54 protein-coding genes and 2 rRNA genes (2 of these 56 cut by a window edge) are annotated in these 56,397 nt (G+C 69.1%); 33 read left to right on the top strand and 23 right to left on the bottom strand.

Translation table 11 applies throughout. The features are described 5' to 3' along the window. The 7 genes from HD597_RS58680 to HD597_RS58650 all read left to right on the top strand — a co-directional run. Positions 1-766, top strand: the 3' portion of a protein-coding gene (locus HD597_RS58680; protein WP_253757536.1) for a trypsin-like serine peptidase. The gene continues 359 nt to the left of window position 1, outside the view; the window shows 766 of its 1,125 coding nt (coding positions 360-1,125); its start codon lies off the left edge, out of view; it ends in the stop codon at positions 764-766. 337 nt (positions 767-1,103) lie between these two features. Next, positions 1,104-2,189, top strand: a complete 1,086-nt coding sequence (locus HD597_RS58675) for a trypsin-like serine peptidase (protein WP_253757534.1) — start codon at positions 1,104-1,106, stop codon at positions 2,187-2,189. Between the two features lie 196 nt (positions 2,190-2,385). Further along, entirely contained in the window at positions 2,386-3,549 is a 1,164-nt protein-coding gene (locus tag HD597_RS58670; RefSeq protein ID WP_253757532.1) for a trypsin-like serine peptidase, read from the top strand. Between the two features lie 231 nt (positions 3,550-3,780). Then, on the top strand, positions 3,781-4,212 hold the full coding sequence (locus HD597_RS58665) for a transposase (protein ID WP_253757530.1): 432 nt from the start codon (positions 3,781-3,783) through the stop codon (positions 4,210-4,212). Positions 4,213-4,669: 457 nt separating this feature from the next. Beyond that, positions 4,670-6,271: a trypsin-like serine peptidase gene (locus tag HD597_RS58660; RefSeq protein ID WP_253757528.1), complete on the top strand. Its 1,602-nt coding sequence runs from the start codon at positions 4,670-4,672 to the stop codon at positions 6,269-6,271. A 433-nt stretch (positions 6,272-6,704) separates the two neighbouring features. Further along, positions 6,705-8,303, top strand: coding sequence for a trypsin-like serine peptidase (locus HD597_RS58655; protein WP_253757526.1), 1,599 nt, complete (start codon positions 6,705-6,707; stop codon positions 8,301-8,303). Positions 8,304-8,478: 175 nt separating this feature from the next. After that, positions 8,479-10,023: a trypsin-like serine peptidase gene (locus tag HD597_RS58650; protein ID WP_253757524.1), complete on the top strand. Its 1,545-nt coding sequence runs from the start codon at positions 8,479-8,481 to the stop codon at positions 10,021-10,023. Between the two features lie 43 nt (positions 10,024-10,066). Here the strand turns inward: HD597_RS58650 and HD597_RS58645 are convergent, their stop codons facing one another. Then, positions 10,067-11,425, bottom strand: a complete 1,359-nt coding sequence (locus tag HD597_RS58645; RefSeq protein WP_253757522.1) for an NsdA family TPR-like regulatory protein — start codon at positions 11,423-11,425, stop codon at positions 10,067-10,069. Positions 11,426-11,705: 280 nt separating this feature from the next. Then, positions 11,706-12,914 carry an NAD(P)-dependent malic enzyme gene (locus HD597_RS58640; RefSeq protein WP_253757520.1) on the bottom strand — a complete coding sequence of 403 codons (1,209 nt, stop codon included), beginning with the start codon at positions 12,912-12,914 and terminating at the stop codon, positions 11,706-11,708. A gap of 263 nt (positions 12,915-13,177) precedes the next feature. Between HD597_RS58640 and HD597_RS58635 the strand changes: the two genes are divergently transcribed. The 4 genes from HD597_RS58635 to HD597_RS58620 all read left to right on the top strand — a co-directional run bounded on the left by HD597_RS58635 (position 13,178) and on the right by HD597_RS58620 (position 16,107). Then, on the top strand, positions 13,178-14,038 hold the full coding sequence (locus HD597_RS58635) for an ABC transporter substrate-binding protein (protein ID WP_253757518.1): 861 nt from the start codon (positions 13,178-13,180) through the stop codon (positions 14,036-14,038). Between the two features lie 3 nt (positions 14,039-14,041). Beyond that, positions 14,042-14,869 carry an amino acid ABC transporter permease gene (locus HD597_RS58630; protein ID WP_253757516.1) on the top strand — a complete coding sequence of 276 codons (828 nt, stop codon included), beginning with the start codon at positions 14,042-14,044 and terminating at the stop codon, positions 14,867-14,869. Further along, positions 14,866-15,612, top strand: coding sequence for an amino acid ABC transporter ATP-binding protein (locus HD597_RS58625; RefSeq protein ID WP_253757514.1), 747 nt, complete (start codon positions 14,866-14,868; stop codon positions 15,610-15,612). The genes HD597_RS58630 and HD597_RS58625 overlap by 4 nt, the downstream gene beginning before the upstream one ends. 69 nt (positions 15,613-15,681) lie before the next feature. Continuing rightward, a complete protein-coding gene (locus HD597_RS58620; RefSeq protein ID WP_253757511.1) occupies positions 15,682-16,107 on the top strand; it encodes a CGNR zinc finger domain-containing protein in 426 nt (141 codons plus the stop codon). Here HD597_RS58620 and HD597_RS58615 read toward each other — a convergent pair. Next, complete coding sequence (locus HD597_RS58615; protein ID WP_276083293.1) at positions 16,104-16,409, bottom strand: S24 family peptidase; 306 nt, start codon at positions 16,407-16,409, stop codon at positions 16,104-16,106. The genes HD597_RS58620 and HD597_RS58615 overlap by 4 nt on opposite strands. A gap of 88 nt (positions 16,410-16,497) precedes the next feature. On the opposite strand from HD597_RS58615, the gene sodN reads away from it, so the two are divergent. The 3 genes from sodN to HD597_RS58600 all read left to right on the top strand — a co-directional run bounded on the left by sodN (position 16,498) and on the right by HD597_RS58600 (position 18,250). Further along, positions 16,498-16,899 carry a superoxide dismutase, Ni gene (gene sodN / locus HD597_RS58610; RefSeq protein ID WP_148442130.1) on the top strand — a complete coding sequence of 134 codons (402 nt, stop codon included), beginning with the start codon at positions 16,498-16,500 and terminating at the stop codon, positions 16,897-16,899. Positions 16,900-17,027: 128 nt separating this feature from the next. After that, the gene (locus tag HD597_RS58605) at positions 17,028-17,453 is read left to right on the top strand and encodes an ATP-binding protein (RefSeq protein ID WP_225269218.1); all 426 of its coding nucleotides are present in this window, start codon (positions 17,028-17,030) and stop codon (positions 17,451-17,453) included. A 17-nt stretch (positions 17,454-17,470) separates the two neighbouring features. Further along, positions 17,471-18,250, top strand: a complete 780-nt coding sequence (locus HD597_RS58600) for an RNA polymerase sigma factor SigF (protein ID WP_171074665.1) — start codon at positions 17,471-17,473, stop codon at positions 18,248-18,250. Positions 18,251-18,302: 52 nt separating this feature from the next. Here HD597_RS58600 and HD597_RS58595 read toward each other — a convergent pair whose 3' ends face one another. Beyond that, positions 18,303-18,716 (bottom strand): hypothetical protein, encoded by a 414-nt coding sequence (locus HD597_RS58595; protein ID WP_253757507.1) that lies wholly within the window; start codon positions 18,714-18,716, stop codon positions 18,303-18,305. Between the two features lie 88 nt (positions 18,717-18,804). Between HD597_RS58595 and HD597_RS58590 the strand changes: the two genes are divergently transcribed. Together HD597_RS58590 and HD597_RS58585 are read left to right on the top strand one after the other, a co-directional pair. Then, positions 18,805-19,770, top strand: a complete 966-nt coding sequence (locus HD597_RS58590) for a diacylglycerol/lipid kinase family protein (protein ID WP_253757505.1) — start codon at positions 18,805-18,807, stop codon at positions 19,768-19,770. Positions 19,771-20,042: 272 nt separating this feature from the next. Further along, positions 20,043-20,297 carry a WhiB family transcriptional regulator gene (locus tag HD597_RS58585; protein WP_148442134.1) on the top strand — a complete coding sequence of 85 codons (255 nt, stop codon included), beginning with the start codon at positions 20,043-20,045 and terminating at the stop codon, positions 20,295-20,297. A gap of 73 nt (positions 20,298-20,370) precedes the next feature. Here the strand turns inward: HD597_RS58585 and HD597_RS58580 are convergent, their stop codons facing one another. Next, positions 20,371-21,840: a PAS domain-containing sensor histidine kinase gene (locus HD597_RS58580; RefSeq protein ID WP_253757503.1), complete on the bottom strand. Its 1,470-nt coding sequence runs from the start codon at positions 21,838-21,840 to the stop codon at positions 20,371-20,373. 462 nt (positions 21,841-22,302) lie between these two features. On the opposite strand from HD597_RS58580, the gene HD597_RS58575 reads away from it, so the two are divergent. The 6 genes from HD597_RS58575 to HD597_RS58550 all read left to right on the top strand — a co-directional run bounded on the left by HD597_RS58575 (position 22,303) and on the right by HD597_RS58550 (position 28,097). Then, positions 22,303-23,022: a GntR family transcriptional regulator gene (locus tag HD597_RS58575; protein WP_148442136.1), complete on the top strand. Its 720-nt coding sequence runs from the start codon at positions 22,303-22,305 to the stop codon at positions 23,020-23,022. After that, on the top strand, positions 23,019-23,738 hold the full coding sequence (bioD, locus tag HD597_RS58570; protein WP_253757501.1) for a dethiobiotin synthase: 720 nt from the start codon (positions 23,019-23,021) through the stop codon (positions 23,736-23,738). Before HD597_RS58575 ends, bioD begins: the two co-directional genes overlap by 4 nt. A gap of 91 nt (positions 23,739-23,829) precedes the next feature. Further along, a complete protein-coding gene (locus tag HD597_RS58565; protein ID WP_253757499.1) occupies positions 23,830-24,990 on the top strand; it encodes a sensor histidine kinase in 1,161 nt (386 codons plus the stop codon). Continuing rightward, positions 24,990-25,637: a response regulator gene (locus tag HD597_RS58560; protein ID WP_253757497.1), complete on the top strand. Its 648-nt coding sequence runs from the start codon at positions 24,990-24,992 to the stop codon at positions 25,635-25,637. Before HD597_RS58565 ends, HD597_RS58560 begins: the two co-directional genes overlap by 1 nt. Next, positions 25,634-26,410, top strand: coding sequence for a DUF4097 family beta strand repeat-containing protein (locus tag HD597_RS58555; RefSeq protein WP_253757495.1), 777 nt, complete (start codon positions 25,634-25,636; stop codon positions 26,408-26,410). The genes HD597_RS58560 and HD597_RS58555 overlap by 4 nt, the downstream gene beginning before the upstream one ends. A gap of 40 nt (positions 26,411-26,450) precedes the next feature. Further along, entirely contained in the window at positions 26,451-28,097 is a 1,647-nt protein-coding gene (locus tag HD597_RS58550; RefSeq protein WP_253757493.1) for an acetolactate synthase, read from the top strand. A gap of 8 nt (positions 28,098-28,105) precedes the next feature. Here HD597_RS58550 and HD597_RS58545 read toward each other — a convergent pair whose 3' ends face one another. Further along, positions 28,106-29,833: a serine/threonine-protein kinase gene (locus HD597_RS58545; RefSeq protein WP_253757491.1), complete on the bottom strand. Its 1,728-nt coding sequence runs from the start codon at positions 29,831-29,833 to the stop codon at positions 28,106-28,108. A 243-nt stretch (positions 29,834-30,076) separates the two neighbouring features. On the opposite strand from HD597_RS58545, the gene HD597_RS58540 reads away from it, so the two are divergent. Beyond that, positions 30,077-30,457 carry a thioesterase family protein gene (locus tag HD597_RS58540; protein WP_253757489.1) on the top strand — a complete coding sequence of 127 codons (381 nt, stop codon included), beginning with the start codon at positions 30,077-30,079 and terminating at the stop codon, positions 30,455-30,457. On the opposite strand, the gene HD597_RS58535 is transcribed toward HD597_RS58540, so the two are convergent. The 6 genes from HD597_RS58535 to HD597_RS58510 form a co-directional block, all read right to left on the bottom strand. Continuing rightward, the gene (locus HD597_RS58535) at positions 30,447-30,659 is read right to left on the bottom strand and encodes a biotin/lipoyl-binding carrier protein (RefSeq protein WP_253757488.1); all 213 of its coding nucleotides are present in this window, start codon (positions 30,657-30,659) and stop codon (positions 30,447-30,449) included. The genes HD597_RS58540 and HD597_RS58535 overlap by 11 nt on opposite strands. Before the next feature lie 15 nt (positions 30,660-30,674). After that, positions 30,675-31,970 carry an HD-GYP domain-containing protein gene (locus tag HD597_RS58530; RefSeq protein WP_253757486.1) on the bottom strand — a complete coding sequence of 432 codons (1,296 nt, stop codon included), beginning with the start codon at positions 31,968-31,970 and terminating at the stop codon, positions 30,675-30,677. Beyond that, complete coding sequence (locus tag HD597_RS58525; protein ID WP_253757484.1) at positions 31,967-33,322, bottom strand: HD-GYP domain-containing protein; 1,356 nt, start codon at positions 33,320-33,322, stop codon at positions 31,967-31,969. The genes HD597_RS58530 and HD597_RS58525 overlap by 4 nt, the downstream gene beginning before the upstream one ends. Positions 33,323-33,543: 221 nt before the next feature. Further along, positions 33,544-34,485, bottom strand: a complete 942-nt coding sequence (locus HD597_RS58520; protein WP_253757482.1) for an NAD-dependent epimerase/dehydratase family protein — start codon at positions 34,483-34,485, stop codon at positions 33,544-33,546. Positions 34,486-34,562: 77 nt separating this feature from the next. Beyond that, positions 34,563-34,829: a mycothiol system anti-sigma-R factor gene (gene rsrA / locus HD597_RS58515; RefSeq protein WP_253757480.1), complete on the bottom strand. Its 267-nt coding sequence runs from the start codon at positions 34,827-34,829 to the stop codon at positions 34,563-34,565. Beyond that, positions 34,826-35,431: a sigma-70 family RNA polymerase sigma factor gene (locus HD597_RS58510; RefSeq protein WP_043624264.1), complete on the bottom strand. Its 606-nt coding sequence runs from the start codon at positions 35,429-35,431 to the stop codon at positions 34,826-34,828. Before HD597_RS58510 ends, rsrA begins: the two co-directional genes overlap by 4 nt. A 233-nt stretch (positions 35,432-35,664) precedes the next feature. Here HD597_RS58510 and HD597_RS58505 point away from each other — a divergent pair, with 233 nt between their 5' ends. Continuing rightward, entirely contained in the window at positions 35,665-36,408 is a 744-nt protein-coding gene (locus HD597_RS58505) for a class I SAM-dependent methyltransferase (RefSeq protein ID WP_253757478.1), read from the top strand. 163 nt (positions 36,409-36,571) lie between these two features. Here the strand turns inward: HD597_RS58505 and HD597_RS58500 are convergent, their stop codons facing one another. Then, positions 36,572-36,904, bottom strand: a complete 333-nt coding sequence (locus HD597_RS58500; protein ID WP_253757476.1) for a TraR/DksA family transcriptional regulator — start codon at positions 36,902-36,904, stop codon at positions 36,572-36,574. A gap of 157 nt (positions 36,905-37,061) precedes the next feature. Further along, a complete protein-coding gene (locus HD597_RS58495; RefSeq protein WP_253757474.1) occupies positions 37,062-37,808 on the bottom strand; it encodes an SOS response-associated peptidase in 747 nt (248 codons plus the stop codon). Positions 37,809-38,121: 313 nt separating this feature from the next. On the opposite strand from HD597_RS58495, the gene aroA reads away from it, so the two are divergent. Further along, entirely contained in the window at positions 38,122-39,504 is a 1,383-nt protein-coding gene (gene aroA, locus HD597_RS58490; RefSeq protein WP_253757472.1) for a 3-phosphoshikimate 1-carboxyvinyltransferase, read from the top strand. 735 nt (positions 39,505-40,239) lie between these two features. Beyond that, positions 40,240-41,316 (top strand): ribosome small subunit-dependent GTPase A, encoded by a 1,077-nt coding sequence (rsgA, locus tag HD597_RS58485; RefSeq protein ID WP_253759934.1) that lies wholly within the window; start codon positions 40,240-40,242, stop codon positions 41,314-41,316. A gap of 213 nt (positions 41,317-41,529) precedes the next feature. Here the strand turns inward: rsgA and HD597_RS58480 are convergent, their stop codons facing one another. Both HD597_RS58480 and HD597_RS58475 read right to left on the bottom strand, forming a co-directional pair. Beyond that, on the bottom strand, positions 41,530-42,339 hold the full coding sequence (locus HD597_RS58480; RefSeq protein ID WP_253757470.1) for a hypothetical protein: 810 nt from the start codon (positions 42,337-42,339) through the stop codon (positions 41,530-41,532). Between the two features lie 14 nt (positions 42,340-42,353). After that, positions 42,354-42,812, bottom strand: a complete 459-nt coding sequence (locus HD597_RS58475) for a DUF4442 domain-containing protein (RefSeq protein WP_253757468.1) — start codon at positions 42,810-42,812, stop codon at positions 42,354-42,356. Between the two features lie 90 nt (positions 42,813-42,902). Between HD597_RS58475 and hisN the strand changes: the two genes are divergently transcribed. After that, on the top strand, positions 42,903-43,700 hold the full coding sequence (hisN, locus tag HD597_RS58470) for a histidinol-phosphatase (protein WP_253757466.1): 798 nt from the start codon (positions 42,903-42,905) through the stop codon (positions 43,698-43,700). On the opposite strand, the gene HD597_RS58465 is transcribed toward hisN, so the two are convergent. Further along, positions 43,697-45,385 (bottom strand): right-handed parallel beta-helix repeat-containing protein, encoded by a 1,689-nt coding sequence (locus tag HD597_RS58465; RefSeq protein WP_253757464.1) that lies wholly within the window; start codon positions 45,383-45,385, stop codon positions 43,697-43,699. The genes hisN and HD597_RS58465 overlap by 4 nt on opposite strands. A gap of 59 nt (positions 45,386-45,444) precedes the next feature. Between HD597_RS58465 and HD597_RS58460 the strand changes: the two genes are divergently transcribed. Continuing rightward, positions 45,445-46,296: a TetR/AcrR family transcriptional regulator gene (locus HD597_RS58460; RefSeq protein WP_253757462.1), complete on the top strand. Its 852-nt coding sequence runs from the start codon at positions 45,445-45,447 to the stop codon at positions 46,294-46,296. Here the strand turns inward: HD597_RS58460 and HD597_RS58455 are convergent. Next, positions 46,293-47,078: a fructosamine kinase family protein gene (locus tag HD597_RS58455; protein ID WP_253757460.1), complete on the bottom strand. Its 786-nt coding sequence runs from the start codon at positions 47,076-47,078 to the stop codon at positions 46,293-46,295. The two genes, HD597_RS58460 and HD597_RS58455, sit on opposite strands and share 4 nt — an antisense overlap. Then, positions 47,065-47,547, bottom strand: coding sequence for a low molecular weight protein-tyrosine-phosphatase (locus HD597_RS58450; RefSeq protein WP_253757458.1), 483 nt, complete (start codon positions 47,545-47,547; stop codon positions 47,065-47,067). Before HD597_RS58450 ends, HD597_RS58455 begins: the two co-directional genes overlap by 14 nt. Before the next feature lie 121 nt (positions 47,548-47,668). On the opposite strand from HD597_RS58450, the gene pstS reads away from it, so the two are divergent. From pstS to HD597_RS58425, 5 genes are read left to right on the top strand one after another with little or no spacing between them, the layout of a single operon-like run. Continuing rightward, the gene (gene pstS / locus HD597_RS58445) at positions 47,669-48,787 is read left to right on the top strand and encodes a phosphate ABC transporter substrate-binding protein PstS (RefSeq protein WP_253757456.1); all 1,119 of its coding nucleotides are present in this window, start codon (positions 47,669-47,671) and stop codon (positions 48,785-48,787) included. A 6-nt stretch (positions 48,788-48,793) separates the two neighbouring features. Beyond that, positions 48,794-49,774 carry a phosphate ABC transporter permease subunit PstC gene (pstC, locus tag HD597_RS58440; protein ID WP_253757454.1) on the top strand — a complete coding sequence of 327 codons (981 nt, stop codon included), beginning with the start codon at positions 48,794-48,796 and terminating at the stop codon, positions 49,772-49,774. After that, a complete protein-coding gene (gene pstA, locus HD597_RS58435; RefSeq protein ID WP_253757452.1) occupies positions 49,771-50,646 on the top strand; it encodes a phosphate ABC transporter permease PstA in 876 nt (291 codons plus the stop codon). The genes pstC and pstA overlap by 4 nt, the downstream gene beginning before the upstream one ends. A 15-nt stretch (positions 50,647-50,661) precedes the next feature. Next, positions 50,662-51,441, top strand: coding sequence for a phosphate ABC transporter ATP-binding protein PstB (gene pstB, locus HD597_RS58430; protein WP_253757450.1), 780 nt, complete (start codon positions 50,662-50,664; stop codon positions 51,439-51,441). Then, complete coding sequence (locus HD597_RS58425) at positions 51,441-52,166, top strand: winged helix-turn-helix transcriptional regulator (protein ID WP_253757449.1); 726 nt, start codon at positions 51,441-51,443, stop codon at positions 52,164-52,166. The genes pstB and HD597_RS58425 overlap by 1 nt, the downstream gene beginning before the upstream one ends. Here HD597_RS58425 and HD597_RS58420 read toward each other — a convergent pair. The 4 genes from HD597_RS58420 to HD597_RS58405 form a co-directional block, all read right to left on the bottom strand. Beyond that, positions 52,135-53,109, bottom strand: a complete 975-nt coding sequence (locus HD597_RS58420) for a serine hydrolase (protein ID WP_253757447.1) — start codon at positions 53,107-53,109, stop codon at positions 52,135-52,137. The two genes, HD597_RS58425 and HD597_RS58420, sit on opposite strands and share 32 nt — an antisense overlap. Positions 53,110-53,173: 64 nt before the next feature. After that, on the bottom strand, positions 53,174-54,034 hold the full coding sequence (locus HD597_RS66360; RefSeq protein WP_253757445.1) for a 4a-hydroxytetrahydrobiopterin dehydratase: 861 nt from the start codon (positions 54,032-54,034) through the stop codon (positions 53,174-53,176). Between the two features lie 166 nt (positions 54,035-54,200). Continuing rightward, positions 54,201-54,317: ribosomal RNA gene (rrf, locus tag HD597_RS58410) — 5S ribosomal RNA — on the bottom strand. A gap of 62 nt (positions 54,318-54,379) precedes the next feature. Then, positions 54,380-56,397, bottom strand: a 23S ribosomal RNA gene (locus HD597_RS58405) (it continues 1,088 nt past the right edge of the window).

The raw sequence follows: 56,397 nt of genomic DNA, 5'->3' as shown, positions 1-56,397 counted from the left end.
GCCGAAGGCCGACCCCCGCAACCCGAAGAACTGGCGCTACTGCTCGGCCAGCTCCGTGCAGGGCAAGTACCGCAACCTCGTGGCGACCTCCGCCCACTGCGTGTACGACACCAAGAAGAACACCTTCTACGACAACTGGATCTTCATCCCGTCCTACTGGGACGGCGACAAGGTCTGGAACGGGAAGGCTCCCTACGGCATCTACGCCGCCAAGACGTTCAACGCGCACGACGACTTCGTCGTGAAGGAGGACTACGACTACGACTACGCGTTCGTCAACGTCTTCAACGGCATCAAGGTCAACTGGGAGAAGGTCAACGGTCAGTGGAAGTGGACCGTGAAGAACGTCGGCCGCCTCGGCGACAACGTCGGCGGCCAGGGCTTCACCTGGAACCGGAGCACCAAGCTGAACGTGTTCTCGTTCGGCTACCCCGCCGGTGAGCACCCCGACGGCGACAAGCCGTTCACCGGCCGCACGATGAAGTACTGCTACGGCAAGACCAAGGCGATGCCCGAGGCCAAGAAGTACAACCTGCAGGAGCACATCGGCTTCAAGTGCTCCTTCACCGCCGGCGCGAGCGGCGGGCCGTTCATCTACAACTACAAGAGCGCGTCGCGGACCGGCTACCTGGTCGGCGTCAACAGCGTCGCGTGGGACACCGACGGCAACGACCGCTACGACCACATCTCGTCGCCGTACTTCAACACCGACACCTACAAGGTCTACAAGGCCGCCGCCAACCGCTGGACCGGCAACTGGCGCTGATCGACGGCACCCCGGGCCCCGGTTCCCCCTGGGAGCCGGGGCCATCCCTTCGACGGAATGGGGGCCACTTGCCGACGTGGCGTACGCCACTTGGAGCGTGCGAATACGACCGCGAATGGACGCGAATTCCGTACACGACGAGCGCTCCGGAACCGGCCTCTGACCTGCGGAGACATGACCGGCTTAATGATCGTTTACACGTATCAGGAGCGTTCGGCTGACGGTGTCCTTATGGTTCACGATGCACTCTTGATCAGGTAACGAATCTCTATCCGAGCTGCAATACCGTCTGTACATCTGGAAAAATCCACCCTTACGACCCCAAGAAAGGCATTTCATGATCCCCCGTGTCAGGCACCTCGTGGCCGCTGCCCTCAGCAGCGCGCTGCTGATCGTGCCTGCCTTCACGGGGATCGCCCACGCCGCCGTCGCGCCCAGCAAGGTGTACGCCGTCCCGCTGGCCAAGACGCTCACGGACGTGAAGCGGGTCGCCGACTACTGGAGGCCCGACCGCCTGCAGAAGACCGACCTGTCCACCCCCGCCACGCCCGGCTCCGGCTCCGCCGCCTCGGCGACCTCGTCGGGCGCCGCCGCGTCCGTCACCGTGAAGCGGACGACCGCCGCGGCCGGCGTCTCCCCGGCGCTGCCGCGCAAGGGCACCGCCGCCAACACCATCGGCAAGGTCTTCTTCCGGTTCGGGGAGAAGGAGTACTGGTGCTCCGCCGCCGCGGTCGCGGCCAAGAACCGCAGCGTGGTGGCCACCGCCGGGCACTGCGCGTACGACTCGCGCACGGCCAAGCCCGCCGACTACTGGATCTTCGTCCCGAACCCCGAGCCGAACGGCAACGCGCCCGAGGGCATCTACGTGGGCGCCTCGATCAGCCTGCACGAGGACTGGTCGGGCAAGGGCGACTACGACTACGACTACGCGTTCGTGACCGTGCACCGCGGCTTCGCCTGGGTCGCCAAGGACGGCGGGTACGTCATGCGGGACATCGGCCGGCTCCAGGACAACGTGGGCGGGCTCGGCCTGGAGCTGAACAAGAAGCCCGGCACCTACACCGTGACCGCGTTCGGCTACCCGGCGGGCCAGCAGCCCGACGGCTCGCACCCGTACGACGGCAAGACGTTGCAGAAGTGCCTGCCCGGCAACACCCGCTTCACCGTCGCCCCCGGCCGCGACCTGCAGAAGGGTGTCGAGCTGACGCCGTGCGACTTCAGCCCGGGCGCCAGCGGCGGCCCCTGGGTGATCGCCTACGACGACAACCGCAGGCTCGGCAGCCTGGGCGGCGTCAACAGCCTGACCTGGAACCGGGACGCCAAGGGCCGCTACGACTCGGTGTCGGCTCCGTACTTCGACACCACCACCGGAGAGGTCTACCGACGCGCCGCCGGGCTCAGCACCCTGTCAAATGTGACCTAAGTCATAGCAACCGAATGATCACGACGGGTGATCAGCGGCTTCTTTGTCTCGGTACGGTCACGGCGCGTTTTGGAACGCTGACAGGATCCACCGGCGATTCACATGATTCGAGTCAAACCGATAGGTTCCGGGCTGTCCGTTTGCTGAGTTATGGAGGTGCATGAGGCGCCTCATGTCAGCGCAACCTGGAGTTACCTTGAAGCGAATCCTTCTCCCCGCCGGCGGCGCCATCCTGGCCACCGGTCTGCTGGCCGCCGGCCTGTCCGGTACGGCGCAGGCCGACGGCGACGTCGCCCACGACCCGATGGCCCGCAACAACTCCGCCGCCGTCTCCGTCGCCTCCTTCTGGCTGGCCTCGAACGGCGCCGCGCTCCGGTCCGCGACCCAGTACACGTGGGACTCGAACGAGGTTCGGAAGGTCGTCTCCAAGGGCGGTTACAGCCCTGACGGCAGCCCCGGCACCACGGCCCCGACCGGCGAGTCGAAGTCGACCGGCAGGGCCCAGAACGTCAACCTCCCCAAGACCGTCGGCAAGGTGTTCTTCGTCGACGCGCACGGCAAGTTCCGCTGGTGCTCGGGCACCTCCATCCAGTCGAACTACCGCAACCTGGTCGCCACCGCCGGCCACTGCGTCTACGACACCGACAGCAACTCCTCCACGATGGACAAGTGGGTCTTCGTCCCCGGTTACTACCAGGGCAAGGCTCCGTGGGGCATCTACGTCGGCAAGCAGGCCTTCACCCACTACGACTTCGACACCTACGAGGACTACGACCGCGACTACGCGTTCGTCACCGTGTACAACGGCATCACCTCGAACGGCGTCAAGCAGGTCGACCGCAAGGACTTCGAGCGCTTCACCGGCCCGAAGCGGGGCTGGGGCGGCCGCTACTACATCCTGCTGTCCAAGGACGCGGGCCGCCTTGGCGACAACGTCGGCGGCCAGGGCTTCGCCTGGAACCAGCCCACCGGCAAGCCCGTGCGCGCCTTCGGCTACCCGGCCGCCCCGCACCCGGACGGCAACAAGCCGTACAGCGGCGTGACGCCGAAGCACTGCTACGGCAACACCACCGCCAAGACCGTCGGGGCCTCCTGGCTGAAGATCGAGGAGCACGTCGGCCTCAAGTGCGCCGTGACCCCGGGCTACGACGGCGGCCCGTGGCTGCTGAACTACAGCAACGCCAAGCGTCTCGGCTACGTCAACGGCGTCACCAGCACGTTCGCCGACCAGGACGCCAACGACCGGATCGACTACATCACCTCGCCGTACTTCGACGGTGAGACCGCCGCGGTCTACAGCGCGGCGAAGAACGTGTGGTCCGGCAAGATCGTGGGCCCGAACGGCGAGCTCTACAAGTAAGCCCTACCAGGGGAAAGCGAGGGCCTCGATCCCGAGGCCCTCGCCTTGTTGTTTCCGGACCCCACAGCGCGGCCGCACACGGGGGCGGACACCGGATCGGGCGTGACCAAAACACGGGGCCGGGCACCTCCCCCACCCCGAAGCAGCGCATACCCAGCCATCACACCTGTCAGCATGAAGATCTTTCTTTGTTCGACTGACAGACCGTATTTGCCTTGTCACGATGGGCGCATGCGTCGCGATGATCTGACAGACGCCGAATGGGACCGGGTCGCCACCCTCCTCCCCCAGAACGGCGTCACCGACGACCGCACCGTGATCAACGGCCTCCTCTACCAGGCCCGCACCGGCGTCCGATGGCGCTACCTCCCCGACCGGTACGGCTGCTGGGTCACCATCTACAAACGCCACCGCCGCTGGCTGGCGGACGGCACCTGGCAGCGCCTGACCCTGGCGCTCCACCCCGACGCCCCCCGCGACCCCGGCGACCACGTGCCGGCTCGTACGGGCAGGATCGGCCCAGCGGAGCTCGGCCCCATCCGCGACCATCCGCCAGGCTCCTCCGGCACGACACCACCCCACCTGTCCCCTCTCAAGGACACAGCGGTGCTCACCAGCCTCCAAGCCCTGCTGGGCGAGACGGCCAGACCCAAGGGAGCCTGACCCGCACCCCACTCCACGGCCCGCCGACCACGCGTCGGCGGGCCGTTTCATGTGCCGGCAAACCCTCCGGAACCCCGGCGCACACGGCTCTCCGAAGCCCTCCGGGCCCGATCCTGAAGATCTCCTGTGAGAAACGGGCCAACTTAGACGGGGCAGGTTCCGATCTGGTTCCTGTGATCTGAGTCACGTTTTTGCGACTACGCAATGTGTCAGCCATCTAACGGCACTTTCGTCCCAGGAACAACAACCCCTCCATACCCTGCAAAAACGTGACTTGACGATCACAACGCGCATAAGTCCCTGACAGGTAACGGAAAGGTCACGGCGGTAAGGGTGTCTACCGGATCGTCCAAAGCGGGTTTCACCTGCGGAGATCACCACGCTATGTTCCTTGCTATCCCTTTACTGACGCATGGGACGCAAGTTGCGACCCACGACAGAGCAAGGAGCAGTTCCCTTGAAGCGCATCCTCATCCCCGCCGGTGGCGCCCTCCTGGCCACCGGCCTCCTGGCCGCCGGCCTGGCCGGTACGGCCCAGGCCGACGACACCGTCGCCAAGGACAACATGGCGACGAGCGCGGCCAACGCCAAGGCCATCGCTCAGTTCTGGGCGGAGAACAACGGTGCTGCCCTCAAGGCCGCTACCGAGTCGAACGTCTGGGACAAGACTGACGTCGCCAAGCTGCAGAGCAAGGGTGGCTACAGCTCGGACACCAAGCCGGGCTCGACCGCTCCGATCGGCCAGGAGAAGAAGACCTCCACGAAGGTCCAGAACGTCAACATGCCGAAGACCATCGGCAAGGTCTTCTTCGTCAACAGCAAGGGCGAGAAGAAGTGGTGCTCCGCCACTTCGATCCAGTCGCAGTACCGCAACCTGGTCGCCACGGCCGGTCACTGCGTCTACGACACCGCCGCCAACACGGACGTCCTGTCCAAGTGGGTCTTCGTCCCCGGTTACTACCAGGGCAAGTCCCCCTGGGGCATCTACGTGGGTAAGCAGGCCTTCACCCACTACGACTTCGACGTCTACGAGGACTACGACCGCGACTACGCGTTCGTGACCGTCTACAACGGCGTTCACGTCTCCGGCAAGACCACCAAGGTCACGCCGAGCGAGTACAAGTCGCACGTGGCCAAGGGCGGCGTCGGCTTCGTCAAGGAAACCTCGATCACGAAGGAAGAGTTCGAGGCCGGCTACGACAAGTACGGCGAGGACGGCCCCTTCAAGTCGAAGGCCGCCGACCCGAAGGTCGAGACGGTCGCGAAGCCCGCCGACGTGACCGGCAGCAACGTCGACGCCTACATCAAGGGCGAGGGCCCCACCAAGGGTGTCCAGCTCGTCGGTGCCGAGGTCTACAAGTCGCAGTACACCGCGGCTCCCACGGGCTTCGACAACGGCGCCAAGTTCGAGCGCCTGAGCACCGAGGTGCCCATCAGCAAGGAGCAGTACAACGAGCTGAAGGCCGCCAAGGGCGACGGCAAGTTCATGGGCGAGGTTCGCGCCCAGCTTGACGCCAACAAGAACGAGATCGCCTGGTTCAAGACGCAGTACTACATCAAGAAGTGGATCAAGTCCACCGCTCAGATCAAGTACTGGGTCGAGGACTACTACGTGGTCGACATCGCCGGCAAGGACGCTGGTCGTCTCGGCGACAACGTCGGCGGCCAGGGCTTCGCCTGGAACCAGCCGACCGGCAAGCCCGTGCGCGTCTTCGGCTACCCGGCCGCTGCTCACCCCGACGGCAACAAGAACTACACCGGCGTGACTCCGAAGTGGTGCTACGGCACCACCACGAAGAAGCTGGTCGGTTCGGCCGCCAAGAAGATCGAGGAGCACGTCGCCCTCAAGTGCGCCATGACCGAGGGCGCCGACGGTGGCCCGTGGCTGTACAAGTACAGCAACGCCAAGCGTCTCGGCTACGTCAACGGTGTCACCAGCACCTTCAACGACCAGGACGGCAACGGCCGCGTGGACTACATCTCCTCGCCGTACTTCGACGGCGAGACGAACACCGTCTACAAGGCCGCCGCGGCTTCGTGGTCCGGCAAGATTGTCTAAGTGACGGATAGCGATCGGTCGTAGACCGTTCGTGTGACCGCTACTGGCGAAGGGCCCGGCATCCCGCCGGGCCCTTCTGCTTTCCCGCCGAATGTGAAGGCGTTTGGACGCACGGGACGGCAAGACGGTGCCATCAAGTCGATGTGATCTGCGTCACATCATGAGATCGGCCGGAACCATGAGATCGCCTCAGCCACCGGAGTCCCACTGACAACTTCCTTATGTTGATCTGGGCAAACGGTGACAAGATCCGCTTTCCTCAGCTCCTGCGCATCAGCCGCTTAAACATCACAGAACGATCACGGCCGCCGAGTCCCCATCTTTCCGACCAAAGCGGCTACCGGATCTCAAGATCGACACTGTATGTTCCTGGCTATCCCTTTACTGACGCATGGGACGCAAGAAGCGTTCCACGACAGCGCAAGGAGTTACCTTGAAGCGCATCCTCCTCCCCGCCAGTGGCGCCATTCTGGCCACTGGTCTCCTGGCCGCCGGTCTCGCCACCACGGCGCAGGCCGACGACGACATCGCCAAGGCTGAGCTGGCGAAGACGTCCGCCCAGGCGTACGAGACCCTCAAGTTCTGGACGGCGTCGAACAACGCGGCCCTGAAGAAGGCTGTGGCGTTCAACCCGGACGCTCTCGAGGTTCAGAAGATCTCCTCCGGTGGCGGCTACAGCGCGGACACCAAGCCGGGCTCCACCGCCCCCATCGGCGAGGAGAAGAAGACCACCGCCAAGGTTCAGAACGTGAACCTGCCGAAGACCATCGGTAAGGTTTTCTTCGAGTACCGTGACGGTTCGCTGTACTGGTGCTCGGGCACCTCGATCCAGTCGCAGTACCGCAACCTGGTCGCCACGGCCGGTCACTGCGTGTACGACATCGCCGGCAACGACGAGGTCGTCTCCCGCTGGGTCTTCGTCCCCGGTTACTACCAGGGCAAGACGCCTTGGGGCGTGTACGTGGGTAAGCAGGCCTTCACCCACTACGACTTCGACGTGTACGAGGACTTCGACCGCGACTACGCGTTCGTCACCGTCTACGACGCTCTCGTGCCGGGCAACCCCAAGGTCACCAAGGTCACCCCGAGCGAGTACAAGGCGCACGTCGCCAAGGGTGGTAAGGGCTTCGTCAAGGAGACCCCCATCACCGCCGCGGAGTTCGCCGCGGGCTACGAGAAGTACGGCGAGGCTGGCCCGTACAAGTCGGCTGCTGCTGACCCCAAGGTCGAGTCGGTTGCCAAGCCGGCCAACGCCGCGGACAAGATCGAGGACTACATCGCCACTGGCGTCGACGGCGTGAAGCTGGTCGGCGTCGAGGTGACGCAGTCGGTCTACAACGCTGCCTCCGCCGGTCTGGACAACGGCAACAAGTTCGAGCGTCTCTCCAACGAGATCGCGGTCTCCCAGGAGGAGTACCACAAGCTCGTTGCGGAGAAGGGCGACGGCAAGTTCCTCGGCACCCTGCGCGTCGTGAAGGACGCGAACGGCACCGAGACCGCTTGGTTCAAGCAGCAGTTCTACGTCAAGAAGTGGATCAAGTCCACCGCTCAGGTGAACTACTGGGTCGAGGACTACTACGTCGTCGAGGGCGCGCTCATCAAGAGCGGCGGCCGTCTCGGTGACAACGTCGGTGGCCAGGGCTTCGCCTGGAACCAGCCCACCGGCAAGTACGTCCGCACCTTCGGCTACCCCTTCGGCCCGCACCTGGACGGCAACAAGCCGTTCACCGGTGTCACGCCGAAGTGGTGCTACGGCAAGACGGCCAAGAACGTTCTGCGCATCCCGTCCAAGAAGGTCGAGGAGCAGATGTCGTTCAAGTGCACCGTGACCGCCGGTTACGACGGTGCGCCGTGGCTGTACAAGTACAGCAACAGCAAGCGTCTCGGCTACGTCAACGGTGTCACCAGCCTCATCGCCGACACCGACAGCAACAAGCGCTACGACACGATCACCTCGCCGTACTTCGACGGTGAGACCGCCGCGATCTACAAGGCCGCTTCGGCCTCGTGGTCCGGCAAGCTCGTTCCGTAGTTCTTGCCGCTGTACCGAACGACGACCTGGTCATCGTTCACATGCTTCACCCAAAGGGCTCGGCTTCTGCCGGGCCCTTTGGCCTTTCTCCGATAAATCTGAGCATTCCCCTTACCAGAGTGACTGGTGGGTCGATAGGGTCTTTACACCCTTTTTGACAACTGTGGAGCCTCCGTTGAAGCGCCTGCTCATCCCCCTCGCCGCCGCCGGCCTGAGCGCCGCCGTACTGGCCTCGCCCGCCAACGCCGCCCCGTCCTGGGCATCCGAAGATCTCCTGACCAAGCCGGCCGACGCGTACGGCGCCGCCGCTTTCTGGCTCGACTCCAACGGAGCCGCCCTGCGGAAGGCCACGCAGTACAACCTGGACGCCAAGGACGTGCCGAAGGTCGTCAGCTCGGGCAGCAAGGGCGTGCCTGACGGCAAGCCCGGCATGACCGGCCCGACCACCACCGCCAAGGCGACCACCAGCAAGAACGTCAACCTGCCGAAGACCATCGGCAAGGTCTTCTTCCTCGACAAGTCGGGCCACTACCGCTGGTGCTCGGCCACGTCCATCCAGTCGAGGAACCGCAACCTGGTCGCCACGGCCGGCCACTGCGTGTTCGAGAACGGCAAGGACGAGGTCTACCGCAAGTGGATCTTCGTGCCGGGCTACTACCAGGGCAAGGCCCCCTGGGGCGTCTACGTCGGCGCCTACGCCTTCACCGCCTACGACCTCGACACCTACGACGACTACGACGGCGACTACGCCTTCGTCGCGGTGCACAACGGCTTCGCGCTGACGGGCTCCAAGGAGGTCGTCAAGAGCGAGTTCCACGCCTGGGCCGGCGACAAGTGGATCAAGCACGAAGAGATCAAGAAGGAAGAGTACGACGCCGGGTTCGAGAAGTACGGGCCCGCGGGGCCGTACTGGTCGAAGGACTTCGACGTCACGCCGGAGAAGGTCGCGCACAACTACTCGGGCGAGAAGATCCTGACCAAGGTCGAGGTCACGGAGTCGGAGTACGGCAAGGCGCCGAAGGACACCGCGAGCGACGTCAACGGCGAGCAGTACGAGCAGGCCGGCCCGACCCCCATCAGCCAGGAGGAGTTCAAGAAGCTCACGGCTGAGAAGGGCGACGGCAAGTACCTCGGCAAGCTCACGGTCACCAAGGACGCCAACGGCACCGAGACCGCGTGGTTCGAGACCCGCTTCTACGTCAAGCAGTGGGTGAAGGCCGGCAAGACGGTCCGCTACTTCCGCGACCACTACTTCCTCGGCCTGGCCAAGGACCTCGGCCGCCTCGGCGACGTCGTCGGCGGCCAGGGCTTCGCCTGGAACCAGCCGCTCGGCCAGCAGGTGACGGTCTTCGGCTACCCGAGCGCCCCGCACCCCGACGGCGACAGGCCGTACACCGGCGTCACCCCCAAGTGGTGCACCGGCAAGACCGGCACGAAGAGCGTGCAGGTCAACACGTTCAAGGTCGAGACCCACCAGGTGCTCAAGTGCTCCATGACCTGGGGGGCCGACGGCGGCCCGTGGCTCATGAAGTACAACAACAGCAAGCGCACCGGCTACGTCAACGGCGTGACCAGCGTCTTCGCCGACAACGACGGCAACGACCGGATCGACACCATCAGCTCGGCCATCTTCGACGGCGAGACCGCCGACGTCTACAACAAGGCGAACTTCGCCGAGACGAAGAAGATCGTCGGCCCGAACGGCGAGCTCCTGAAGTGACCTCACGCCGGGCCCGGGTCACAGCCCGGGCCCGGCACGGGGTTCACACGGCGGTGAGCTCGCGCGTGCGCTCGCGCAGCGCGGCCACCGGCCGCTCGTTCTTGTAGGGCTCCAGCCGCCGCCGCAGATCGGCCGCGTACGACCGCGACCGCGCCGACTGGAGCTCGGCGGCCAGCGTCAGCGCGCCGGCCGCCGCCGAGCACGCCTCCTCCAGCTCCCCGCACTGCAGCAGCCCGGCGGCCAGCAGCGACAGGTTGAACATGCGGCCTCGCACGTACCGGGAGTCCATGTCGAGCGAGCGCCGCGCCTGGCGCACGACCCGCTCTCCCTCCCCGAGGTCGCGGAAGCAGTGGGCGAACTTGGCGGACAGGTAGGCCTCGTCGAAGTAGCTGAGCCACTTGGGCTCGTCGGCGGGCTTGCGGGCGTCGAAGGCGCACTCGGCCTCGTGCAGGGCGTGGCCGCAGGAGCGGGCGTCGCCCAGGCCGGCGTGCGCGTGGGCCTCCAGGACGTGCGCGGAGGCAAGGAGGGTCTTCACCCCGGCCGCGCGGGCCGCCATCTGGGCGGCTCTGGCCAGGTCGAGGGCGTGGGCCGGCTGGCCCATGTAGATGGCCTGGTGCGCCATGCCGGCCAGGATCTCGCCGCCCAGCGTCTGGTCGTCGGCGCCCCTGGCCAGGCGCAGGGCCTGGATCAGGTACCGCTGGGCGAGGCCGTGCTGCTCCATGTCGTAGGCCATCCACCCCGCCAGGCGGGTCAGCTCCGAGGCCGCGGCGGCCAGTTGCCTGCCGGTGGACTCGCCGTACAAGCCGTCCTTGAGCAAGGGTGAGACGGCGGTGTCGAGGTACTTGACCACGGACGAGCGGACGCGTCCGCTGCCGAAGCGGTTGTCGAGCTCACCGAACGAGCGGGTGACCTCGTGGATGGCGGCGACGTCGGCGCGGCCCACCCGCCGCGTCCCGGTGCCGCTCGGGTGCCCCTCAGAGGGCGATGTCAGCCAGCGTACGGCTCCAACAGAGCCTGCTCCTATCGCGAACGTCGAGTCGATCAGGAACCTCCGTCTCTCCACATCGGCCCGCCACAGCGCCGTCACGGTCGCGACCCCCTCCTGCCAGGTGTGCGTGAACTCCTGTCCAAGATCAAGGGGTGTGATGACGGCCGGCATGCCGAGGTCCTCCGACGAGACCGGCCTGCCCAGCCGGAGCGCGAAGATCTCGGTGAGCAGGCACGGGACCGGATCGCGCGGCCTCTGGCCTCCGATCCAGCGCAGGACGGAGCTGTGGTCGTACTTCAGGCCCGGCGTGCCACGCGCGGCTCCCAGATCGTTGAGGCGCCTGGCCAGTCCCTTGTGGGAAAAACCCGCCTCTGCGATGAGCTGCTGCAGCAGTCGATTCGGCTCGCGTTCCATCGCTCTCCTCGTCACAGGAGTCGGCGCCCACATCATTACAGAGAGCTACTGTTATAGCACCTTGCGTAAAGGGATTATGGCAGTTCCCAAAGGTCACCCAAACTCCATCCCACACCGCGGGCCGTCCTGCGCGTGCGCGGGCGGCCCTGGCTCCTGGACGGGGATCTCAACTACCCACGAAACGCCCCCGTAACCCGAAAGGGAGAACGACCTGGTGGGAGACGGTAAAAATTGGGGCGAGCGAGGGCCGGAAAGGGCTCTCTCGCTCGCCGGGAGACCGCTAGAGGCGTGCGACCCCGTCCGCCCGGGCCTGGGCGGCCACGGCGGCCGTCACGGCGGGCGCGACGCGCTCGTCGAACGGGCTCGGGATGATGTACGTCGCCGTGAGGTCGTCACCGACCACGCCCGCCAGCGCGTTGGCCGCGGCCACCTTCATGTTCTCGGTGATCGCGGTGGCCCGCACGTCGAGGGCGCCCCGGAACACCCCGGGGAAGGCCAGCACGTTGTTGATCTGGTTGGGGAAGTCGGAGCGGCCGGTGGCCACCACCCTGGCGTGCCTGGCGGCCACGTCGGGGTGCACCTCCGGCGTCGGGTTGGACAGGGCGAACACGATGGCGTCGGGCGCCATGGACGCGATCGCCTGCTCCGACACCGTCGACCCGGACAGCCCCAGGAACAGGTCGGCGCCCTCCAGTGCCTCCTCCGTGGAGCCGGTGTGGCCCACCCGGTTGGTGTCGCGGGCCAGCGCCTGCTTGACCGGGTTGAGGCCCTCCCTGCCCTCGTAGAGCATGCCCTTGGAGTCGGAGACCGCGATGTCGCCGATGCCCGCCTCCAGCAGGATGCGGGTGACGGCCACGCCGGACGCGCCCGCGCCCGCCACGACGGCCCGCAGGTCGCCCAGCGCGCGGCCGGTCAGCCGGGCGGCGTTCTGCAGGGCGGCCAGCGCCACGATCGCGGTGCCGTGCTGGTCGTCGTGGAAGACCGGGATGTCGAGCAGGTCGCGCAGCCGGTCCTCGATCTCGAAGCAGCGGGGGGCGCTGATGTCCTCGAGGTTGATGCCGCCGAACGAGGGCGCCAGGCGCACCACGGTCTCGACGAGCCCGTCGACGTCGGTGCAGTCGAGGCAGATGGGCACGGCGTCGACGCCCGCGAACTCCTTGAACAGCAGCGCCTTGCCCTCCATGACGGGCATGGCGGCGGCGGGGCCGATGTCACCGAGGCCGAGCACCGCGGTGCCGTCGGAGACGACGGCCACCACGTTGGAGACCCAGGTGTAGTCGTCGGCCAGCGCGGGCTGATCGGCGATGGCGGTGCAGACCCGGGCGACGCCGGGCGTGTACGCGAGCGACAGGTCGTCGGCGTCGCGGACGGGAACGGTGGAGCGGATCTCGATCTTGCCTCCCCTGTGCAGGGCGAAGGCGGGATCGAGGTCGGGTGTTTCGACGGAAGCAGAAGCGGGCGTGGCAGCCACAGCGACCCCTGTAGTCATCGGTAGCGGAAGTAACCTTCGGCGGACGAGCGCGAGCGGGCTGGCTTCGGTAGCTGCCAGGATCCCCTCGCCGGTCGTCTGGTGAGGGGGTTCGGGGGTCACCCGTCTCCCCATCTTGCCACATGCTGAGATGGTCTTCGGTGTCGGCGCCGACGCCGTTCTGTTGACGCATCGTTAAATCCCGGGTGACAGACCGCAGCTAAACCCCATCTAAACTGCACAAAACGCAAGTTTCCTGGCTTTTCACTACGAGGAGGCCGTACATGGCCCTCAGACCCCTGGGCCGCCGTGGCTACGCCGCCGGCGCGCTCGCCCTGGCCACTGCGCTCACGCTCACCGCGTGCGGCAGTGACACCGGCTCGGGCACCGGCACGACCAGCGCCGGGGCCAGTGCCTCCGCCGCCGGCGGTGCCAAGCTGGTGCAGCCCGGCAAGCTCACGGTCTGCACGAACATCCCGTACGAGCCGTTCCAGTTCAAGGACGCGAGCGGCAAGATCGTCGGGTTCGACGTGGACATCGTCGACCTCGCCGCGAAGAAGCTGGGCGTGACCCAGAACATCGTGGACATCGACTTCGCCGTCATCAAGAGTGGCGCCGCCATGGCCGCGAACAAGTGCGACGTCGCCGCCGCGGGCATGACGATCACCGACGAGCGCAAGCAGAACATCGACTTCTCCGAGCCCTACTTCGACGCCACGCAGGCCCTGCTGGCCAAGAAGGGCACCGGCGCCGCCTCCCTGGAGGACGTCAAGGCCAAGGGGCTCAAGCTGGGCGCCCAGGCCAGCACCACCGGCCTCGACTACGTCAAGAAGCAGGGCTTCGACCCGACCGAGTACGCCGACTCGGCCAAGGAGCTGCTGGCCCTGCAGGCCGGCCAGGCCGACGTGATCGTCCAGGACCTGCCCGTCGTCCTCACCTGGCTGAAGAAGCCCGAGGTCGCCGCCAAGTTCGAGATGATCGGCAGCCTGGACACCGGTGAGCAGTACGGCATCGGGCTGAAGAAGGGCGCCGACCCGACCCTGCTCAAGACGATCAACGAAGAGATCGCCAAGGCCAAGCAGGACGGCACCTACGAGAAGATCTACGTGAAGTGGTTCGGCAAGAAGCCCGGCGAGCTGGGCTGATCCATGGCCGACCAGCCGAAGACGGCTGAGCCCGGGCGTACCGGGCTCAGCCCTCGGAAAAAGCAGCAGGTCAGCCGGGGTGTCCAGTACGTCATCCTGGCCGCCGCGCTCGTCGCCGTCGTACTGTACGCCGACTGGGCGAGCCTCGCCCAGAACTTCGCCAAGGCCGACGTGGCGAGTGCCGCGCTGCCCGAGCTCTTCACCGTCGCGCTGCGCAACACGATCATCTACACGGTGGGCGGGTTCGTCTTCGCGTTCGTGGTGGGCCTGGTGCTCGCGCTCATGCGGCTCTCTCAGGTGCGCCCGTACCGGTGGATCTCGCTCATCTACATCGAGATCTTCCGCGGGCTGCCCGCGCTGCTGATCTTCCTGCTGATCGTGTTCCTGCCTCTGGCGCTGCCGGGCTTCGAGGTGCCCGGCGGCACGTACGGGCAGGGCATCCTGGGGCTCGGCCTGGTCGGCGCCGCCTACCAGGCGGAGATCTTCAGGGCCGGCCTCCAGGCCGTGCCCAAGGGGCAGACGGAGGCCGCCAGGTCGCTCGGCATGTCGGCCACCCGCGCCCAGATCACCGTCGTGATCCCGCAGGCCATCCGGATGGTCATCCCGCCGACCACCAACCAGTTCGTGGCCCTGCTGAAGGACTCGTCGCTGGTGCTGTTCCTCGGCGTGTCCGGCGAGTACGTCGAGCTGGCCAAGTTCGGCAACGACCTGGCCTCCCAGTACGCCAACGCCACGCCCATCATGGTCGCCGGCATCACGTACCTGATCGTGACCATCCCGCTGGGTTACCTCGCGTCCCGGCTGGAGGGGCGTAAGGGGAGGAATCGATGACAACCCACGCCATCGAGCTGCGCGACCTGCACAAGTACTTCGGCAAGAACGAGGTGCTCAAGGGCATCGACATGACCGTCGACCCGGGCCAGGTGGTCTGCGTCATCGGCCCCTCGGGCTCGGGCAAGTCCACCCTGCTGCGCTGCGTGAACCTGCTGGAGACGCCCACCAGGGGCAAGGTGTTCGTGGAGGGCGTCGAGGTCACCGACCCCGACGTGGACCTCGACGCCGTACGCCGCCGCATCGGCATGGTCTTCCAGCAGTTCAACCTGTTCCCGCACATGACCGCGCTGCAGAACGTGATGATCGCCCAGCAGCGGGTGCTGAAGCGCGGCAAGCGCGAGGCCGAGGTCATCGCCCGGGACAACCTCGACAAGGTGGGCGTCGGCTCCAAGTGCGACTCCCTGCCCGGCCAGCTCTCGGGCGGCCAGCAGCAGCGCGTCGCGATCGCCAGGGCCCTGGCGATGAGCCCCAGCCTGATGCTCTTCGACGAGCCCACCTCGGCGCTCGACCCCGAGCTGGTCGGCGACGTGCTCACCGTCATGCGCAAGCTGGCGGAGGAGGGGATGACCATGCTGGTGGTCACCCACGAGATGGGCTTCGCGCGGCAGGTGGCCGACCGGGTGGTGTTCATGGACGGCGGCGTGATCGTCGAGGACGGCGCCCCGGCGCAGGTCATCGGCGACCCCCAGCAGGAGCGCACCCGCACGTTCCTGCACCGCGTCCTGCACCCGGAGGACTAGCCGCCAGGGGCGGGGCGCGCCGGGAAGCTCTCCTCCCGGGCGCCCCGCCTTCTGCTGTAATAGACCGGCATGGACCTCACCTCTTACGCCGAGTGGGCGGTCCGGCTGGCCAACGACCCCGACCCGCCGCCCGAGCTCAGGCGCCTGCGCGACGAGCTGGCCGCCGTCTTCGACGCGGCCGGCGACGAGCGCGCCGTGGCCGGGCGGCTGAACGCCCTGCTGGTGCGCTATCCCGTACGCCCCCAGCTCTCCGACCACGACGGCCACGGCTGGCACCTCCACCTGGCCGAGGACCCGGCCGCGACCGCCGTCATGGGCCTGGCCTCGGTCGTCGCCGAGCTGGGCGTGGACCGGCTCGGGCGCTGCCGAGAGCCGCGCTGCGGGCTCGCCTTCCTCGACACCTCCTCCAACCGCTCCCGCCGCTACTGCTCGGCCCGCTGCGCCAGCCGCGCCAACGTCGCCGCCTTCCGGGCCCGCCGCAGGAACGGCTCCTAACCCTTGCGGGGAGCCCTGCGCAGGAGCGGCCAGTAGCGCAGCACCACGCGCCCCACGATGTCGTGCACCGGCCCGAAGTCCCAGCTGTCGCGCCGCCCGCTGGCCCGCTGGTTGTCGCTCTCCAGCCACCACCCGTCGGCCCCGTGCCACTGCGCCCGCTTGACGATGAGCCGGTCGGGGTCGCCGGGAAGCCTGGCCACCACGAGGTCGCCCGGGTGCACGGTGGCCCCCCGGCGCACCAGGAGCCAGTCGCCCGGCGCCAGCGCGGGCCGCATCGAATCCCCTTCGACACGCACTCTCATCGTCTAGACCCCCCACTCCGCAGGCGTTGGCACACGAGTAAGGTCGTTCATGGACCAAGCTGATTCAGCATCCAGGAAGGACTTTCTGATGCTCGCACGACTGCTACGACCCAAGCATGTCGCTTCCGCACACTGCGACCTGCCCTGTGGGGTCTACGACCCCGCTCAGGCCCGCATCGAGGCCGAGTCGGTCAAGGCGATCATGGAGAAGTACGCGGCCAACGAGGACCCGGTCTTCCGCGCCCGCGCCATCAAGATCAAGGAGGAGCGGGCCGAGCTGGTCAAGCACCACCTCTGGGTGCTCTGGACCGACTACTTCAAGCCGCCGCACCTCGAGCAGTACCCTCAGCTCCACCAGCTCTTCTGGGACGCCACAAAGCTCGCGGGCGCCGCGGGCGCCAAGGGCACCGTGGAAGTCGCCAAGGCCGAGGACCTGCTGGGCAAGATCGACGAAATCTCCAAGATCTTCTGGGAGACCAAGGCCGCCTAAAACGGCACATAAGGCTCTGTGCGGTTACCAACCGCACAGAGCCTTTTCCGTAGATGGCGAGTCTGATTCATCCAAGCACCTCTGAAGGGCGGTAAGTTGCAGTCAGCGTCGGATTCGCGAGGAGGAACGTGACCGAGGAAACCGAGACGCGCGCGGAGGGCGTGGCAGGCATCCGAGACGTGGTGAGCATCAGGCTCCCCGCGGCGAGTGCCTACCTGTCTGTGCTGCGTACGGCAACCGCCGGCCTTGCGGCGCGGCTTGACTTCACCCTGGACGAGATCGAGGATCTGCGGATCGCGGTCGACGAGGCTTGCGCCATGCTCCTGAACGAGGCGGTGCCCGGCACCGACCTCACCGCGGAGTTCGAGCTCACCGGGCAGGAGATGCAGGTCAGGGTCGAGGTGGCGACTGTCGGCAGCTCCGCGCCCAAGCGCGACGACTTCGCCTGGATGGTGCTGACCGCCCTGGCCGACGACGTCGACGCGGTGACCGACTCCCCTGATCGCATGGCGATCGTCCTGCGTAAGCGCCGAGGCGCGGCGAGGCCGGCGTGACGGAAAGGACTGGAGCCATGGCCACCAGCGAACACGCCGTGCCCGACAGGGTGCGTGCCCGCATGCTCTTCGCCGAGCTGGCCGAGCTGGGCCCCGAGGAGCCGCGCCGCCAGCGCATCAGGGATGAGCTGGTCGAGCTTCACCTTCCTCTGGTCGAATACCTGGCTCGCCGCTTCCGCAACAGGGGCGAGTGGCTCGACGACCTCACGCAGGTCGCCACCATCGGGCTGATCAAGTCCATCGACCGGTTCGATCTCAACAGGGGCGTGGAGTTCTCCACCTATGCCACGCCCACCATCGTCGGCGAGATCAAGCGGCACTTCCGCGACAAGGGCTGGGCGGTCCGCGTGCCGCGCAGGCTGCAGGAGCTGAAGCTCTCGCTGACCAAGGCGATAAGCGATCTGTCCCAGCGCGAGGGCCGCGCCCCGACCGTGGCCGAGCTGGCCTCCTACCTCAAGATGACCGAGGAGGAGGTGCTCGAAGGGCTCGAGTCGGCCAACGCGTACTCCACCGTCTCGCTGGACGCGCCCGACTCGGGAGACGACGACGCTCCCGCGGTGTCCGACTCGCTCGGCATCGTGGACGAGTCGCTGGAGGGCGTCGAGTACCGCGAGTCGCTCAAGCCGCTGCTCGAACGGCTGCCGCCGCGCGAGAAGCGCATCCTGCTGCTGCGTTTCTTCGGCAACATGACGCAGTCGCAGATCGCCACCGAGCTGGGCATCTCGCAGATGCACGTCTCGCGCCTGCTAGCCCGCACGCTGGCGCAGCTGCGCGAGGGCCTGACCGCCGACGACTGAGCCCGGCTTTCCGCGCGTCGCCGCCCACGCGGCCCGATGTGCGGAAAGGGGTCTAACGGCGTGACGGGTCCGCGTCCGAGGCCTGGCCGTCTCCGTAGAGCGCCTGCGTGGTCGGGGGAGCCAGCAGCGTCACGAGCCCCGCCACGGCCACGACGATCATGGGGATCCCGAGCTGCGGCTGACTCGACGTGATGAGGGTGCCGCCGACGGGCAGCATGAAGATCTGCGTCAGCACGCCCGGCGACCTCCCCCACCGCTCCATCTTGACCAACCCGCCCCAGGCCACCCAGAGCAGGCCGGCCCCGACGAGCACCGCGAACCCGGCCACGGCCAGGGCGCTGATGAGATCGTCCGGCGCCCCGATCAGGGTCTGCACCGCGACGTAGACGCCGAGCCCGAGCGCGACCAGCCCCTCCAGGGCGACGACCGCGGCGGCGATGAGCAGGGTAAGCGGGCGACCGTTCACGTCCGTACCCTACCTCCCGGGCAGGACGGGCCGGAAAATAGGACGTTCGGCCGATAAGTCGGACAAGGCCACCGGCTACGCTGGCGATATGCGCGCAATGCTGCTGGTCAACCCCAAGGCCACGACCACGAACGCCCGTACGCGGGACGTGCTGATCCGCGCGCTCGGCGCGGCGGTCGAGCTCGCCGTCGAGGAGACCCGCTACCGCGGGCACGCCGCCGCCCTGGCGGCCACCGCGCGGGCCAAGGGGTACGACGTGGTCGCGGTGCTCGGCGGCGATGGAACGATCAACGAGACGGTCAACGGCCTGCTGAACCCGGTGAACGGCGGCGACGAACCGCCGAGGGCGGACCCGAGCACCGGCCGCCCCGGCCTGATCGTCATCCCCGGCGGCAGCGCGAACGTCTTCGCCCGCGCGCTGGGCCTGCCGAACGACCCCGTGGAGTCGACCGGCCAGGTGCTGGAGGCGCTCAGGGAGGACCGGCGCAGGACCGTGGGTTTGGGCCAAGCCCTTTGGGAGGGACAGAGCCGCTATTTCACCTTCTGCTCGGGAATGGGGTACGACGCAGAGGTTGTACGGGCCGTGGAGGGCCTCAGGGGCACCGGGCGTAAGGCTACCCCTGCACGGTATGTGAACACGGCTCTGAGACACTATCTGGCCACGGACAAGCGGCATCCCGCGATGACGGTGACCGGCCCCGGCATCCCGCCCGCGGAGGGGGTGTTCATGGCGATCGTCTCCAACACCTCACCGTGGACGTTCGTGGGCAGCAAGCCGGTCCGGCCCACCCCGTGGGCGAGCTTCGAGACCGGGCTCGACCTCCTCGGCATGCGGCGCATGGGGCCGATGACGCTGGCGAAGGTGATCCGGCACATTCTCACGGAGAGTGACATCCTTCCGTCCGGCCGGCACCTCGTCCAGATGCACGACGAGGCCGAGATCACGCTCACCGCCGACCGTCCCGTGGCCTTCCAGCTGGACGGCGACTACCTGGGAGAACGCGAAACCGTAACATTCCGGTCTACACCGAACGCATTACAAGTTCTGGTCTAGCCGGTTACATTCGGTCATTGTGTGACGCATCCGACATCCATAACCGCCAAAACTTCCCGCCAACCCCCTTGCGTGCACTCTGCGTGGCTGACAGGCTCGTTCATGACGTCGGAACGTAGGACCTTTAAACACCCCAGGGTCCTCCGATGATCAGCGGACAACCCCGGTCCTCACAGGATGCGGGTAATTGTTCGCGCGAGTTAGTGAAACTCTTCACAAAGTAGTAGCCGCACGGAGCCGACCAGAGGCTCCATCTACTAAGGAGTGGACGCATGGACTGGCGCCACCGAGCTGCCTGCCGTGACGTGGACCCCGAGCTGTTCTTCCCGATCGGCAACACCGGCCCGGCACTCATGCAGATCGAAGAGGCCAAGCAGGTCTGCCGTTCCTGCTCGGCGGTCGAGGCCTGCCTGAAGTGGGCGCTGGAGTCCGGCCAGGACGCCGGCGTCTGGGGCGGCCTGAGCGAGGACGAGCGCCGCGCGCTCAAGCGCCGCTCCGCCCGGGCTCGTGCCCGCGCCACCGCCTGAACCTGTCACACCCAAGAACATACGCGACGCCGGTCCGCGCGCAGCAGCGGCCCCCGTCGTTCAGCCGGCGCGTTCAGCTCGGCGGGAGCGGGATCGACAGGACGACCTCCGTGCCTCCGTCCTGGCGCGGCTCAATGGTGAGCCGCCCGGACAACTCCCCCTCGACCAGCGTACGCACGATCTGCAGCCCCAGACTGGTGGAGCTGTCGAGGTCGAAGCCGACGGGCAGGCCGCGGCCGTCGTCCCAGACGGTCACGTTCAGCCGCTCGTGCGCGGGCTCGACCACCACCTCCAGCCGCTTGGGCCGGCCATGCTGCAACGCGTTCTGCAACAGCTCGGTCATCGCCATGGCCAGCGGTGTGGCGATGAGCGAGGGCAACACCCCGAACTCCCCCACCCGGCGCGGCGTGACGCCCACCTCCGGTGAGGACACCTCTCCCGCCATCGCGATCACCCGATCGGCGATCTCGTCGAAGTCGACGAACTCCTCCGGCGCGTGCGACAGCGTCTCGTGCACGATCGCGATCGACCCGACCCTGCGCACCGCCTCCTCCAGCGCCTCCCGCCCCTCGGGCACCTGAAGCCGCCTGGCCTGCAGCCGGAGCAGCGCGGCCACGGTCTGCAGGTTGTTCTTGACCCGGTGGTGGATCTCGCGGATGGTGGCGTCCTTGGTCATCAGCTCGCGCTCGCGCCGCCGCAGCTCGGTCACGTCCCTGATGAGCACCAGCGCGCCGATGCGGCCGCCGCCGACGATCAGCGGGATGGCCCGGAGCTGCACGATCGTGCCGCCGGACTCGACCTCGGTCTCCTTGGCCGCGCGCCCGCTGGCCACGATCATGAGGTCCTCGTTGATCGGCTCGTCCGAGTAGCACAGCGTCGCGGTGACCCGGCCCAGCTCGGCGCCGACCAGGTCGGCGTGCAGGCCGAGCCGGCGGTAGGCGGACAGCGCGTTCGGCGACGCGTACGTGACGCGCCCCGCCCTGTCGAGCCGCAGCAGGCCGTCGCCCACGCGCGGCGAGCGCACCAGGATCGGCTCCTCGCCGGAGAACGGGAAGCGCCCTTCGGCCACCATCTGCGCCAGGTCGGAGGCGCTCTGCAGGTAGGTCAGCTCCAGACGGGACGGCGTGCGGGCCGAGGAGAGGTTCGTGGAGCGCTGGATGACCGCCAGGAAGCGGCCCTCGCCGCCCTCGACCGCCCGGCGCACGGGGATGGTCTCCTCGCGGACGGGCACGCCGGTGGACCAGTCGGGGTCGCCCTCGCGGCAGATGCGGCGCTCGTTCCAGGCCGTGTCGATGAGGCTGCGCTCGCCCTTGGCGGCCACGGTGCCGACGATGTCGTCGTGGTAGACGGTCGGGCCGGTCGTCGGGCGCATCTGGGCGATCGCGATCCAGCCGCTCTCCCCCAGCAGCGGCGCCCACAGGATGAGGTCGGCGAAGGACAGATCGGCCAGCAGCTGCCAGTCGGAGACCAGCGAGTGCAGCCAGTCGAGATCCGCCTCGTCGAGCGCTGTGTGACGGGCTACGAGGTCGCTGAGAGTCGGCACGAGTGCATCATGCGTGCTTTCCCCCGCAACAACCAAACCGACTCCCGGTGAGAGGGGGCAGGGTCGGGCCGATAGGGGACGAGCAGGCAGAGTTCACGCCAGCGGGGGCATAAGACCATATGGGTGAGGGGTCAATCTCATATTGTGAGAACCATCACAGGGTCGAAGTCGCCGGATCCCAGACGGGACGGTGCGCGGCGAGCCGGAGGTGATCCACACGGGCAGGTGGTTCTTCCGCGACACGGCGCGCGAACCGGCCTCGGTTGTGATCGCGCGCGCTGCTGTGGATATCCTTCACAATCAACCTGAGCTGCCCGGATCCGCGTGTGCTCACACCCGTACGCGCCCGGAGCCTGCGGGCCGCTCCTGCCCGCGGTTGACCGCTCGGGCCAAAGTGAGTTCCGATGATCTCGCGGTGATCAGACACGCCCTCACCGCCGTGGCAGAAGTGAAGGTGAGAGCGTGACAGACGACAGCCCCCGCGTTCCCAAGTACTACGACGTGAAACGGGCCCTGCTCGAGCTCACCAAGACCCTGCCCCCCGGCACGGCCCTGCCGCCCGAGCGCACGCTGGCCGTACGGTTCGAGACCTCGCGCACCACCGTCAGGCAGGCGCTGACCGAGCTGGTCGTCGAGGGGCGGCTGCTGCGCATCCAGGGCAAGGGCACGTTCGTGGCGCAGCCCAAGGTGGCCCAGGTGCTGCAGCTCACCTCCTACATCGGGGATCTGCGCACGGCCGGTCTGGAGCCGGACACCAAGATCCTGGAGATCGGCTACATCACCGCCGACGAGGCGCTCGCGCGGCGCCTGGCCATCAACCCGGGCGGGCGCGTGCTGCGCATCCACCGGCTCAGGCTGGCCAACGGCGAGCCGGTGTCGATAGACACCACCCACCTGTCGGCGCGCCGCTTCCCCCGCCTGCGGCGCGAGCTGGAGGTGCACGCCTCCCTGTACGAGACGCTGCACAACGCCTACAACGTGCGGCTGACCGACGCCGAAGAGATCATCGAGACCGTCCTGGCCACCCCCTACGACGCCAAGGCGCTCGGCGTGGACGTCGGCCTGCCGATGCTGCTGCTCACCCGGCACGCCTTCGACGCCGACGGCAACCCCGTCGAGTGGGCGCAGTCGCTCTACCGCGGCGACCGGTACAAGTTCGTCACCCGCCTGCGGCGCCCATGAGCGTCCTGGTCGTCACGGGAACCGGCACCGGCGTCGGCAAGACCGTCGTCACGGCGGCGCTGAGCGCGCTGGCGCTCGCCCGCGGGTCCGCGGCGGCGGTGGTCAAGCCCGCGCAGACCGGGCTGGCGGCCGGCGAGCCGGGCGACGTGGACGAGGTCATCCGGCTGTCAGGCGTCACCACCACGTTCGAGCTCGGCCGCTTCCCCGGCCCCCTGCCGCCCGCCGCGGCGGCCCGGGCGGCGGGAGTGCCGCCCGTGTCGCTGTCCGCGGCCGCCGGGCTGGTGCGGGAGCTGGCCGAGAGCAGCCGCCTGGTCGTCGTGGACGGCGCCGGCGGGCTGCTCGACCGCTACGACGAGGAGGGCGCCACCCTCGCCGACCTGGCCCGCGCCCTGCGCGCGCAGGTCCTCGTCGTGGTGCGGCCCTCCCGCGACACCGTCAACCACACCGCGCTCACCCTGGAGTCGCTGGCCCACCACGGGCTCGACCTGGCCGGGATCGTCATCGGCCGGTGGCCGGCCACGCCCGGTCCCGTCGCGTGCGGCAGCGTGACGGATCTGGAGATGCTGGCGGCCAGGCCGCTGGCCGGCGTGCTGCCCGAGGGGCTGGGCGGCCTGCGGGGGCGCCAGGAGTTCGCCGAGGCGGCCCGCCAGGGGCTGGGCGCCACGCTGGGCGGCGCCTTCGACCCGCTGGCCTTCAGGCAGCGCCACAGCCTCTAGCCGCGCGGTCCCGAGGGTGGGGTTAACCCCACCATGCACCGGCACACCAGACCCATTTCGCGTCCTCGCTCCAGGTCAATACCGTTGAGGCATGAAAGTCCCCCGTCCCTGGTCGGCGCGGGCCTGGCTGGACACGGCCCATGTGATGACCGGTTTTCCGGTCGCCGTGCTGCTCGGCGGGCTGACGCTGCTGCTGGCCGTGGCGCCGCCGCTGCTGCAGCGGGCCCTGCCGTGGTTCACCAGGGTGCAGCGCTCGCGGCTGCGCGCCTTCCAGGGCGTGCTCATCCCGCCCGTGCCCGCCCCGGCGAGCTGGCGCGATCCGCTGACGTGGCGGCAGATCGGCTACCACCTGCTGTCGCCGGTGGTGGGCCTGGCCGGCGCGGCCCTGGTGGCGTTCGCGTGGGGCGGGGCGGTGGTGGGGCTGCTGGCGTTCCTGCCGCCCAAGCTGCAGGAGCCCCCGCTGGAGTTCGCGCTCGACCTCAGGGACAACCGGGTGCAGCTCGCGTTCATGCTGATCGGGCTGGCGCTGCTGGTGCTCGCGCCGTTCCTGGCCCGCGGCATGGCGGCGCTGGACCTGTCGGTGGCCCGTACGCTGCTCGGGCCCAGCCGTACGGAGCTGGGGCAGCGCATCGAGACGCTGACCGAGAGCCGGGCCGGCGTGATCGACGCGGCCGACGCCGAGCGCCGCAGGATCGAGCGCGACCTGCACGACGGCGCCCAGCAGCGGCTCGTCTCCCTGGCCATGAACCTGGGCCTGGCCAGGGCCACGCTGACCGACCTGCCCGAGCCGGCCCGCGAGGCCATCGAGCAGGCGCACGAGGAGGCCAAGCAGGCGCTCAAGGAGCTGCGCGACTTCGTCCGCGGCCTGCACCCCGCCGTGCTCAACGACCAGGGCCTGGACGCGGCGCTGTCCGGCGTCGCGGCCCGCGCGCCCTTCCCCGTCAAGCTGCGCGTCGACATCGAGCGGCGTACCACTCCGACCATCGAGGCGGTGGCGTTCTTCACCGTGTCAGAAGCACTGACCAACATCGCCAAGCACGCCGCGGCCAAGCGGGCCGAGGTGAGCGTGCGGCGTGAGCGCGATCGCCTGCACGTGCTCGTCTACGACGACGGGTGCGGCGGTGCCAGGATGGACGGCGGGACCGGGCTGCGCGGCCTGGCCCAGCGGATCGACTCCGTGGACGGGACTCTACGGCTGTCCAGCCCGCTGGGCGGACCGACGACGATCGAGGTGGAGCTGCCGTGCGAGTAGTGCTCGCAGAGGATTCCGTGCTGCTGAGGGAGGGCCTGATCCGGCTCCTGGCCGCCGCCGGCATGGAGGTGGTGGCGGCCGTGGACGAGGCGGAGGGGCTGCTGCGGGCGGCCGAGGAGCACAAGCCGGAGCTGGTCGTCACCGACGTCAGGATGCCGCCCACGCACACCGACGAGGGCCTGCGGGCCGCGCTCGTGCTGCGCCGCCAGCAGCCGGGCCTGGCCGTGCTGGTGCTCTCGCAGTACGTCGAGGAGCGCTACGCCGCCCAGCTCCTCGCCTCCGCCTCGGCCGGCGGCGTCGGCTACCTGCTCAAGGACCGGGTGGCGGACGTGACGGAGTTCATCGACGCGCTGCGCAGGGTGGCCTCCGGCGGCACCGCGCTCGACCCGGAGGTCGTGGCCCAGCTCCTGCTGCGCGGCAACAGCGACCCGCTGGAGCGGCTCACGCCGCGCGAGCACGAGGTGCTCAGGCTGATGGCCGAGGGCCGCTCCAACGCCGGCATCGGGCAGGCTCTGGTGCTCAGCGAGGGGGCCGTGGGCAAGCACATCGGCAACATCTTCACCAAGCTCGACCTGCCGCCCGCCGAGGGTGACCACCGGCGGGTGCTCGCGGTGCTGCAGTTCCTCAAGATCCGGAGCCTGCCGTGAGAGCGGTGTGGCTGGCGGCCGGAGCGGCGGCCACCGTGTTCGCCCTGCTGGTGTCCACGACGCTGCTGTGGCGCGGCTTCGCCAAGGCCAGGACCCCGACGGACGTCACCATGCGTTCCATCCCGTTCGACGGCCAGGAGCTGCGCATCAAGGCGGGCAAGGGCCAGGTGAACCTGTGGGTGCTGTCGGGGAAGGCGGGCGAGCTGCTCATCCAGCGCTCGCTGAGCTGGTCGCGCGACCGGCCCACCGTCACCGAGGACTGGGACGCCGACTCCGCCACGCTGCGGCTCGACGCCGTGTGCCCCGGCTCCGACCAGCCGCGGGGGCCGATCTGCGAGGCCGACTACGTGGTGGCCGTGCCACCGGAGACCACGCTCGAGGCCGCCACGTCCGTGGGCGCGCTCGTGGTGTCCGAGCTCTTCGGCGACCTGCGGCTGACGACCGTGTCCGGCAACGTGCGCGTCAACGCGCTCGCCGGGGACCTGTGGGTGCGCACCGGCACGGGCCGCGTGGACGGCGACCGCCTGCGCAGCGAGCGGGCCGACGTGGAGGTCGGCTCGGGCAACGTCGAGCTGACCTTCCGTAGCGCGCCGTCCCAGGTCAAGGCGACGGTGCGGACGACGGGCGACGTCCGCATGCACGTGCCGCCCAGCCTGTACGCCGTCACGGCCGAAGGCGCCAACACCACGCTCGACGTCAAGATGTCCCCCAACGCGTCAAGGAAGATCACTGTGAGGGCCCCCGATGGCCTCGTGAGCGTGTGCTGCCGATGAAAGTCTGTTTACCTGTGTGACTGGTTGGTAAGTTCCCGGCATGGAGTCTGCGAAGCACGCCGGTGACGCCGCCGTCGCCGTGTCCAAGGCCTACGGTGTCGAGACCATGTTCACCCTGTCGGGAGGGCACGTCTTCCCGCTCTACGACGGCGCCGTGCACGAGGGCATGCGCATCCTCGACGTACGCCACGAGCAGAGCGCGGTCTTCGCCGCCGAGGCGACCGCCAGGCTGACCAGGAAACCCGGCCTGGCCGTGCTGACCGCGGGCCCCGGCATCACCAACGGCGTCAGCGGCGTCGCGACCGCCCACTTCAACGGCTCCCCCGTGGTCGTCCTGGGCGGCCGGGCGCCCCAGTCCCGCTGGGGCAGCGGTGCCCTCCAGGAGATGGACCACCCGCCGCTGCTGGAGCCGATCACCAAGCTGTCGTTCACCGCGTCCGGCGCCGATTCCGTCGGCCAGGACGTCGAGGTCGCCTTCCGCACGGCGGTCGCGCCGCACCGCGGCCCAGTCTTCCTCGACTTCTACATGGACCACCTGTTCTCCCCCTCGCCGGCCCACGAGGTGCACACGCAGTCGCCGTCGCCGCTGGAGCCCGACCCCGACGACCTGGCGGGCATCGCGCGGCTGCTGGCGGAGGCCGAGCGCCCCGTGCTGGTGTACGGCTCCGACGTGTGGATGGACCGCGCCGAGGAGGCCGCCCGCGACTTCGCCGAGACGTGGCGGCTGCCGGTCATCCCCAACGGCCAGGGCCGCGGCATCCTGCCGTCCGGCCACGAGCTGCTCGTCACCCGGGCCCGCGGCCTCGCCTTCGCCCAGGCCGACCTGGTCATCGTGGTCGGCACGCCGCTCGACTTCCGGCTCGGCTACGGCTGGTTCGGCGGCAAGGACGGCGCGCCGCTGGCCAGGGTGGTGCACATCGCCGACGCGCCCTCGCAGCTCGCCACGCACATGCAGCCGGCCGCCTCCGCCGCCGGCGACCTGTCGGTGGTGTTCTGGAGCCTCGGCACGGCCTGCGGCGAGGCGGGGGTCAAGCCCGACGCGTACGCCTCGTGGGTGACGAGGCTGTCCGAGGCGGCCGCCGCGGCCATCGCCGGCGACGCCGAGCTGCTGGCCTCCGGCTCCGACCCGATCCACCCGATGCGCGTCTACGGCGAGCTGAACCGGGTTCTCGACGACGACGCCGTGGTGATCGGCGACGGCGGCGACTTCGTCTCCTACGCCGGCAAGTACGTCGAGCCGAAGCAGCCGGGCAACTGGCTCGACCCCGGCCCGTACGGCTGCCTGGGCACCGGCCTGGGCTACTCCATCGCCGCCCGCCTGGCCAGGCCGTCCTCGCAGGTGGTGCTGCTGCTCGGCGACGGCGCCGCCGGCTTCTCGCTGATGGACGTCGACACCCTCGTCCGCCACAGGCTCCCGGTCGTGATGATCTGCGGCAACAACGGCATGTGGGGCCTGGAGAAGCACCCCATGCAGATGTTGTACGGCTACGACGTGGCCGCGGAGCTGCAGCCGCAGTGCCGCTACGACCAGGTCGTGACCGCGCTCGGCGGGGGCGGCGAGCTGGTGACCAAGCCGTCGGAGATCGGGCCCGCGCTGCGCAGGGCGTTCGACTCCGGCGTGCCGTACCTGGTCAACATCGCCACCGACCCGCAGATCGCCTACCCCCGCAACACGACGGGGGTGTGAGCGGCCCCCTACGACTTCTTCGGCGTGGGGCTGGGGGTCGGGGTGGGCGTGGGCGAGGCGTCCTCGGGGCAGACGCTGTCGACGACGACCAGGGTGACCGTGGTGCCCTTGGTGACCGACTTGCCCGCGCCCGGCGTGGACGCCTTGACCCGGCCGCAGCGCATGCCGTCGGTCGTGGTGGTCTGGTCGTCGGGGTTGGACAGCAGGCCGGCCGCCTCGACCATGTCCACCGCCTCCAGGTAGCGCTTGCCGATCACGTTCGGCATCAGCACCTTGTTGGCGGACGTGGTCGGGGTGGGCGTCTTCGACGCCGAGGGGGTGGACGAGGGCGTGCTGGACGGCGTCTTCGTCGGCTCCTCGGTCTCGTCCGGCGTCGGCGTGGGCTGCGCGACCCGGGTGGGAGGCCTGGACGTCTGCCTCGTCGGCTCGGGCTCGGGGTCGGGCTCCGAGGTCTTGGTCACGGGCTTGGACGGCGGCTTGGTGGTCTCCGTGTCGTTGCCGACGGGGGTCTCGATGACCGTCTGCTCCGGGGCGCCGAGGGGCATGCCCGTCAGCGCGACCGCGGTCGCGCCCGCGCCGAGCACGACCGCCGCGGCGATGCCCGCGATCAGGCCCGTCCTGCGCGGCGCCTTGGCCGCGCGCCGGCTCCCCCGCCGGTCGGAGATCGCCGTGTCCTCGTGCGCCATCCGGGCGCCCGTCTGGTACGGGTTGGCGTCGTGCTGGCCGGTCTGCTGGAACTGGCCGGTCTGCTGGAACTGGCCGGTCTGCTGGTACTGCTGGCCGGGCTGGGCGTACTGCTGGCCCGTCTGCGGGTACTGCTGCTGCTGCTGGCCCGGGGGCTGCTGGTACTGCTGGCCCGTCTGCTGCTGCGGGGGCTGGGCCATGGTGGAGCCGGTGGCCAGCTCGGGCACGGCGGGCGTCTGCCCGCTGGCGATCGCCCTGGCGGCCTCGCTCATCGCGCGCGCGCTCGGGTAACGCCTGGCCGGGTCCTTCGACAGGGCGATCTCCACCAGCGTGCGCACCTGCTGGGGGATGTCCTGGGGCAGCGGGGGCGGAGCCTCGCGGATGTGCTTGAGCGCGATCGTGACCGCGCTGTCGCCGTCGAACGGCCGCTGGCCTACCAGGCACTCGTACGCGACCACGCCGAGCGCGTAGATGTCCACAGCGGGCGTCACGGGGGCGCCCTCGGCCTGCTCGGGAGCGCAGTAGGCGGCGGTGCCGAGCACCATGCCGGCGTCGGTGAGCCGGCTGGCGATGTCGGAGCGGGCGATGCCGAAGTCCGTGAGGACGAGCGTGCCGTCGCGCTGCACGAGCAGGTTGCCCGGCTTGACGTCGCGATGGACGATCCCCTGGTCGTGCACGGCCTGCAACGCCGACGCGGCCTGCGCGATGAGCTCCATGGCCGGCTGCGGCGGGATGCGCCCCAGCCTGCCGAGCAGGCGATCGAGCGGCTCGCCGTCGACGAACTTCATCACCAGGTAGACGGTGTCGCCGCTGACGCCGTAGTCGTAGACGTCGACCACGCCGGAGTGGTTGATCGTGGCCATCGCCCGCGCCTCCCCCTGGAAGCGAGCGACGAATCCGGGGTCTTCCATGCGGCCGGGGAGCAGCACCTTGACGGCGACGGTGCGTGCGAGCACGACGTCCTCGCCTCGCCACACCTCGCCCATGCCACCGGCGCCGATGCGGGTATCCAGCCGATACCGCCCCGCCAGCGTCGTCCCTTGGGCCACCATGATTCCCCCGCTACCCCCCTACGTCCCGGAACCCATTTACCTCGCCCACCCCGCGGATCTCCAACAAAGCGAAGTTTTGTCGCGGTGAGGTAACACAGTGGTCACGGAACTCAGAGAGTGTACGACTCACCTGACCCACATGCCACTCAAATGCCTCAAGCCGTACAAAGCCTATCCTGGGGCCTTCCTCCCCGACTTGTCCGCGTTTCCGGGAAGTCAGCGGCCTCATGAGAGGCTCGTCCCATGACGCTCACGCCAGGTCTCCGTGCCCAACTGCTCATCATGGTCGAGATGGAGGACACCGCGAAGCGGATCGGCAGCGGAGACGTTCCCGTGCTGGCCACGCCCCGGTTGCTCGCGCTGGCGGAGGCGGCGACCGTACGCGCCGTCGAGCGGCACCTCGCCCCCGGCGAGACGTCCGTCGGCACCCGGGTCGAGCTCGAGCACCTGGCCGCCAGCCCTCTCGGCACGCACGTCCAGATCGGCGTGGAGCTGACCGAGGTGGACGGCCGGCGGCTGGTCTTCGCGTTCGAGGCGCACGACAAGCACACCGTGGTCGGCAAGGGCACGATCGAGCGGATCGTGGTGGACCGCGCCACGTTCCTCGCCCGCGCTACTCGATGACGGCGATCAGGTCGCCTTCCTGGATCACGTCGCCCTCGGCCACCTCGATCCGCGCCACCACGCCGGTGTCCTCGCTGAGCACGGGGATCTCCATCTTCATGGACTCCAGGATGACCAGCGTGTCACCCTCCGAGACGGTGTCGCCCTCCTGGACGACCACCTTCCACACGCTGGCCACCATCTCGGCGTGCACCTCAGCCACCGGGACTCCCCTCGTTCACACGCGCCCGCGGTCGATCACCCGGGCGAGGGCCTCGACCGCATGAGGATCGTACGCGCTCCCCGACGACAGCCGGATCCGCTCCAGCGCCGCCCCGCCGCGGTCACGATCGGTGGAGGGCCCGACCAGGTCGTCGTAGGCGTTGGCGACCTTGATGATGCGGCTCGACAGCGGCGGGTCGTCGGTGATCGGCTCGCACTGCCTGCTGACCACCTCGGCCACCCGGTCGAGCACCCCTGTCTGCCTGATCACCTCCGCGCCCAGCTCGGCGATGCGGCGGGCCTGCTCGGGCTCGGTCAGCACGGTCGCGCCGCCGGGGATCGGGTCGCGCAGCGAGAGCTGGCCGATGTCGTGCATCAGCGCGGCGTACTCCAGCTCCAGCAGCTCGGGCTCGGCCATGCCCAGCTCCCTGCCGATGGCCACGGCCAGGCGGCTCACCCGCCGCGAGTGCCCCGGCTCGACGTAACCGCCCACCTCGGTGACCCGCGACAGCGCGCGGACGGTCTGCAGGTAGGTCGCCCTGATCCCGGCGTACTTGCGGAAGGCCACCTGCGTGACCAGCAGCGGCGCGGCGAACACCAGCAGCGCCACCAGGTCCATGCTGTGCGTGGCCAGGGCGAGCAGCACGCCCGACGAGGCCACGGCGGCGCCCAGCGGAAAGGCCATGTTGATCTCGTCGCGCACCGCCACCCTGAACGCCGTGCGCACCTGCTCGGCGCGTAGCAGCGCGGCGATCAGCACGTCGATGAGCAGGGTGATCGCGATGAGCGTGACCATGACCACCAGTGCCGGCCACCACGTCTGGGTCGGCGGCTTGGTCATCTCGTAGAGCGGGGCCGCCAGCGGCCGGAACGCGAAGGCCAGCAGCGCGCCGGTGAGCAGCCGCCTGGCCATCGCGTCGAGCCGGGGCGGGCGGCCCACGGCCAGGTGCGGGAGCGCGCCGGCCGTCATGCCCACGGCGATCACGGCCACGACCTGCAGCGCCGAGTGCTCCAGCGGGACCTGGCTGAGGTCGAGCAGCAACGTGTAGCCCAGCGCGGCGGCGGCGCCGATCGGCGCGACCTCCCTGTTGCCCGGCATGGTGAGCCTGGCCAGCTCGCCGACCGCGATCAGCGCGCCGAACCCGACCGCGATCTCCGGCCGCTCCAGCCCGACCGCCGCCGTGTGGGCCACGCCGGCCAGCGCGACCAGCCCCGCCGCGCAGATCAGCAGGAGCTGGCCGGAGTCGAGGCGGCGCAGGACCGTGTTCAGCGACCGTCCGCTGGTGCGCCTGACGCGCTCTGTAGTGATCATGAGCCGGTCACGACCTGGATGGGCATCGTCGGGTCGTCGTGGTCCTTGATCGTCGCCTCCGCGGCGTCGGGCGGCGGCTGCTCGACGCGGCGCGGCGGCTGCCACGGCTCGTGCTCCAGCGCGCGGATGAACGCCGCCACCATCACCGGGTCGAAGTGCGTGCCCGCGCTCTTGCGCAGCTCCTCGACGGCCTCGGGGACGGGCCTGGCGCCGCGGTAGGAGCGGTCGGAGGTCATCGAGTCGAACGCGTCGGCCACCGCGATCACCTTGGCGAACTCGGGGATCTCGTCACCGGCCAGCCCCATCGGGTAGCCGGTGCCGTCGTGTTTCTCGTGGTGGTGCATGATCCCGGCGTACGCCTCGTCGAGGAAGCCGATGCCCCTGACGATCTCCAGCCCGCGCATCGGATGGAGCTGGATCGCGGCGAACTCCTCCTCGGTCAGCGGCCCGTCCTTCTGCAGGACCTTGGTGGGCACGCCGAGCTTGCCGACGTCGTGCAGCATGCCGGCGTAGCGGATGGCGCGCACGCGCTCCAGCCCCATGCCGATCTCCTGAGCGATCATGGAGGAGGCGTGGGAGACGCGCGTGCAGTGGCCCCTGGTGTAGTAGTCCTTCGTCTCCACGGCCTGGCAGAGCGCGGCGATCGTGGCGTCGTACGAGCGCTGCTGCGCGTGGTACTGACCGAACGCCCACCGCGCCACGAACAGCGGCAGCAGCACCAGCACCGCCGAGATCGACGCCACCGTGGCCCACAGGCCCGCCACCAGCAGCCCGAACGTCCCGTATCCCAGGTAGGACAGCAGGAACTGGGCCATGCCGCGCATCGGCACCTCGGTGGCCCGCACCTGGGTGGCCAGCCCGACCATGGTGAGCGTGAGCGCGATGTTGAGCGGCACGAAGACGGCGGTGGCGGCGGCGTACGGGCCGATGAGGTCGTCGAAGGCGTTGACCTCCGGCACGCCCACGCGGCCGTCCAGCGCCTCGTACACCCGCCCCGCGACGAAGCCGCAGATGGCGAACTGCGCGCCGTTGAACAGCCGTTTGATCAGCGGCAGCCCCGGCCGCACGCTGAGCACGGCGGTCAGGCCCACCAGCGCCGCGCCCTCGGGGCCGAGCAGCACCACGGCGGCGAGCGAGGCGGAGAAGCTCACCGACACGGCGAACTGCTCCACGTTGAGCAGCGTCGGCATCGACTCGCACACCAGGAACAGCAGGGCGAGGACCAGGAGGATGTCGAGGTCCTCCGTGGCCACGGGCGCGCCCGAGACGATCACGCCGCGTACGACGAGCACGGCCGCCGCGCCGATCACGGCGACCAGATAGACCCTTGCGGGCCACGGCAGATCACGCATTGCGGCCCCCCACGGCGATCAGGTCCAGGACACCCCAGGAGTGGCCGCTCCGCCGATCAGCATGATCACCGGGGTGACCAGCACGACGGCCGTGAGCAGCCGGGCGACCGTAACCTTGAACATCCACATGCCTCCACGTCGACTTGTGGAGTTCACGCTACAGAACCCGACGTGGCCGCATGGGCGGAGTCGGAAATCGCAAGCAAAGCGTAATCAAGCCACTACTTCGTGCGACGTCCCGCGGCCCACTCGACGGTCTTCTTCACCCCGGTCGACAGGTCGGTGCGCGGCTGCCAGCCGAGCCCGTCGTGGGCGGGCACCGGATCGACCGCCATCGCCGGCAGGTCGCCCACGCGCGGCGGCGCGAAGCCGGGCTTGTCCTGGGCGCCCGCGGCGTCGGCGATCAGCGAGTGCAGCCGCCGGTCGGTGGTCTGGATGCCGGTGCCGAGGTTGAAGCGGCGACCGTTGCCGTCGGAGCCGCACGCCCTGACGAAGCCGTCGACCACGTCGCCGACGTAGACGTAGTCGCGGGTCTGGGTGCCGTCGCCGTAGAGGACCGTGGGCGTGCCGCCGAGCAGGGCGTCGGTGAAGATGGCCACCACGCCCGCCTCGCCGTCGGGCGACTGGCGCGGGCCGTAGACGTTGGAGAGCACCAGCGTCGTGTACTCGATGCCGTACAGGGCGCGGAACGTGGCGAGGTAGATCTCGCCGCTGAGCTTGGAGGCGGCGTACGGCGAGCGCGGGTCCGTGGCCGCGTCGCCGGGCACGGGGATCGTGGCGGGGCGGCCGTAGACGGCCACCGACGAGGCGAACACCACCTTGCGCGTGCGCCCCTCGTGGGCGGCGTTCAGCACGGCCGCCGTGCCCTCGACGTTGAGCCTGGCGTCGTGCGCCGGGTCGGTCACGCTCTTGCGCACGCTGATCTGCGCGGCCAGGTGACAGACGACCTCCGGCTGCAGCTCGGCCATCAGCCCGATCAGCGCCGGGTCCCGGATGTCCATCTCGTGCAGCCGGAACCGGTCGCTGCGGGCGGCCTCCACCAGGTTGTCGCGCGTGCCGGACGACAGGTCGTCGACGACGTGCACCTCGTGCCCGTCGGCCAGGAGGCGATCGACGAGATTCGAACCGATGAAGCCGGCACCCCCGGTGACCAGAACACGCATGCAGGAGATCCTAGTCGTCCGGCCCTTCCGGTCTGCCAGCCCCTCTGGTCGTCCGGCCCTTCGCTCTGCCGAGCCTTCTAGTCGGCGAGCTCGGACCTCACCTGCGCGATGCGGTCCAGCACCTTCGAGCGCAGGTCCGCCGGGACCGGGTCACAGCCGCAGTGCTTGTGCACCAGCGCCTTGATGGCCTTGTCGAGGTCGTACTCCTTCAGGCACGGGCTGCACTCGTCGAGGTGCACGCGGATCTCCGCGACGTCCCCCTCGGTCAGCTCACCGTCGAGGTAGGAGTACACCTTGTCGAGGACCTCGCGACAGTCGGTGTCGTGCGGGTTTCCACAGCTCATTTCGATCCCTCCGCCGGGACCAGTCCACGCTCGCGAGCATAGTCCTCAAGGAGGCCCCGGAGCTGCCTGCGTCCTCTGTGCAGCCTCGACATCACGGTGCCGATCGGAGTGCCCATGATGTCGGCGATCTCCTTATAGGGAAAGCCTTCGACGTCGGCCAGGTAGACGGCGATCCTGAACTCCTCGGGCAGGGCCGCGAGCGCCTGCTTGATGTCGCCGTCGGGCAGATGCTCCAGCGCCTCCACCTCGGCCGACTTCAGCCCGCTCGAGGTGTGGGACTCGGCGCGCGCGAGCTGCCAGTCCTCGATCTCCTCCGTGCCCGACTGCTTCGGCTCCCGCTGCTTCTTGCGGTAGCTGTTGATGAAGGTGTTGGTGAGGATCCGGTAGAGCCACGCCTTGAGATTCGTGCCCTGCTGGAACTGGTGGAACGACGCGAACGCCTTGGCGAAGGTCTCCTGCAGCAGGTCCTCCGCGTCCGCGGGATTTCGGGTCATCCGGAGCGCGGCGGAGTAGAGCTGCTCGAGATACGGCATGACGTCGCGCTCGAATCGCTCGCTTCGCTGCTCCAGCGTCTCCGCGCCTGTCGCGGGCACCGGACCCACCCCCCTAAGATCACCGGTGGCCGGCTGTGGCGGAACACCGTACTCAGGGGAGGATACCCGCTGGCCCATGACCAGTCGGTCAGCGGGCTGGGGTTCTACCAATGTGAGCATGCTCGTCGCAACACGCCCGCGCCCTTGTCTGTTCCCGCAAGATAGAAGGTACGAAGGACCCGGTGCGGGGAACGTCATACGTACCGGCTGGTAGCCCTTTTTCCGGAACCCAGGAGTCGCGTGTGCTGCCCATTCCGGCCGAGGAACTGAACGGCTCAGGGACGCTCGGGCCGTACTGGACCTTCTACCGCGCCGTCGCCGCCGAACAACTGAACCGATGGCTCCCCGGCGAACCCTCGGTGATCCTCGATCTCTCCGGCGGCCGCGGCAAGTGGTCCGGTCAGGCCGCCAGGCTGGGGCACCGGGTGATCGAGGTGCTCGACTTCCGGCGGACCCCCGACGGGCTGTCCCGGCTGCGCGACGCCGACCGCGTCCGCCACGTACGCGCCGACGACCTGGCCTTCCTGCCCGACGCGAGCGTCGACGCGGTGCTCGCCGAGGAACGGGTGATGTCGATCGAGCTGATGGCCGAGTCGGCGATGAGCGACGTGGCCAGGGTGCTGCGGCCCGGCGGCCGGGCGCTGGTGTGCGTCGACTCGCTGGTGCTGGGCATGGCGATCCTGGCCGAGCAGGAGCAGTGGCAGCACCTGCGGCAGACCGGCGAGGTCATGCTCGTGCCCTGGCCCGACGGCAGCATCACGCGCTGCTTCAGCAGCGGGCAGCTGCGTGAGCTGCTCATCGGGGCCGGGCTGGAGGTGGAGTGGATGCGGCCGCGCACCGTGCTGTCGCCGTCCACGGTCGACCACGTGCTGAGCTCCGACGCGCGGGCGCTCAACTACCTGGTGCGGACCGAGCTCGAAGCCCAGCCCAACGACGACGACACGGTGGGCATCCACCTGGTGGCCAGCGCCCGCCGTCCCGGCTGAGGGAGGATCGCTCCCGGCCTGGTGACCCGTCCGAGTCGCCGCGCCGCCGTTCTTCGTGTCCGGCGGCCGGCGTACGTCCTCAGCGGCGGTGTTCTTCGTGTCCGGCGGCGAGTTCACGCGCTCGGCGGCGGTGATCCTCGTGTCCGGCCGCGAGATCACGCACTCAGCGGCGGCGTTCCCGCTTGCCCTGGCACTGCACGCAGCGCGCGGCCTCCGGGCGGGCCTCCAACCGGCCCTCCGGGACCGGGCTGCCGCAGTCGACGCACCTCCCGTACACGCCTTCGTCGATGCGCTTGAGCGCTTCCATGATCGCCTGGCGTTGTGCCGTGGCCGCGGTGATCATGGCCTGGGCGCGGTCGGCGTCGGTCAGGTCCGAGCCGGCGTCCGCCGCGGAGTGCTCACGCACCGCGACGGGGTCGCCCTGGAGGACCCCGATCGAACGATCCAGTTCCGCGAGCATTTCTTCCAGCCGCTCACGAGCGGTCGTGACGTCCACGAATCCGCACCTCCGGGTGAATGAGGGCAACCCGCGGCTAGGACTCCCCGGATGTCCCGCCCGGTGCAATTAGGGGGCACTTTCTGGCGGTGACACCGAGTAAACCGGATGCATCGCTTTCCTCACCGGATGCCCACTAACCGCGCTCCTTACACCTTTAGAAAAGCGCGGTTTCCTCCTCCTCAGGGAGAGGTTTGATGAGGTCCTGGCCATTGTTCCGGACGTTGTTCACGTCCGTCGACACCGCGTACGCGGTCAGCCGCCCCGGCTGCGCCGGCACCAGCAGCGCCCCGGCCTGCTCGGTGTCGGTGAGCTTGGGGTCGAGCCACTCCGCCCAGCGCTCCCGCTCGATCATCATGGGCATCCTGTCGTGGATGCGGCCGAGCTTGTCCTCGGCGTTCGTGGTGATGACGGTGCAGGTCACCAGCCACTTGAGCGGGTCGTCGTCGTCACGCGACGGGTCCTTCCAGAACTCGTACAGGCCCGCCATGGCCAGCACCCCGCCGTCGGCGGGATGGATGAAGTACGGCTGCTTCTTCTTCTTTTCACCCTCCACGGGCATCCACTCGAAGTAGCCGTCGGCCGGCAGCAGGCACCTGCGCTTGGCGAACGCCCGCCGGAACGACGGCTTCTCGGCCAGCGTCTCGGCCCTGGCGTTGATCAGCCGCGAACCGATCGACGGGTCCTTGGCCCACGGCGGCACCAGGCCCCACTTCACGATCCTGAGCTGCCGCACCGCCCGCTCGGCCTCGTGGGGCACGCGGCTCAGCACGGCGTAGACGTTCTTGGTGGGCGCGACGTTGTAGTCGGCGTTGAGCTCCTTGTCGGGCTCGCCGTCCTGCTCGATCTGGAACTCCTCGAGCAACTCGTGCTTCTTGCGCGCCGAGGCGTATCTACCGCACATGACCCCACACTGCCATGTCCGGCTTTCGGCCGCATGCCTGCGTCGTACTCACCGCCCTGTCGGCCGGCACTCCCACCACCGGCACACGCGGCACGACCCCCACCACCACCGCCACCGGCACACGCGGCACGGCTCGGCCTCAGCACCGCCACCACGGACCCCGCAACACGGTGCTTTCCGGCCCGGCCATCACCGAAAGACACACGGCGCGGCGGCGCTGTTCATCGCGCGTCCATCCACAGGCCGCGACAGTGCGGCAGTCGTTGTCCACAGGCTGTGACCCCCGCCCCGCCACGGCCAGTACTCTTTGACCATGCCCGCTCCGCACTGGCCCGCGCCGACGGCGACCACCCCGGTCACCGCCACCGTCCCGCTGCCCGGCTCCAAGTCGGTGACCAACCGCGCGCTCCTGCTCGCCGCGCTCGCCGACGGTCCGGGAGTCGTACGCCAGGCGCTGCGCAGCCGCGACGCCGACCTGATGGTGGCGGCACTGCGGGCACTCGGCACCACCCTGGTGGCCGTGCGGGAGACCGCGGCGGGCGTCGACTGGCAGGTGACGCCCGGCCCGATCCGCGGCGGCGGCCACATCGACGTCGGCCTGGCAGGCACGGTCATGCGGTTCGTGCCCCCGGTGGCCGCCCTGGCCGACGGCCCCGTCTCCTTCGACGGCGACCCGCACGCGCGCAAGCGCCCGATGGGCCCCATCCTCGACGCCCTGCGCTCGCTCGGGGTCAGGATCGACAACGACGCGCTGCCGTTCACGATCAGCGGGCCGCTGGCGGGCGGCGAGGTCACGCTCGACGCGTCGGGCTCGTCGCAGTTCGTCTCGGGCCTGCTGCTGGCGGCCCCCCGCTTCGAGAAGGGCATCACGATCCGCCACGTGGGCCCGCCGGTGCCCTCGCTGCCGCACATCGAGATGACGGTGGAGATGCTCAGGGCGGTGGGCGTCCGGGTCGACGACGGCGAGCGCGACGTCTGGCGGGTTGAGCCCGGCCCGATCGCGGCCAGGGACATGACGGTGGAGCCCGACCTGTCCAACGCCGCGCCGTTCCTGGCAGCGGCCCTGGTGACGGGCGGCACGGTCACGATCCCCGCCTGGCCGCTGCGCACCACGCAAGCAGGCGACGCCCTGCGCGACCTGCTCACCGCCATGGGCGCCACGGTCACCCGCGCCCCGGCCGACCGCGACCCGACGGCCACGCACGCATCGACTGGCTCCGACTCGACTGATGCCTCGGTCACCGGCTCCGCCGCGAGTTCCGACCACTCCACGGGGCCGGCCACCGCCGACCTGGTGGTCACGGGCACGGGCCGGATCACCGGCATCGACACCGACCTCCACGATGTGGGAGAGCTGACACCGACGATCGCCGCCCTGGCGGCGCTGGCCTCGACCCCGAGCCGCATCCGGGGCGTGTCCCACCTGCGCGGCCACGAGACCGACCGCCTCGCCGCCCTCGCCACCGAGATCAACCGCCTCGGCGGCGACGCCGAGGAGACCGAGGACGGCCTGATCATCCGCCCCCGCCCGCTGCACGGCGGCACCTTCCACAGCTACGACGACCACCGCATGGCCACGGCGGGCGCCGTGATCGGCCTGGCGGTGCCGGAGGTCGAGGTGGAGAACATCGCGACGACCGCCAAGACCCTGCCGGAGTTCGTCCAGATGTGGACGGCGATGCTGGAAGCCCGATGACCTCCACGATCATGACGGGCCGACACCGTCGTCTCCTTGCGGCTGGTTTCGCCCGGGGCACGTCGGGCACGTCGGAGAAGGGCGGCACGTGACCGCGCGCTGCCCGCATGGCGAAGAAGAAGTGATCCACCCGCAAGACACCGCCACTCTCCCAGGCCGGGGTGGCGTCCGCAGCATCGATACCGGTTACACGTACACGCACACGTTCAGCACCGCCCGCGCGTGCCGTCCCTTCACGAGCCTCGGCCACGCACCCCGGCGCTCGGCAGGGCACGGCCACACCGGCCGGCGCCCCACCCGCACGGGCCCCGCACGTCGGAGCACCACGGGGACGCACCTCCCACCGGGGAGCTTCACGGGGACAGGCGCCCCGCAGTGGAGCACCACCAGCACGCACACCACACCACGAACCAGCACGAGCACCACCGCACAGAGCACCACCGCACAGAGCACCACCGCACAGAGCACAACCGGCACCATAGGCATCAGCACCAGCCATGCGGGCCAGCGCGTGGCCGCCCTCGGCGACCTCCGCTTGACCAGCACCGGTGAGCACCGTCTTGCCGACGCCACCGACAGCCGCCTTGCCGGCAGCGGTGGGGCGGGCCGGGTTCGCGCCGGCGGCACGGGTGAGCCACGCCGGCGCGACGGCCTCGCCCCGCCGCCCGGCCATCACCACCACACGCACACAGCACGACAAGCACAGAGGGGAAGCGAGCGCATGGGAGCGGACCGCTGAGCAAGCGGCAGTACGACGAGGACGACGTACGGGTCAGGCCGGGCAAGGGTTCCCGCCCCAGGACCCGGATTCGTCCTGCGCACGAGGACGCCGTCGAAGGGTTCGTGGTGGCCGTCGACCGGGGCCGCTACACGACGCTGGTCGAGCCGGAGCGAGCCAAGGGTTCGGCCCAGAAACGCAAGCCTCCGCAACGCCGGCTCGTGGTCGCCATGAAGGCCCGAGAGCTGGGCCGCAAGGGCATCGTCGTGGGCGACAGGGTGGCTCTGGTGGGAGACGTCTCCGGCCGTCCCGACACGCTGGCCAGGGTCGTACGCGTGGAGCCGCGCACGTCGATGCTGCGCCGCTCGGCCGACGACACGGAGGACACGGACGGCATCGAGCGGCCGGTCGTCGCCAACGCCGACCAGCTCGTCATCGTGACCGCCCTGGCCGACCCGCCACCGCGCCCCCGCATGATCGACAGGATTCTGGTGGCGGCCTTCGACGCCGAGATCGACACCCTGCTCTGCCTCACCAAGTCCGACCTCGCGCCGCCCGACGAGCTGGTGGCACTTTACGAGCCGCTGGGCGTGTCGCACGTCGTCGTCCACAAGGGCGGCGCCCTGGACGAGCTGCGCGATCATCTGGCCGGGCGCATCAGCGTCCTCGTGGGCCATTCGGGCGTCGGCAAGTCAACGCTGGTCAACGCCCTCGTCCCCGACGCCAACCGCGCCGTCTCCCAGGTCAACGCCGTCACCGGCCGCGGCCGCCACACCTCCACCTCGGCGGTGGCCCTGGAGCTGCCCGAGGGCGGCTGGATCATCGACACGCCGGGCGTGCGCAGCTTCGGGCTGGCGCACGTGTCGGTGGAGACGGTGCTGGCGGCCTTCCCCGACCTGGTCGAGGGCACGGTCACCTGCCCGAAGGGCTGCACCCACCTGGACGAGGGCTGCGCGCTGGACGCCTGGGTCGCGGCCGGCAACGCCGACCCCGCCCGCCTGGAGTCCCTCCGCCGCCTCCTGTCCAGCCGCGAGGGCACCCCGGACGACCCGTCCGCCCCTCGCCGCGAGCCCGTCCCGAACGACGCCCCCTGACCCGCCCCACGACCCGAGCCCTTTCCTGCGCGCGTCACGGACATGCCCAGGCGGGTGGCAACGCGCGCGGACGAGGAGACCCGCAGGCACGAACGCGCGACCGTAGCGACAGCGAAGCGCACCAGGGCGCAACCGCGACCGCTCGCAGGCGGGCGCGGCGCGAGCGGACCGGCGCGGCACGCGTAGGGGAAGCCACCCCCCGTACCAGGGCGATCACTGCCAGGCCAGCTCCCACCACCCCACCGGCCGCAGGGCAGGCAGCACGGCGAGCGCGTCCGCCCTGGTCGCCGCGTGGCTCCTGATCTCCACCAGCGCATCACCATGCACGGAGTACAACACCACATCCACCTCCCGCTCACCGGCCCAGACGCCCGGCGCCACCTCACGACACGCGGCCTCCGGATACCCCTCCTCGCACCTCCGCCGAGGAGTCACCTCACCCCTGGCCCGCACGCCGACGGTAAGCCTCACCCCGTCCGACCGCCGCTCGTACTCAAGGGAGAGCTCACGCTCCGTGGCCCGCACGTGGGTGAGGCGATGTCCGGGCAGCTCCGGCGCGACGACAGGCACTCCGTGGTGAGCCGCCACCTGCGTGCTGATCAGCACGATGACGACCCCCACGACCAACCGGGCGGCGACCACCCCGACGGCCAGCACGCCGATGGTGACCAGCCGCGCCGTCCGGCGCATCGGCGTCACCGCAGCGGCGGCGAGCGCGAAGCCGAGCGCGCCGAGCCCCATGAACGTCAGGCGCCCGCCCCACTCACCCAGGCTCGTGGTGACACCAGGCAGGAACCACATCACAGCGATGCACACAACGACCGCGACCGGCCCCAGAAGGGACATCAGCCACCACCGCGGCAGCTTCGCCCAGAAGGACAGCAACATGCTCGCAGGAACGGGCCCGACCAGCATGATCAGAAAGGCGAGCTGTTCGTCATGCTCGAACGCCCGCGTGGCGAGAGCGTCCTCCGCGATCCCGATCACGGCCCCTATCAGGGCCGCCCGAATCAGGGCGTTCATACCGGATCCAGGGCTCAGCGGGGCCGGTTCGGGCGGAGGGTCCAGGTGACGGTCAGGGCCGACACCACGGTGCCGTCCGCGTCGGTGATCTCCACCGCCACGTCGAACACCGGCCGCTCCCCCGCGTCCAGCCTGGCCACGACCTCCTCGCGCGAGGCGAGCAGCCGGGCCTCGGCCCGCACCTCGCCCAAGGCCACCTTCCGGTACTCGATGGTGGCGGTGGTGGGCAGCGGCACCGCCCGGCCGAGCTGGTCGCCGAGCGACGAGAGCACGGCGGCCCCCGACGCGGACTCCGCGAGCGTGAAGAGCACCCCGGCGTGTGGCCCCGACACGTGGTTGCGCTGTTCCGGACGGTCCGGTACGCGGCACACCGCCCGCCCGTCCTCGACCGTGTCGAACACGATCCCCAGAGTCCGGGCAAACGGAACTGTATCCAGCAGGAGGCCACCGACATCTACTGACATACCCACCATGCTACTGGCGAGTAACTGGAACGCGAGTTACCAGAAAAGGGGCTTTAGCGACTGATGCTCTGTATACCCGACACGGTAGCGTGGGCGATCGTGCAGGGTTATACCGATGATCTTCGCCTCGCGCATGTCATGGCGGACGCCGCCGATGACCTGACCATGCGACGGTTCAAGGCGGTCGACCTCAAGGTCGAGACCAAGCCCGATCTGACGCCGGTCAGCGACGCCGACCGCGCCGTGGAGGAGGCCATCCGGGGCACGCTGCGCCGTGCCAGACCGCGTGACGCGGTGGTGGGCGAGGAGTTCGGCAAGACCGGGTGGGGCGCCCGGTCGTGGATCATCGATCCCATCGACGGCACCAAGAACTACGTGCGCGGTGTGCCGGTCTGGGCCACGCTCATCGCACTCATGGAGTACGGCAAGGTCGTCGTCGGCCTGGTGTCGGCCCCGGCCCTCGGCCGGCGCTGGTGGGCGGCGACCGAAGGCGGCGCGTGGACGGGCAAGAGCCTGACCAAGGCGTCCCGCATGCGGGTGTCCTCCGTGTCCGCCCTTGAGGACGCCTCGTTCTCGTACTCGAGCTTCGGCGGCTGGGAGAAGCGGGGCAAGCTCGACAACTTCCTCGACCTCAGCCGCGCCTGCTGGCGCACCCGGGCGTACGGCGACTTCTGGTCGCACATGATGGTCGCCGAAGGCTCGGTGGACCTGTCGGCCGAGCCGGAGCTGTCCCCGTGGGACATGGCCGCGCTCACCGTGATCGTCGAGGAGGCCGGCGGCGTCTGGACCGACACCGCCGGCGTGAAGGGCCTTGAGGGCGGCAGCCTGGTGTGCAGCAACGGTGTCCTGCACAACGAGGTCATCGACCGCCTCAACGGCACCACGATCAGAAGCTAGCCGCGGGGCCGCAGCAGCCCCGCCCGCGCCCGGATGCCCTCGGTCGCGGCGTTCAGCTCGCGTTCATCTTTGATCGTCACGTTTCCCTCGTACGTGACCCCGCTCGGCGGATCGTCGTGCCCGAGCGGGTCGGCGTCCCAGAAGTTGCCCCGGAAGACGACGTTCTCCAGCGGCGGCCCCACGTGCAGGACGGACGTGTTGTCGGCGCGCAGGACGACGTTCTCCTCGACGGTCACCCCGCTGGCGCCGTAGTCGAGGTAGAGCCCGAAGTTGTACGGCGTGCGCGTGTCCTCGATCACGTTCCCCCGCACCTCGGCCCCCTCCCCCTGGGGCCCGCTCATGTACACCCCGCCCCCGTCGGCCAGCACCTGCATGGTGTCCACGGTCAGGTTGCGCAGGATCCTGGTGCCCTCGCCCGCGCCGGCGACGATGCCGCAGTGCGGCACCTCGCCGACCTCGTTGTTCGCGACGACGCATCCGTGCGTGCCGGTCACCGCGATCCCCGGCGACCCGCTGAACTCCAGCCCGGTGCGCCGCACCCGGTTGTCCTCAAGGAGGGTCCCCCGGCTGCCGGACACCACGATGCCGCCGGCGGACAGCGTGTCGAAGTCGCAGCCGCGTACCGTCAGCCCTTCACCCCCGGAGACGCCCAGCCCGGAGGCCCCGAGCCGGGTGAACCGGCAGCCCTCGATCCGCGCTCCCACCGTCTCCTCGAACCGCACGCAGGCCGGGATCGTGACGGAATCCGTGGGATACGTCACGGACGCCCCCTCGCCCAGAACGGCCGTCTCGACTCCCCCACCCTCGTAGTAACCGCTCCCGTGGTAGTGCACGAACCCCTCCGGACGGCCGGGCCGCAGCCACGTGGCGTCGGCGAACACCAGCCCCCTGAACGCCACGTCCCGCGCCCCCGCGACCCGCACCAGCGTCTCCAGGACCGGCGCGACCACGGTCGTCCGCGCGGGATCCTCACCGGGGAGCGGCAGGTACAGCAGCACGTGCTCCCCCGGCCGCGACCGGTCGAGCACGAACGTGCCCGGCTCACGCAGGAAACCCGGCTCGTTCTCGATCGCCGTCGGCAGGCCGGGACCGCGGGAGGTGCTGCCCTCCCAGGTGGAGTTGTACAGCTCCGTGGCCCAGCCGAACCCGGGCTGCGCCATGGTGATCACGGTCCTGTCGCCGTCGGCGGTGGCCGCGGCCATCGCGAGCCGCGCCTCCGTCCACGGGTAGACGCCCCGGTGGACGAACTCGGCGCTCCGCCAGCCCAGCGGCTCGGCGCTGTCCGTGACGTATCCCGTCCCGGTCGCCTCCGCGGCTCCCGGCAGGCCGGGGATGGCGGCGCGGGCGGCCCGGCGGCCGTCCACGTAGAGCTGGCGGACCTCCAGGTCGCCGACCTCGGCCCGCCACACCCCGTCGCGCTCCCGCCACCCCGTGATCGGCCGGCCGCCGCTGACCACCGCCTCCTCCCGCTCGGCGCTCCCGTGGCCGTACGCCTCGTAGACCGTCCCGGAGTCGGCCTCCGTGAGCTCGAACGGCCGGGTCAGCAGGTGCGTGCCGCCCCTCAGCCGCACGACGACCTCGCCGGGGACCTCGCGGGCCGCGGAACGGGCCCGCTCCAGGGTCCTGAACGGGTGCTCGAAGGAGCCCTGCCCCGAGTCGTCCCCCGCCGGAGACACGTAGAACATCTCAGCCACCTCCACTATGTGTATGCCGTACACGAAGTAATACACCATAAACTAGAGGCATGCCAGATCCGGTGGAGCTGCTGTGGCGGCAGGAGGAGCCCGAGCCGCGCCCGGGCCTGAGCGTGGGCAGGATCGTGCGCGCCGCGATCGAGCTGGCCGACGCCGAGGGCCTGGAGGGCCTGTCCATGCGCAAGGTCGCCGACCGGCTGGGCTTCACGACCATGTCGCTCTACCGCCACGTGCCCGGCCGCGACCAGCTCGTCGATCTCATGAGCGACGAGGTCATGAGCGAGCACCCGAAGGCCCCGCCCCAGCAGGAAGGCTGGCGCGTCCGGCTGGAGGCGATCGCCAGGCAGGCCTGGGAGATCCGCAAGCGGCACCCCTGGCTGGCCGAGGTGCGCGGCACCCGCCACCTCCCGGGCCCGCACGCCGTCGCGCACTACGACGACATGCTGGCCACACTCACCGGCACCGCGCTCAGGCCGTCCGAGGTGATCGCGGCCATCGGCCTGCTCGGCCGCTTCGTGGACGCCGAGGCCCTGGTCCTGGTCGAGACGCGGCGCGAGGAGCGCCGCAGCGGCGTGTCCGAGCAGGAGTGGTGGGGCTCGCGCGACTCCCTGTACGAACGCCTCGACCGCTATCCGGCGATCACCCACCTGTGGGAGTCGGGCGGCTGGGACCACCCGGAGGACTCCTTCGAGTTCGGCCTGCGCCGCCTCCTGGACGGCATCGAAGCCCTCATCAAAGAGCGTGATGAAAGCCGTGATGAAGCCTGCCGTGAATGCGGCAAGGCACTCGCTCCGGCCGCCTCCGGCCGTCCCCGCGTCTACTGCTCACGCGCCTGCCAGCAGCGCGCCTACCGCAAGCGCAGCACCCGGCAGTCGCCACACCGCGGCCGCGGAGACCGTTAGAGGGCCAGCACCCGCCGCACCGTGCTCATCAAGCTCTCGCGGTAGCTCTCCCCGTACAACACCACGTGCACGAGCAGCGGATGCAGCTGGTGCAGCGGCACCCGCTCCCGCCACCCCCGCGCGAGCGGCCACTCCTCCCGGTACGCCCCCAGCACCCGATCCAGGTACGGCAGCCCGAACAACTCCAGCATGGCCAGGTCCGTCTCCCGATGCCCGCCATGGGCGGCCGGATCGATGAGCACCCCGTCCCCGCCCGACCAGAGCACGTTCCCGCTCCACAGGTCCCCGTGGATCCGCGCGGGCGGCTCCGCGGGCCCCGCGACGTCGGCGAAGCGCCCCACCGCCCGCTCCACCAGCGCGACGTCGGCAGCGGGCAGCCGCGCGAGCCGCAGGAACGGCAGCACCCGCCGTTCACCGTAGAAGGCCGGCCAGCCGGCACAGGGCGCGTTGTCCATCGGCAGCTCGGCGATGAACCCGGCCCACGGGGCGCCGAAGCCGGGCGCCCCGGCCCGGTGCATCCTCGCCAGCGAACGCCCGAACCGTTCGGCGGCGGCCGCGTCGGGCCGCTCCTGGCGCACCCAGGACAGCACGAGCCGGTCGGGCCCCACCTCGATCACCTCGGGCACCGCGGCGGCCTCGCCCAGCCAGCGCAGCCCGGCCGCCTCCGAGGCGAACAGCTCGGAGGCGGCCCCGCTCTTGGCGAACACCTCGCGCCCGTCGTCCAGCACGCCCCGTCGCAGCCGCCATCCGTGCGACGAGCCGAGGTCCTCAGTGAATCTCATCGAGCGAGTCGGCGATGTGCTTGGCGATCCCCTCGGAGGCGGCCTCGACCAGGCCCAGCACCTCCTCGAACCCCTCATGGCCCCCGTAGTACGGATCCGGCACCTCAGCCTCCTCCGGCGCCGCCGGGTCGAAGGAGCGGAACAGCCGCACCTCCACCCCGGCGGGGGCCAGCCGGCGCAGGTTGGACAGGTTGTCCCGGTCCATGGCGAGCACGAGGTCGTAGCGGTCGAACCAGTCCTTGGTGAACTGCCGCGCCCGGTGGGCGGAGCCGTCGTAGCCGTGCTCGGTGAGGATCGCCAGCGCCCGCTCGTCCATGGGATCCCCGACGTGCCAGCCGCCCGTCCCGGCGCTCTCGACGATGACACTGTCGCCCAGGCCGCGGTCGGCGAGCGTCTGACGGAGGACGACCTCGGCCATCGGCGAGCGGCAGATGTTCCCCATGCACACCAGGCATACGCGATAAGTCATAACACCCATCATGAGGGTGACCTGGCACGTTCACCGAACGTTCACCCTCGATAGGGGGTCTGAGTCACCTTCGCTGCATAACTTTCATGGCGACTAAGGACCAAGTGGGAGGAACCCAACCGTGAAGTATGCAGGCCGGCTCGCCGCCGTCGCCGTCGTCGGCGCGCTCTCGCTCGCTGCGTGCGGCACAGACAACAACGCCGGCGCCGGGAGCACCAGCTCCGCCAGCGCCAGCGCACCCGCCGCGGGCAACGACAACGGTGGCCTGAGTGGCACGATCAACGCCGCTGGCTCCTCGGCCCAGGCCAACGCGATCACCGAGTGGACGAAGAACTTCACGGCCACGAACCCTGGTGTCACTCTGAACTACCAGCCCAGCGGCTCGGGCGCGGGTGTGCAGGCGTTCATCCAGGGCACGGTGGCCTTCGCCGGCTCCGACTCGGCCCTGAAGGAGGACGAGCCCGCCCAGGCCAACGCCCGGTGCAAGACCGGCAACGCCATCAACATCCCGATGGTGACCGGCCCGGTCGCGGTCGTCTACAACCTGCCCGGCGTCGAGGGCCTGCAGCTCTCCCCCAAGACGCTCGCTGGGATCTTCAACAGCAAGATCACCAAGTGGGACGACGCCGCCATCAAGGCCGACAACCCCAGCGCCACGCTGCCCTCCACCCCGATCCAGGCGTTCCACCGCTCGGACGAGTCGGGCACCAGCGACAACTTCACGAAGTTCCTCAAGGCCACCGCTGAGACCGACTGGCCGCACGAGCCCGCCAAGGCCTGGCCGGCCGAGGCCAAGGGCCAGGGCTCCAAGGGCTCCGACGGCATCGCCTCCTCCGTCAAGGACACCGAGGGCGCCATCAGCTACGTCGAGCTCTCCTACGCCGAGAACTCCTCGCTGCAGAAGGCCAAGGTCGCCAACGGCGCCGGCGAGTTCGTCGAGCTGACCCCCGAGAACGCGGCCAAGACGGTCGAGACGGCCGAGATCAAGGGCACCGGCAACGACCTGGCCCTGTCGATCGACTACGCCACCAAGACCGCCGGCGCCTACCCCATCGTCCTGGTGACCTACGAGATCACCTGCGAGAAGGGCCTGCCGGCCGAGGAGGCCAAGGTCGTCAAGGAGTTCCTCAAGTACACCTCCAGCGACGAGGGCCAGGCGGCGCTCAAGGAGCTGGGCTACGCCCCGCTCTCGGGCACTCTGCTCACCAAGGTCCGGACCGCGGTCGAGGCGATCTCCTAATCCCCCATGGCGACCAACGTACGTACCCGTGACGGCGGGCCGGCCACGAGCCGGTCCGCCTCGCGGCGCAGCCGCGGTGAAGCGCCCTTCCGCTACCTGTCCACCGCGGCCGGCGTCGCCCTTCTGGCGATCATGGCTGCCATCGCCGTGTTCCTCATCAGCGAGGCCATCCCCGCCCTGCGGGCGAACGAGGCGAACTTCTTCACCGAGCTGACCTGGGAGCCCAACAGCAGCCGCGAGTTCGGCATCGCGGCACTGGCGTTCGGCACCGTGCTCAGCTCCCTGCTCGCACTCGTGATCGCGACCCCGATCGCGGTCGGCGTGGCGCTGTTCATCTCGCACTACGCGCCGCGCAGGCTCGCCGCCCCGCTCGGTTACCTGATCGACCTGCTCGCCGCCGTGCCCAGCGTGGTGTACGGCCTGTGGGGCGTGGCGTTCCTGGTGCCGCTGCTCAGGACGCCCTCGCAGTGGCTGAACGAGACCCTCGGCTGGTTCCCGCTGTTCGGCGGTGAGGGCATCATCGGCGGCAAGACCATGCTCGCCGGCTCTGTCGTGCTGGCCATCATGATCCTGCCGATCATCGCCGCCATCTCCCGCGAGGTGTTCCTCCAGGCGCCGAAGATGAACGAGGAGGCGGCGCTCGCGCTCGGCGCGACCCGCTGGGAAATGATCAGGATGGCCGTGCTGCCGTTCGGCCGCCCAGGCGTCATCAGCGCCGCCATGCTCGGCCTCGGCCGCGCCATGGGCGAGACCATCGCGGTCGCGCTGATCTTCCCCGCCACCTTCGACATCACCTTCCAGATCCTCACCCCGCACGCCAACAGCATCGCGGCGAACATCGCCAACGGCTTCGGCGAGGCCAACGACATCGGCCGCGGCGCCCTGATCGCGTCCGGTCTCGTGCTGTTCATCATCACGTTGCTGGTCAACATGGCGGCGCGGTTCGTCATCAACCGCCGCAAGGAGTACGCGAGGGCCGGCGCATGACCACGATCCAACACATCTCCACCGGCCGCCGGATCAAGGACCGGGTCGTCCAGGGCCTGGTCTATCTGGCGTTCGCGCTGGCCGTGGTGCCGCTCATCTCCGTGCTCTGGCTGGTCATCTCCAACGGCATGGAGCGCTTCGACCTGGAGTTCCTCACCCACTCCATGAACGGCATCGGAGCCAGGGACGCGCACGGCGGCGCGTACCACGCCATCATCGGCACGCTCGAACAGGTCCTGCTGGCCTCGCTGATCTCGGTGCCGATCGGCCTGCTCACCGCCATCTACCTGGTCGAGTACGGCAACGGCGGCCGGTTGAGCCGCTCCATCAGCTTCTTCGTGGACGTCATGACCGGCGTCCCTTCCGTCGTTGCGGGCCTGTTCGTCTTCGCGTTCTGGATCCTGTTCCTCGGCTTCCAGTTCTCCGGCTGGGCGGGCGCGCTGGCGCTGTCCATCCTGATGATGCCGACGGTCGTGCGATCGGCGGAGGAGATGCTCAGGCTGGTGCCGACCGACCTGCGCGAGGCCTCGTACGCGCTGGGCGTGCCCAAGTGGCGCACCATCGTCAAGGTCGTGCTGCCGACCGCGTTCACCGGCATCGTCACCGGCGTGATGCTGGCCGTGGCCCGCGTCGCCGGTGAGACCGCGCCGCTGCTGATGACGGTGTTCTTCACCAACTCCATCAACAACGACCCGTTCAGCGGGCCGCAGATGGGCCTTCCGCTCTTCGTCTTCGACCAGGCGGCCCGTCCGAACGACACCGCCATCGACCGAGCGTGGACCGGAGCCCTCACGCTCATCCTGATCGTCATGCTGCTCAACCTGGTGGCGCGCCTGATCGCCTGGTGGCGCTCGCCTGCCAAGGGCCGATAGGGGGAAACGACCACAATGTCCAAGCAGATCCAGGTCTCGGGCCTGGACGCGTACTACGGATCGCACAAGGCGATCGAGGACGTGTCCATGACCATCGAGCCCCGCTCGATCACCGCGTTCATCGGCCCGTCGGGGTGCGGCAAGTCGACGTTCCTGCGCACGCTCAACCGCATGCACGAGGTCATCCCCGGCGCGCGGGTGGAGGGCAAGGTGCTGCTCGACGGCGAGGACCTGTACGCCCCCACGATCGAGCCCGTCTCGGTCCGCCGCCTGATCGGCATGGTGTTCCAGCGCCCCAACCCGTTCCCCACGATGTCCATCTACGAGAACGTGGCCGCCGGCCTGCGCCTCAACCGGGGCCGCATCTCCAAGTCCCAGATGGACGGCATCGTCGAGGAGTCCCTCAAGGGCGCCAACCTCTGGAACGAGGTCAAGGACCGCCTCAACAAGCCCGGCGCCGGCCTGTCCGGCGGTCAGCAGCAGCGCCTCTGCATCGCCCGCGCCATCGCGGTGCAGCCCGAGGTCCTGCTGATGGACGAGCCGTGCTCGGCCCTCGACCCGATCTCGACGCTGGCCATCGAGGACCTGATGGCCAAGCTGAAGGACCAGTACACCATCGTCATCGTCACCCACAACATGCAGCAGGCCGCCCGGGTCAGCGACAGGACGGCGTTCTTCAACCTCGCCGCGCAGGGCCAGCCCGGCAAGGTCATCGAGATGGACGAGACGTCCCGCATGTTCACCAACCCGACGCAGAAGGCGACCGAGGACTACATCACGGGGCGCTTCGGCTGATGACCCGACAGCAGGCGGCATCCACGATGAACGGGGACACGAGGACCAAGCCCGTACTGCTCATCGCCGATCCCGACGACTCCGTCGTGGACGACGTGGCCACGGCCCTCGAACACGAGGGCGTGGCCGTGACCGGCGCCCCGGACGGCGCGCAGGGGCTGCTGCAGGCGGGCGCCCTCCAGCCGGACGTGGTGCTCGTCTCGGCCACGCTGCCGGTCATCGACGCGGTCGAGTTCGTCCGCGCCGTACGGCGGGCCCGGGCCGTGCCCGTGCTGCTCGGTGTCGGCGAGGGGCACGCCGAGCAGGCGGTGCGCGCGCTCGCGGCCGGCGCCGCCGCCTGCGTGGCCAGGCCCTACAGGGTGCCGGAGCTGCTGCCGTTCATCCAGGCGGCCTCGCCCGAGTCCCGCAAGGTGCTGGCCGTGGGCGGGGTCGAGCTGGACGTTCAGGCCTATCAGGTGCGCGTCGCCGGGCGGGCCGTGCACCTGCCGTTGCGCGAGTTCGAGCTGCTGCAGTACCTCATGCGCAACGCCGACCGCACGGTCACCCGCGAGCAGATCATGCGCCACGTCTGGCACGCCGCCGCGAACACCTCGACGAACACGATCGCGGTGCACGTCAAGCGGCTGCGGGCGCGCCTGGGCGACGAGGACGACCAGCTCATCCAGACCGTACGCGGGGTGGGCTACCGGCTGGTCACCCCTGGCATCGCCGGAAGTCACGCATGATCCGCTCGGCCACGCCTTCGACCGTCGCGATGCCGTACCCCACCTCAGGGCTGCCCTCGGTGAGTACGGCAACGGCGTAGTCGCGCCCGCCGTCCCTGATCAGGCCCACGCTGATCGTGGCCCAGAGCTTGTTCGAGACGCGCTTGAGCCAGCCGTTCTTCAGCGCCACCCGTTCGCCCCGGCACGCGGCGGCGCTGATGCCCCAGTCCTGGCCGTCGACGACCGCGCCCATGAGCCTGAGCACCTGCTTGCGATCCCCGGCCTTGAGCGGGCTCTTCTCCGACACCAGCGCCGCCATGAGCCGCACCTGGTCGTCCACGGACGTCTTCGTGATCCCCCAGCAGTACAGGTCGACGCAGCTCCCCGGCACTCCCTGGGTGTGCTTCAGCCCGAACTTCCGCCCCGCCGCGCCGAACCCCGCCGCGCCCCCGATCCGCAGCCACAGCCGGTCGGCGGCGTGGTTGTCGCTGTAGCGGATCATCTTCTCCGCATCGCGCCTGACCGCCGCGGGAAGCTTCTTCCACGGGGTACGCAGGAGCAGCGCCATGAGGATCTGCACCTTGGCCGTGCTGGCCGTGATCAGCCGCTCGCCCGCGTGATACCGGTAGACCCGCCCGGTCCCCAGCTCCTTCACCATCGCCGTCACCGGCCCCGGCCTGCCCGCCAGGAAACGGTCGAGCCGCTTGGAGATCCGCGCCGCCGGCACCTTCGCCCTGCGGATCACGGGCTGGACGCCGGGCTCCTCGGCGCGCGGGGAGCGGGCGGACGGAGCCCGCACGGCCGTCCTGAAGGGCACGAGCTCCGGAGCTCGCCCGACCACGGGCGACGGCACGTCAACGGCACTGACCTCGGCCGGCATCTGCTCGTTCGCCAGGAGCAACGGGACGAGCAGAGCGAGCACGAGGAACAGCCGTGGCATCGCTTTCGCGGCGGCCGCGATCACGCGATCATTATCACGAAGACCTCAGCCGCCCCGCTAGTGTGACGCCCGCCTCAGCGCGGCGTCGTCAACCGGGTGGGTCGGCTCCGGGAAACTCCCCGTAGGCGCTGTCGAAGTACTTGGCGAGTTGCACGTCGCGATCGGAGATCCGGTGACCGATGTCCCATGTGGTCAGGGAGACCCGTACATGACGCCAGACGTTCTCCCAGCGCGGATGGTGATTGGCGATGTCGCAGCCCGGCGCCACCTCGCTCATGAACGCGATCGCGTCCCTGAAGGTCCTGAAGCGGTACTCCCGGTAGAGCTCGATCCGGGTGGCCGACTCGTCCTGCGGAAGCGGGCTCTCGACCACCTGCCAATGCCGCAGCACCGCCTTCAACGCCACGGCCAGCTTCTCCTCGGACAGGGGATCCGGCACATCGGGAGGCGGCTGCGGATACCAGTTGTCCACACTGGGCAGCCCCGCGAGCTTCGCCCTCGCCTCGACCTGCGTCACGACCAGCTTCAGGTCGTGCTCGAAGAACTCGTCGCGCAGCGGCACCGCCTGCCGCTCGCACAGACTCCGCAGCGACTCCGGCAGCCGTTCGGGCGGAGGCATCCTGGCGCCGCTCACCAGCAGGGGGATCACCTGCTTGTCGGCGGCCAGAGCGCCTTCCAGCTCACGGCGCACCCAGTCGCCCTCCTGGTCGATCAGCCGCTCGCCCCACTCGTTGGCGGCCCTGATCCACTGAGGGCCCATGACCACGAGGACCACCTTCGCCCGTGCGAGGGCGTTCTCCAGGCTCCTGGGCCAGCTGGCTCCGGGAGCGATGGACGAGGTGTCCATGAAGACGGCCCTGTCGCCGTAGGCGTGCTGGAGAGCCGCGTACAAGCGGCCGGAGACCGGGCTGCTGTCGGTGCGACGGTAAGAGATGAAGATCTCGCTCACGAGGCCCCCTCGGAGGATGGCCCTCCCTGGCGGCCACCGCTCGTGGACGCGACCGTACTATGCGCGACCAACGGGGACAAGCGACGCCGCCGGCGCGACACAGAGCAATCGGCGCAACGCAGAAAGGGCCCCGACGCTCGGCGTCGGGGCCCTTTCCATAGAGATTGTCCGGCGGTGACCTACTCTCCCACACCCTCCCGAGTGCAGTACCATCGGCGCAGAGAAGCTTAACTTCCGGGTTCGGAATGTAACCGGGTGTTTCCTTCCCGCCATAACCGCCGTAACCCTGCGAAACAGCCTGTTTGCTGTCTCAGAATTGCTTAGTGGACGCGAGCAAGATGCTTTGTGGTCAAGTCCTCGGCCTATTAGTACCGGTCAGCTCCACACGTTACCGTGCTTCCACCTCCGGCCTATCAACCCGGTCGTCTACCGGGAGCCTTACCCACTCTCGTGGTGGGAGACCTCATCTCAAGGCGAGCTTCCCGCTTAGATGCTTTCAGCGGTTATCCCTTCCGAACGTAGCCAACCAGCCGTGCACCTGGCGGTACAACTGGCACACCAGAGGTTCGTCCGTCCCGGTCCTCTCGTACTAGGGACAGCCCCTTTCAAGTCTCCTGCGCGCGCAGCGGATAGGGACCGAACTGTCTCGCGACGTTCTAAACCCAGCTCGCGTACCGCTTTAATGGGCGAACAGCCCAACCCTTGGGACCTACTCCAGCCCCAGGATGCGACGAGCCGACATCGAGGTGCCAAACCATCCCGTCGATATGGACTCTTGGGGAAGATCAGCCTGTTATCCCCGGGGTACCTTTTAGCCGTTGAGCGACACCGCTTCCACACGCCGATGCCGGATCACTAGTCCCAGCTTTCGCTCCTGCTCGACCCGTCAGTCTCACAGTCAAGCTCCCTTGTGCACTTACACTCAACACCTGATTGCCAACCAGGCTGAGGGAACCTTTGGGCGCCTCCGTTACTCTTTGGGAGGCAACCGCCCCAGTTAAACTACCCACCAGACACTGTCCCCGATCCGGATCACGGACCAGAGTTAGACGTTCAAAACGACCAGAGTGGTATTTCACCAATGACTCCACCCGAACTAGCGTCCGAGCTTCCCAGTCTCCCACCTATCCTACACAAGACGCTCCAAACGCCAATGTCAAGCTGTAGTGAAGGTCCCGGGGTCTTTCCGTCCTGCTGCGCGTAACGAGCATCTTTACTCGTAGTGCAATTTCGCCGGGTCTGCGGTTGAGACAGCGGGGAAGTCGTTACGCCATTCGTGCAGGTCGGAACTTACCCGACAAGGAATTTCGCTACCTTAGGATGGTTATAGTTACCACCGCCGTTTACCGGCGCTTAAGTTCTCACCTTCGCCAACCGAAGCTGGCTAAGCGGTCCCCTTAACGTTCCGGCACCGGGCAGGCGTCAGTCCGTATACATCGTCTTACGACTTCGCACGGACCTGTGTTTTTAGTAAACAGTCGCTTCCCCCTGGCCACTGCGACCCCCACCAGCTCCGAGTGCAAGACTCATCACCAGCAGAGGTCCCCCTTCTCCCGAAGTTACGGGGGCAATTTGCCGAGTTCCTTAACCACAGTTCACCCGATCGCCTTAGTATTCTCTACCTGACCACCTGAGTCGGTTTAGGGTACGGGCCGCCACAACACTCACTAGAGGCTTTTCTCGGCAGCATAGGATCATCCACTTCACCACAATCGGCTCGGCATCACATCTCAGGCTGAAGGAACGCGGATTTGCCTACGTTCCGCCCTACATGCTTACCCCAGGACAACCATCGCCTGGGCTGGACTACCTTCCTGCGTCACCCCATCGCTTACCTACTACCCGATCGGACCGAGCGTTCACTCTGACCCCAAGCCCGAAGGCTTTAGGCGAGTTAAGGACTCTTAGCATCACGAGGTTCAGTATGGGCGCATTGAAGCGGGTACGGGAATATCAACCCGTTGTCCATCGACTACGCCTGTCGGCCTCGCCTTAGGTCCCGACTTACCCTGGGCGGATTAGCCTGGCCCAGGAACCCTTGGTCATCCGGCGCGAGGGTTTCTCACCCTCGATTCGCTACTCATGCCTGCATTCTCACTCGCACAGCCTCCACAACTAGATCACTCTGCTGCTTCACCGGCTGCACGACGCTCCCCTACCCATCAACCCCACATGGGGATCAATGCCACGACTTCGGCGGTGTACTTGAGCCCCGCTACATTGTCGGCGCAGAATCACTTGACCAGTGAGCTATTACGCACTCTTTCAAGGGTGGCTGCTTCTAAGCCAACCTCCTGGTTGTCTCTGCGACTCCACATCCTTTCCCACTTAGCACACGCTTAGGGGCCTTAGTCGGTGATCTG

This window comes from Nonomuraea thailandensis (genome assembly GCF_024172165.1).
GTDB classification, from domain to species: Bacteria; Actinomycetota; Actinomycetes; order Streptosporangiales; family Streptosporangiaceae; genus Nonomuraea; species Nonomuraea thailandensis.
The sequence above is the reverse complement of the archived record's forward strand: the minus strand, read 5'-3'. Positions and strand labels throughout refer to the sequence as shown.

Coding starts and splice junctions, on each gene's coding strand:
- HD597_RS58675 (WP_253757534.1), top strand. CDS start 1,104: ATGATCCCCCGTGTCAGGCACCTCGTGGCCGCTGCCCTCAGCAGCGCG.
- HD597_RS58665 (WP_253757530.1), top strand. CDS start 3,781: ATGCGTCGCGATGATCTGACAGACGCCGAATGGGACCGGGTCGCCACC.
- HD597_RS58645 (WP_253757522.1), bottom strand. CDS start 11,425: ATGGAACGCGAGCCGAATCGACTGCTGCAGCAGCTCATCGCAGAGGCG.
- HD597_RS58640 (WP_253757520.1), bottom strand. CDS start 12,914: ATGACTACAGGGGTCGCTGTGGCTGCCACGCCCGCTTCTGCTTCCGTC.
- HD597_RS58635 (WP_253757518.1), top strand. CDS start 13,178: ATGGCCCTCAGACCCCTGGGCCGCCGTGGCTACGCCGCCGGCGCGCTC.
- HD597_RS58630 (WP_253757516.1), top strand. CDS start 14,042: ATGGCCGACCAGCCGAAGACGGCTGAGCCCGGGCGTACCGGGCTCAGC.
- HD597_RS58625 (WP_253757514.1), top strand. CDS start 14,866: ATGACAACCCACGCCATCGAGCTGCGCGACCTGCACAAGTACTTCGGC.
- HD597_RS58620 (WP_253757511.1), top strand. CDS start 15,682: ATGGACCTCACCTCTTACGCCGAGTGGGCGGTCCGGCTGGCCAACGAC.
- HD597_RS58615 (WP_276083293.1), bottom strand. CDS start 16,409: ATGAGAGTGCGTGTCGAAGGGGATTCGATGCGGCCCGCGCTGGCGCCG.
- sodN (WP_148442130.1), top strand. CDS start 16,498: ATGCTCGCACGACTGCTACGACCCAAGCATGTCGCTTCCGCACACTGC.
- HD597_RS58600 (WP_171074665.1), top strand. CDS start 17,471: ATGGCCACCAGCGAACACGCCGTGCCCGACAGGGTGCGTGCCCGCATG.
- HD597_RS58590 (WP_253757505.1), top strand. CDS start 18,805: ATGCGCGCAATGCTGCTGGTCAACCCCAAGGCCACGACCACGAACGCC.
- HD597_RS58585 (WP_148442134.1), top strand. CDS start 20,043: ATGGACTGGCGCCACCGAGCTGCCTGCCGTGACGTGGACCCCGAGCTG.
- bioD (WP_253757501.1), top strand. CDS start 23,019: ATGAGCGTCCTGGTCGTCACGGGAACCGGCACCGGCGTCGGCAAGACC.
- HD597_RS58565 (WP_253757499.1), top strand. CDS start 23,830: ATGAAAGTCCCCCGTCCCTGGTCGGCGCGGGCCTGGCTGGACACGGCC.
- HD597_RS58550 (WP_253757493.1), top strand. CDS start 26,451: ATGGAGTCTGCGAAGCACGCCGGTGACGCCGCCGTCGCCGTGTCCAAG.
- HD597_RS58545 (WP_253757491.1), bottom strand. CDS start 29,833: ATGGTGGCCCAAGGGACGACGCTGGCGGGGCGGTATCGGCTGGATACC.
- HD597_RS58540 (WP_253757489.1), top strand. CDS start 30,077: ATGACGCTCACGCCAGGTCTCCGTGCCCAACTGCTCATCATGGTCGAG.
- HD597_RS58530 (WP_253757486.1), bottom strand. CDS start 31,970: ATGATCACTACAGAGCGCGTCAGGCGCACCAGCGGACGGTCGCTGAAC.
- HD597_RS58525 (WP_253757484.1), bottom strand. CDS start 33,322: ATGCGTGATCTGCCGTGGCCCGCAAGGGTCTATCTGGTCGCCGTGATC.
- HD597_RS58520 (WP_253757482.1), bottom strand. CDS start 34,485: ATGCGTGTTCTGGTCACCGGGGGTGCCGGCTTCATCGGTTCGAATCTC.
- rsrA (WP_253757480.1), bottom strand. CDS start 34,829: ATGAGCTGTGGAAACCCGCACGACACCGACTGTCGCGAGGTCCTCGAC.
- HD597_RS58495 (WP_253757474.1), bottom strand. CDS start 37,808: ATGTGCGGTAGATACGCCTCGGCGCGCAAGAAGCACGAGTTGCTCGAG.
- aroA (WP_253757472.1), top strand. CDS start 38,122: ATGCCCGCTCCGCACTGGCCCGCGCCGACGGCGACCACCCCGGTCACC.
- HD597_RS58480 (WP_253757470.1), bottom strand. CDS start 42,339: ATGAACGCCCTGATTCGGGCGGCCCTGATAGGGGCCGTGATCGGGATC.
- HD597_RS58475 (WP_253757468.1), bottom strand. CDS start 42,812: ATGGTGGGTATGTCAGTAGATGTCGGTGGCCTCCTGCTGGATACAGTT.
- HD597_RS58465 (WP_253757464.1), bottom strand. CDS start 45,385: ATGTTCTACGTGTCTCCGGCGGGGGACGACTCGGGGCAGGGCTCCTTC.
- HD597_RS58460 (WP_253757462.1), top strand. CDS start 45,445: ATGCCAGATCCGGTGGAGCTGCTGTGGCGGCAGGAGGAGCCCGAGCCG.
- HD597_RS58455 (WP_253757460.1), bottom strand. CDS start 47,078: ATGAGATTCACTGAGGACCTCGGCTCGTCGCACGGATGGCGGCTGCGA.
- HD597_RS58450 (WP_253757458.1), bottom strand. CDS start 47,547: ATGACTTATCGCGTATGCCTGGTGTGCATGGGGAACATCTGCCGCTCG.
- pstC (WP_253757454.1), top strand. CDS start 48,794: ATGGCGACCAACGTACGTACCCGTGACGGCGGGCCGGCCACGAGCCGG.
- pstA (WP_253757452.1), top strand. CDS start 49,771: ATGACCACGATCCAACACATCTCCACCGGCCGCCGGATCAAGGACCGG.
- pstB (WP_253757450.1), top strand. CDS start 50,662: ATGTCCAAGCAGATCCAGGTCTCGGGCCTGGACGCGTACTACGGATCG.
- HD597_RS58425 (WP_253757449.1), top strand. CDS start 51,441: ATGACCCGACAGCAGGCGGCATCCACGATGAACGGGGACACGAGGACC.